Origin of the sequence: Paraburkholderia aromaticivorans (genome assembly GCF_012689525.1) — a bacterium.
GTDB lineage: Bacteria > Pseudomonadota > Gammaproteobacteria > Burkholderiales > Burkholderiaceae > Paraburkholderia > Paraburkholderia aromaticivorans_A.
In genome coordinates, this window is sequence record NZ_CP051515.1 from 743271 (window position 1) to 800941 (window position 57671).

Annotated in this window: 48 protein-coding genes and 1 pseudogene (2 of these 49 cut by a window edge); 34 read left to right on the plus strand and 15 right to left on the minus strand. The window is 63.3% G+C overall.

Annotation, left to right across the window (positions count from 1 at the left end; genetic code table 11):
* The 3 genes in view from HF916_RS15190 to HF916_RS15200 are tightly spaced (at most 5 nt apart) and all read left to right on the plus strand, a layout consistent with a single transcriptional unit that may run on beyond the window.
* A protein-coding gene (locus tag HF916_RS15190; RefSeq protein WP_168789731.1) for an efflux RND transporter permease subunit crosses the window boundary here: on the plus strand, positions 1–1239 show its end. The gene continues 1983 nt to the left of window position 1, outside the view; the window shows 1239 of its 3222 coding nt (coding positions 1984–3222); its start codon lies beyond the left edge, outside the window; its stop codon occupies positions 1237–1239.
* Between the two features lie 5 nt (positions 1240–1244).
* Positions 1245–1925 carry a heavy metal response regulator transcription factor IrlR gene (irlR, locus tag HF916_RS15195; protein ID WP_168789732.1) on the plus strand — a complete coding sequence of 227 codons (681 nt, stop codon included), beginning with the start codon at positions 1245–1247 and terminating at the stop codon, positions 1923–1925.
* On the plus strand, positions 1922–3367 hold the full coding sequence (locus HF916_RS15200) for a heavy metal sensor histidine kinase (protein ID WP_168789733.1): 1446 nt from the start codon (positions 1922–1924) through the stop codon (positions 3365–3367). The genes irlR and HF916_RS15200 overlap by 4 nt, the downstream gene beginning before the upstream one ends.
* A 69-nt stretch (positions 3368–3436) precedes the next feature.
* Here HF916_RS15200 and HF916_RS15205 read toward each other — a convergent pair whose 3' ends face one another.
* Positions 3437–3709 (minus strand): DUF4148 domain-containing protein, encoded by a 273-nt coding sequence (locus HF916_RS15205; RefSeq protein ID WP_168789734.1) that lies wholly within the window; start codon positions 3707–3709, stop codon positions 3437–3439.
* A gap of 645 nt (positions 3710–4354) precedes the next feature.
* Here HF916_RS15205 and HF916_RS15210 point away from each other — a divergent pair.
* The gene (locus tag HF916_RS15210) at positions 4355–4663 is read left to right on the plus strand and encodes a DUF4148 domain-containing protein (protein WP_168789735.1); all 309 of its coding nucleotides are present in this window, start codon (positions 4355–4357) and stop codon (positions 4661–4663) included.
* A gap of 48 nt (positions 4664–4711) precedes the next feature.
* Complete coding sequence (locus tag HF916_RS15215; protein WP_168792025.1) at positions 4712–5098, plus strand: response regulator; 387 nt, start codon at positions 4712–4714, stop codon at positions 5096–5098.
* 54 nt (positions 5099–5152) lie between these two features.
* Here the strand turns inward: HF916_RS15215 and HF916_RS15220 are convergent, their stop codons facing one another.
* Positions 5153–5482 carry an ArsR/SmtB family transcription factor gene (locus tag HF916_RS15220; RefSeq protein WP_168789736.1) on the minus strand — a complete coding sequence of 110 codons (330 nt, stop codon included), beginning with the start codon at positions 5480–5482 and terminating at the stop codon, positions 5153–5155.
* Between the two features lie 87 nt (positions 5483–5569).
* On the opposite strand from HF916_RS15220, the gene HF916_RS15225 reads away from it, so the two are divergent.
* Positions 5570–6667 carry an NADH:flavin oxidoreductase/NADH oxidase gene (locus tag HF916_RS15225; RefSeq protein WP_168789737.1) on the plus strand — a complete coding sequence of 366 codons (1098 nt, stop codon included), beginning with the start codon at positions 5570–5572 and terminating at the stop codon, positions 6665–6667.
* Between the two features lie 202 nt (positions 6668–6869).
* Here the strand turns inward: HF916_RS15225 and HF916_RS15230 are convergent, their stop codons facing one another.
* Positions 6870–7877, minus strand: a complete 1008-nt coding sequence (locus HF916_RS15230) for an NAD(P)/FAD-dependent oxidoreductase (RefSeq protein WP_346777731.1) — start codon at positions 7875–7877, stop codon at positions 6870–6872.
* 237 nt (positions 7878–8114) lie between these two features.
* On the opposite strand from HF916_RS15230, the gene HF916_RS15235 reads away from it, so the two are divergent.
* The 3 genes from HF916_RS15235 to HF916_RS15245 all read left to right on the plus strand — a co-directional run bounded on the left by HF916_RS15235 (position 8115) and on the right by HF916_RS15245 (position 10647).
* Complete coding sequence (locus HF916_RS15235; RefSeq protein ID WP_206001892.1) at positions 8115–9146, plus strand: MerR family transcriptional regulator; 1032 nt, start codon at positions 8115–8117, stop codon at positions 9144–9146.
* Positions 9147–9175: 29 nt separating this feature from the next.
* Positions 9176–9799, plus strand: a complete 624-nt coding sequence (locus tag HF916_RS15240) for an RNA polymerase sigma factor (RefSeq protein WP_168789739.1) — start codon at positions 9176–9178, stop codon at positions 9797–9799.
* Between the two features lie 170 nt (positions 9800–9969).
* Positions 9970–10647 carry a dihydrofolate reductase family protein gene (locus HF916_RS15245; protein ID WP_168789740.1) on the plus strand — a complete coding sequence of 226 codons (678 nt, stop codon included), beginning with the start codon at positions 9970–9972 and terminating at the stop codon, positions 10645–10647.
* 86 nt (positions 10648–10733) lie between these two features.
* On the opposite strand, the gene HF916_RS15250 is transcribed toward HF916_RS15245, so the two are convergent.
* Both HF916_RS15250 and HF916_RS15255 read right to left on the minus strand, forming a co-directional pair.
* On the minus strand, positions 10734–11501 hold the full coding sequence (locus HF916_RS15250; RefSeq protein ID WP_168789741.1) for a DUF4410 domain-containing protein: 768 nt from the start codon (positions 11499–11501) through the stop codon (positions 10734–10736).
* A 784-nt stretch (positions 11502–12285) separates the two neighbouring features.
* Positions 12286–12735, minus strand: a complete 450-nt coding sequence (locus HF916_RS15255; protein ID WP_168789742.1) for a hypothetical protein — start codon at positions 12733–12735, stop codon at positions 12286–12288.
* A 351-nt stretch (positions 12736–13086) separates the two neighbouring features.
* On the opposite strand from HF916_RS15255, the gene HF916_RS15260 reads away from it, so the two are divergent.
* The gene (locus tag HF916_RS15260) at positions 13087–13512 is read left to right on the plus strand and encodes a phasin family protein (protein WP_106277025.1); all 426 of its coding nucleotides are present in this window, start codon (positions 13087–13089) and stop codon (positions 13510–13512) included.
* Positions 13513–13716: 204 nt separating this feature from the next.
* Here HF916_RS15260 and HF916_RS15265 read toward each other — a convergent pair whose 3' ends face one another.
* A complete protein-coding gene (locus HF916_RS15265; protein ID WP_168789743.1) occupies positions 13717–13920 on the minus strand; it encodes a hypothetical protein in 204 nt (67 codons plus the stop codon).
* Between the two features lie 173 nt (positions 13921–14093).
* Between HF916_RS15265 and HF916_RS15270 the strand changes: the two genes are divergently transcribed.
* Together HF916_RS15270 and HF916_RS15275 are read left to right on the plus strand one after the other, a co-directional pair.
* Entirely contained in the window at positions 14094–14543 is a 450-nt protein-coding gene (locus tag HF916_RS15270) for a DUF2844 domain-containing protein (protein ID WP_206001929.1), read from the plus strand.
* Between the two features lie 11 nt (positions 14544–14554).
* Entirely contained in the window at positions 14555–15832 is a 1278-nt protein-coding gene (locus HF916_RS15275; protein WP_168789745.1) for a DUF3443 domain-containing protein, read from the plus strand.
* A 98-nt stretch (positions 15833–15930) separates the two neighbouring features.
* Here the strand turns inward: HF916_RS15275 and HF916_RS15280 are convergent, their stop codons facing one another.
* Together HF916_RS15280 and HF916_RS15285 are read right to left on the minus strand one after the other, a co-directional pair.
* Positions 15931–17772: an adhesin gene (locus HF916_RS15280; RefSeq protein WP_168789746.1), complete on the minus strand. Its 1842-nt coding sequence runs from the start codon at positions 17770–17772 to the stop codon at positions 15931–15933.
* Between the two features lie 680 nt (positions 17773–18452).
* Positions 18453–19517 (minus strand): annotated as a pseudogene (locus HF916_RS15285) (zinc-binding metallopeptidase family protein); the annotation flags it as partial.
* A 101-nt stretch (positions 19518–19618) separates the two neighbouring features.
* Here HF916_RS15285 and HF916_RS15290 point away from each other — a divergent pair.
* From HF916_RS15290 to HF916_RS15385, 20 genes are all read left to right on the plus strand, one after another.
* The gene (locus HF916_RS15290) at positions 19619–19807 is read left to right on the plus strand and encodes a hypothetical protein (protein WP_168789748.1); all 189 of its coding nucleotides are present in this window, start codon (positions 19619–19621) and stop codon (positions 19805–19807) included.
* 45 nt (positions 19808–19852) lie between these two features.
* Positions 19853–23326 carry a DUF2126 domain-containing protein gene (locus HF916_RS15295; RefSeq protein WP_168789749.1) on the plus strand — a complete coding sequence of 1158 codons (3474 nt, stop codon included), beginning with the start codon at positions 19853–19855 and terminating at the stop codon, positions 23324–23326.
* Positions 23327–23355: 29 nt separating this feature from the next.
* The gene (locus HF916_RS15300; protein ID WP_168789750.1) at positions 23356–26028 is read left to right on the plus strand and encodes a circularly permuted type 2 ATP-grasp protein; all 2673 of its coding nucleotides are present in this window, start codon (positions 23356–23358) and stop codon (positions 26026–26028) included.
* Complete coding sequence (locus HF916_RS15305; protein ID WP_168789751.1) at positions 26025–26915, plus strand: transglutaminase family protein; 891 nt, start codon at positions 26025–26027, stop codon at positions 26913–26915. The genes HF916_RS15300 and HF916_RS15305 overlap by 4 nt, the downstream gene beginning before the upstream one ends.
* A 339-nt stretch (positions 26916–27254) precedes the next feature.
* Positions 27255–29411 carry a fimbria/pilus outer membrane usher protein gene (locus tag HF916_RS15310; protein ID WP_168789752.1) on the plus strand — a complete coding sequence of 719 codons (2157 nt, stop codon included), beginning with the start codon at positions 27255–27257 and terminating at the stop codon, positions 29409–29411.
* Between the two features lie 447 nt (positions 29412–29858).
* Positions 29859–30812: a hypothetical protein gene (locus HF916_RS15315; RefSeq protein ID WP_168789753.1), complete on the plus strand. Its 954-nt coding sequence runs from the start codon at positions 29859–29861 to the stop codon at positions 30810–30812.
* A 61-nt stretch (positions 30813–30873) separates the two neighbouring features.
* Positions 30874–32079, plus strand: coding sequence for an HlyD family secretion protein (locus HF916_RS15320; RefSeq protein ID WP_168789754.1), 1206 nt, complete (start codon positions 30874–30876; stop codon positions 32077–32079).
* 12 nt (positions 32080–32091) lie between these two features.
* Complete coding sequence (locus HF916_RS15325) at positions 32092–34209, plus strand: peptidase domain-containing ABC transporter (RefSeq protein ID WP_168789755.1); 2118 nt, start codon at positions 32092–32094, stop codon at positions 34207–34209.
* Complete coding sequence (locus HF916_RS15330; RefSeq protein ID WP_168789756.1) at positions 34202–35506, plus strand: TolC family outer membrane protein; 1305 nt, start codon at positions 34202–34204, stop codon at positions 35504–35506. The genes HF916_RS15325 and HF916_RS15330 overlap by 8 nt, the downstream gene beginning before the upstream one ends.
* Before the next feature lie 171 nt (positions 35507–35677).
* Entirely contained in the window at positions 35678–36100 is a 423-nt protein-coding gene (locus HF916_RS15335; RefSeq protein ID WP_168789757.1) for a MarR family winged helix-turn-helix transcriptional regulator, read from the plus strand.
* An 81-nt stretch (positions 36101–36181) separates the two neighbouring features.
* Positions 36182–36604: a MarR family winged helix-turn-helix transcriptional regulator gene (locus HF916_RS15340; protein WP_168789758.1), complete on the plus strand. Its 423-nt coding sequence runs from the start codon at positions 36182–36184 to the stop codon at positions 36602–36604.
* An 84-nt stretch (positions 36605–36688) separates the two neighbouring features.
* Positions 36689–37789, plus strand: coding sequence for an HlyD family secretion protein (locus HF916_RS15345; protein ID WP_206001893.1), 1101 nt, complete (start codon positions 36689–36691; stop codon positions 37787–37789).
* 7 nt (positions 37790–37796) lie between these two features.
* Entirely contained in the window at positions 37797–39368 is a 1572-nt protein-coding gene (locus HF916_RS15350) for a DHA2 family efflux MFS transporter permease subunit (RefSeq protein ID WP_168789759.1), read from the plus strand.
* A 10-nt stretch (positions 39369–39378) separates the two neighbouring features.
* Positions 39379–40812 (plus strand): efflux transporter outer membrane subunit, encoded by a 1434-nt coding sequence (locus tag HF916_RS15355; protein WP_168789760.1) that lies wholly within the window; start codon positions 39379–39381, stop codon positions 40810–40812.
* A gap of 54 nt (positions 40813–40866) precedes the next feature.
* A complete protein-coding gene (locus HF916_RS15360; RefSeq protein WP_168789761.1) occupies positions 40867–42054 on the plus strand; it encodes a thiolase family protein in 1188 nt (395 codons plus the stop codon).
* Between the two features lie 193 nt (positions 42055–42247).
* Positions 42248–43525 (plus strand): NupC/NupG family nucleoside CNT transporter, encoded by a 1278-nt coding sequence (locus HF916_RS15365; protein WP_168789762.1) that lies wholly within the window; start codon positions 42248–42250, stop codon positions 43523–43525.
* 15 nt (positions 43526–43540) lie between these two features.
* Positions 43541–43930, plus strand: coding sequence for a cytidine deaminase (locus HF916_RS15370; RefSeq protein ID WP_168789763.1), 390 nt, complete (start codon positions 43541–43543; stop codon positions 43928–43930).
* Positions 43927–44892: a nucleoside hydrolase gene (locus HF916_RS15375; protein ID WP_168789764.1), complete on the plus strand. Its 966-nt coding sequence runs from the start codon at positions 43927–43929 to the stop codon at positions 44890–44892. The genes HF916_RS15370 and HF916_RS15375 overlap by 4 nt, the downstream gene beginning before the upstream one ends.
* Before the next feature lie 207 nt (positions 44893–45099).
* Complete coding sequence (panE, locus tag HF916_RS15380) at positions 45100–46035, plus strand: 2-dehydropantoate 2-reductase (protein WP_168789765.1); 936 nt, start codon at positions 45100–45102, stop codon at positions 46033–46035.
* 67 nt (positions 46036–46102) lie between these two features.
* Positions 46103–46402 (plus strand): hypothetical protein, encoded by a 300-nt coding sequence (locus HF916_RS15385; protein WP_168789766.1) that lies wholly within the window; start codon positions 46103–46105, stop codon positions 46400–46402.
* A 112-nt stretch (positions 46403–46514) separates the two neighbouring features.
* On the opposite strand, the gene HF916_RS15390 is transcribed toward HF916_RS15385, so the two are convergent.
* The 7 genes from HF916_RS15390 to HF916_RS15420 all read right to left on the minus strand — a co-directional run bounded on the left by HF916_RS15390 (position 46515) and on the right by HF916_RS15420 (position 54544).
* On the minus strand, positions 46515–48095 hold the full coding sequence (locus tag HF916_RS15390; protein ID WP_168789767.1) for an OprD family outer membrane porin: 1581 nt from the start codon (positions 48093–48095) through the stop codon (positions 46515–46517).
* A gap of 177 nt (positions 48096–48272) precedes the next feature.
* Positions 48273–49304, minus strand: a complete 1032-nt coding sequence (locus HF916_RS15395) for an ABC transporter ATP-binding protein (RefSeq protein WP_168789768.1) — start codon at positions 49302–49304, stop codon at positions 48273–48275.
* Positions 49301–50299 (minus strand): ABC transporter ATP-binding protein, encoded by a 999-nt coding sequence (locus HF916_RS15400; RefSeq protein WP_168789769.1) that lies wholly within the window; start codon positions 50297–50299, stop codon positions 49301–49303. Before HF916_RS15400 ends, HF916_RS15395 begins: the two co-directional genes overlap by 4 nt.
* Position 50300: 1 nt before the next feature.
* Entirely contained in the window at positions 50301–51215 is a 915-nt protein-coding gene (locus tag HF916_RS15405; protein WP_240975557.1) for an ABC transporter permease, read from the minus strand.
* 3 nt (positions 51216–51218) lie between these two features.
* Positions 51219–52157, minus strand: a complete 939-nt coding sequence (locus HF916_RS15410) for an ABC transporter permease subunit (RefSeq protein ID WP_168789770.1) — start codon at positions 52155–52157, stop codon at positions 51219–51221.
* 16 nt (positions 52158–52173) lie between these two features.
* Positions 52174–53790 carry a peptide ABC transporter substrate-binding protein gene (locus tag HF916_RS15415; protein WP_168789771.1) on the minus strand — a complete coding sequence of 539 codons (1617 nt, stop codon included), beginning with the start codon at positions 53788–53790 and terminating at the stop codon, positions 52174–52176.
* Between the two features lie 181 nt (positions 53791–53971).
* Entirely contained in the window at positions 53972–54544 is a 573-nt protein-coding gene (locus HF916_RS15420; protein WP_168789772.1) for a helix-turn-helix domain-containing protein, read from the minus strand.
* Between the two features lie 422 nt (positions 54545–54966).
* Between HF916_RS15420 and HF916_RS15425 the strand changes: the two genes are divergently transcribed.
* On the plus strand, positions 54967–56508 hold the full coding sequence (locus HF916_RS15425) for a peptide MFS transporter (RefSeq protein ID WP_168789773.1): 1542 nt from the start codon (positions 54967–54969) through the stop codon (positions 56506–56508).
* 210 nt (positions 56509–56718) lie between these two features.
* Positions 56719–57671 carry the 5' portion of a PLP-dependent aminotransferase family protein gene (locus HF916_RS15430; RefSeq protein ID WP_168789774.1) on the plus strand. 520 nt of this gene lie beyond the right edge of the window, so the window shows 953 of its 1473 coding nt (coding positions 1–953); it begins with the start codon at positions 56719–56721; the stop codon falls past the right edge of the window.

Here is a 57671-nt window from a genome sequence, read left to right on the forward strand (position 1 = left end):
AATAGTTACGAATTTTCCCAACCGATTCAACTCCGTTTCAACGAATTGATCTCTGGCGTGCGCAGCGATGTCGCAGTGAAACTCTTCGGCGACGACATGACGGTGCTCAGCGACACGGGCGAGAAGATCGCGGCGGCCTTACAGAAAGTGCCGGGCGCTGCGGAGGTCAAGGTGGAACAAACCAGCGGCTTGCCGGTTCTCACCATCAACGTGGACCGGGACAAGCTGGCGCGCTATGGCGTCACGGTAGGCGACATTCAGGACACGGTTGCGGCCGCGGTCGGCGGCCAGAAAACCGGCACGCTGTTTCAGGGCGACCGGCGTTTCGATATCGTCGTGCGCTTGCCGGACGAACTTCGCTCGGACATCGAAGCGATCAAGCACTTGCCGATTGCGTTGCCGTTTGCCGCGGCGGTGGGCGGCAGCGTGCCGCTCGCGCAGGCGCCTTACGTGCCGCTCGCCGAACTGGCCACGGTTGACGTCGCTCCTGGTCCCAACCAGATCAGCCGTGAAGATGGCAAGCGGCGCGTGGTGGTGAGCGCGAATGTCCGTGGGCGCGATGTCGGCTCGTTCGTGGCGGACGCGCGCGAGCAGATCCGCCAGGACGTGCAGGTGCCCTCCGGTTACTGGTTGTCGTGGGGCGGACAGTTCGAGCAGTTGCAAAGCGCGAGCGAGCGCCTGAAGCTGGTCGTGCCGCTTTCGCTTTTCATGGTGTTTGTCCTGCTGTTCATTATGTTTAATAATGCTAAGGATGGTTTGCTGGTTTTCACGGGCATTCCATTCGCTTTGAGCGGCGGCGTGCTGTCGCTCTGGTTGAGGGGTATTCCGCTTTCCATCACCGCGGCCGTGGGGTTCATCGCGCTGTCGGGCGTTGCAGTGCTCAACGGACTCGTCATGATTTCCTTCATCCGAAATCTGCGCGATGAAGGCACGGCGCTGGACGCGGCCGTCCGCGAGGGCGCCTTGACACGGCTGCGGCCCGTGCTAATGACGGCACTCGTCGCGTCGCTCGGCTTTTTGCCGATGGCGTTCGCAACCGGCACGGGCTCGGAAGTGCAGCGTCCGCTGGCAACGGTGGTCATCGGCGGAATTCTGTCGTCCACGGCGTTGACATTGCTGGTCTTGCCCGTGCTGTACCGGGCCGCTCATTCGTCGTCATGGCGCGCTGCTGCATCGAGCTGGCTGGGGAAAGCGTCGCCCGGCCAGTTGCTGCGCCGGTTGGGTATTTTTTCGAGGTAGTGGGAATGCGGATTCTGTTGGTGGAAGATGAGCCGAAGACCGGCGCTTATTTGCGAAAAGGCTTATCGGAGGCGGGATACGTCGTTGATTGGGCGGAAGACGGTGTGACGGGCCAGCATCAGGCGGAGACGGAAGACTACGACCTGCTGATTCTCGACGTGATGCTGCCGGGACAGGACGGTTGGACGCTGCTGCAAAACCTTCGCCGCACACGGCCCACGCCCGTGCTGTTTCTCACCGCGCGCGACGACGTGGGGGACCGCGTCAAGGGACTGGAACTCGGCGCCGACGACTACCTCGCGAAGCCGTTCGACTTCGTCGAGCTGATCGCGCGCGTGAGGTCGATCCTGAGACGCGGCAAGCCGCGCGAATCCGCGTCGCTGAAGGTCGCCGATCTCGAACTGGACCTGACGCGGCGCAAGGCGACCCGGCAGGGCGACGTGATCCTGCTCACCGCCAAGGAATTCACGCTGCTGTGGCTGCTGATGCGTAAGGAAGGGGAAATCCTGCCGCGCGCGACGATCGCGTCGCAAGTGTGGGACATGAACTTCAACAGCGATACGAACGTGGTCGATTCGGCAATCAGGCGGCTGCGCTCCAAGATCGACGACGCCTACGAATCCAAGCTCATTCACACCGTGAGAGGCATGGGGTATGTGCTGGAAAACCGGGGCGGCGGCAATTGATCGGGCGCGCGGTGCCACGTACGCTGCGTGCAAGGCTCACGGCTCTCATCATCCTGTCCACGTCGGCGATCCTCGCGCTCAGCGGGCTTGCGCTATATCAGGCGCTTCGCAGCCGCCTCGAGTCGACCTCGATCGAGCAGATGTCCAGCACGATGGCGGCGTTGCGCACGCATCTGGCGGGGATTCCGACTGTGGAGGGCATTGCCGGCGATGCGCAGACGTTGATCGACCACCTGCATGGGCATCCGCACATGGCGCTTGCCATCTACGGTACGGCGGGGCAGCGCCTGTTGAGCACCGCGGGGTTTAAGCCCTCTGCGCCGATTCTCGCAACCGGGGTGAGCGGTTCGCCTGTAGCTCTCACGCGCGCCCGCTCGAATCTTCGATACCTGGCGGAGAGCGCGCCGCTCAATGGCGGGATTGGACCGCGGGTGCGCGTCGTCGTTCAGTACGATCGAACCAGTGATCAGGCTCTGTTGCACGCATACGTGTATACCGCGCTGGTCATTGAAGTGTTGGGTGTGCTTCTGGCCGCCGCGTTCGCCTACGGCATCGCCATGCTCGGCCTGCTCCCGCTGCGCAGGCTGGTGGCCCGGGCAGAGGAGATGTCGACGAGCGGCCTGGCGCAGCCGCTACCGGAATTGGATGTGTCGTGCGAGTTGAGGGAACTGGAGCAGGCCTTTAACGGCATGCTGGCGCGGCTCGACGAATCGTTCACCCGGCTGAGCCAGTTCTCCGCCAATCTCGCGCACGATATGCGCACGCCGCTCACCAATCTGCTTGCCGCTGCTCAGGTGGCGTTGTCACAGCGTCGGAGCGCGGAGGACTACCGGGACGTGATCGAGTCGAGCGTGGACGAGTATCAGCGGCTGTCGCGCATGATCGAAGACATGCTTTTCCTCGCGCGCTCCGATCAGGCTGACGCGCTGCTGTCCTTCCGTTCATTCGACGCGGTCGCGGAAGCCGAACGCGTCGCCGGCTACTACGAGACCGTAGCCGAAGATGCGCAGGTCAAGATCGAGGTGATGGGCGAGGGCAAGGTGCGGGCCGATCTGCTGCTCTTTCAACGCGCGCTCAGCAACCTGCTGTCGAACGCGCTCGTGCAGGCGCCGCAAGGCAGCACCATAGCCATCGACTGCAAGGAAGAGCCGGACTCGACCACGCTGAGCGTGTCGGACTCAGGAGCGGGAATCGAAGCTCGCCATCTTGAACGCATATTCGAGCGGTTCTATCGTGTGGACCCTGCGCGGCACCGTTCGGCATCGGGCACGGGGCTGGGTCTTGCCATCGTGAAGTCGATCTTGAACAGCCATGGAGGACAGTGTGGCTGCGAAAGCCGGCCTCACGTCCGCACCCGTTTCTGGCTGCGCTTTCCCAACCACGGCGGTTCACGTAACGGCATGACGACGTCCCCGACACGCGACGCCGTGCGCAAAGCGTGAGGGCGCCCCGGTCATTGGCAACAGGTGCACGCATGCCGCCGGACATGTTGTTCCCGGCGGCACGTGCCGTTACTTCGCGGCGAGCTTGTCATGCTGGTCCATTGAAGCCGCCGTTTCGCCGCCATGCGACGAAATTGCGTGCGTCTGCTTGTTGCGGGCAATCGTGTTGGCGTCTGCCGGGTATCGTGTCTTGCTGGTTGGAATCACGCCATCGTGTTGCGCTTGAACCAATTCCTGTTTCACCTCCGCGCGAGACTTGCCTTGTGCCTGCGCAACTGGCGAGGCCGCGCCGAATATCGTCAGGACAGCGACGGACAGGGTGAAGAGTCTTGCAGTAGTCATGTTGAAACCTCCTGTGTGACGACCGCCGTTTGGCGATTCGTGAGCCCAGTATGAATCGCAGGTGGTGTGCCATCGTGACCGAAACATGAGAAAAATGTCAGGACATACGGTATCGACGAAACGGCAATCGGGCGGCCGCCTGCATGAGATTTTTGTCATATTGGCGTGATGCTGGCAGCGACCTTCGCGGAGCAGGATGGCTCATCTTTTTCCACGAATGATGAGGCGGCGATATGCGCGCGTTACTGCAAAAATCTGCCTTGACGGCGATCCTTGCCGCAAGCCTTGCGGGATGTGCAAGCAGCGGTGGCAAGCCGGCGGCTTCCGTTAATCCACCGACGTCCACGCATAAGGCGCCGACGGACCTTGCACCAGGCGAGCAGATCGACTACGCCGGCCATCGCTGCGGAAATCCGAATCTCCATGTGAAGACGCATCTGTGTCTTTTCCCGCGTCGATAGTGCTGCCTACGTGCCGACCTTCGCTTCGAGATAGGGCGGCCCGGCCGCGGTTTATCCACATTTGAGAACAATCCTCTCCACGCACGGCCCTTATTCTCAAGCACCGACCTTTCTAGACTGTCGTCACTGAATTACGAACAGGGCTGTTCGTAGCAGAACAAAGCGAAGTCTGGAGGTCGTCATCATGAAGTCCCTTATTCAAGCCGTTGTGGTTGCCGCTGCCCTTGCCGCGCCGGTTGCCGTGTTCGCTCAATCGAACTCGCCTGTCACTCGTGCGCAAGTGCGAGCCGAACTGATCGAACTCGAACAGGCCGGCTATAACCCGGGCCGCGGTGAAGACCCGAACTATCCGGCCGATATTCAGGCTGCCGAAGCACGGGTGGCGGCACGGCATGCCGCGACGGGTTTCGGTGGCACCGCGAGCGGTTCGTCGGACGCGGGACGCGCGCCGGTCTCCCGCTCGGATTGGAATGCGATGTACAACCATCCGTGATGGAAGGTGCGGCGCAAGGCGCCCTGTCAAAGGTGGAGCGCCCGTGAGATCCGGGTATTGCACGAATTGCCGCGCGTGCTGGTCGTCGACGACAACGTCGGCGCCGCCGAAGCGCTCGCCACGTATCTCTCCTATGAAGGCGTCGACGCCCGCGCCGCCGACGGCTGCGAGCAGGCGCTGCGCTGCGTGCGGGACTGGGTGCCCGACGTGGTGGTGCTCGACATCATGATGCCGGAGCGCGACGGCTATGAAACCGCGAGCGCGCTACGCAGCTATCTGCCGACGCAGAGTCTGGGCATTGTCGCGTTCACGTCGCTCGACGAGGATCACGTGAAAGAAACCGGCAAGGCACGTCACAATTTCGACGGCTATTGTCAAAAAGGCACGGCCCCGACGGCGTTGCTCGCGCTGATGCGAAAGCTTTGGCGGGAATAGAAGCGCGGGATCGCGTCGCGCGCGTCACGTTGGCGTCAACTTCAAGCCCCAACTTCAAGCCGGCTCGCTCTCCACCGGTTCCGCGACGATCTGCTTGAGAATCGCCTCCATCAAGCCCGGAAACCGGGCGTCCAGGTCCGCGCGCCGCAGCGAATTCTGATGCACGGTGCCGGCCACGCGCGTGCGCACGAGGCCCGCCTCGCGCAGGATCCGGAAGTGATGCGACACGCTCGACTTCGGACGGCCGCCGTCGAGTTCGCCACAGGTGGCCTCGTCGACCGACGCGAGGCGCCGCACGATCTCCAGGCGGACCGGGTCGCTCAGGGCATGAAAGAGCCGCCCGAGCGCGAAATCCTCGGCGGTGGGGTGGTTATAAGTGCGCATCCTGCAAATGATAAAGGTTTCTGCGATACTTCGTTATTCGATGTTTATCGAACTACCGTACAAGCAAGTCCAGAGGAGTTTAGCCTGATGTCCGCATTGTTCCAGCCCTACAAGCTCAAAGACGTTTCCCTGCGCAACCGGATCGCCATTCCGCCGATGTGCCAGTACACCGCCGAAGACGGCCTGGTCAACGACTGGCACCGCATCCATCTGGCCGGTCTGGCGCGCGGCGGCGCGGGGCTGGTGATCGTCGAGGCGACGGCCGTGTCGCCTGAAGGCCGCATCACGCCGGGCTGCGCCGGCATCTGGACGGACGAGCAGGCGCAGGCCTTCGCGCCGGTCGTGGCCTCAATCAAGGCTGCCGGCTCGGTGCCGGGCATCCAGATCGGCCACGCGGGCCGTAAAGCCAGCGCCAACCGTCCGTGGGAAGGCGACGATCACATCGCCGACGACGACAGCCGCGGCTGGCAAACCATCGCGCCGTCGGCGATCGCGTTCGGCGGCAATCTGCCGAAGGTGCCGAAAGCCATGACGCTCGACGACATCGCGCGCGTTCGCGAAGATTTCGTCGCCGCCGCGAAGCGTGCGCGTGACGCGGGCTTCGAATGGCTCGAACTGCATTTCGCGCATGGCTATCTCGGCCAGAGCTTCTTCTCGACGCACTCCAACCAGCGCGACGACGCCTACGGCGGCAACCTGAAGAACCGCAGCCGCTTCATGCTCGAAACGCTGGCGGCGGTGCGTAAGGTGTGGCCGGAGCATCTGCCGTTGACGGCGCGTTTCGGCGTGATCGAGTACGACGGCCGCGACGAGGAAACCCTGGTCGAATCGATCGAACTGGCGAAGAATTTCAAGCGCGAAGGCCTCGACATGCTGAGCGTCAGCGTCGGCTTCTCCACGCCGACGGCGGCGATTCCGTGGGCGCCGGCGTTTCTCGCGCCGATCGCCGAGCGCGTGCGCCGCGAGGCTGGGATTCCGGTTTCGTCGGCGTGGGGTATCGACACGCCGGAACTGGCGGACCGTTCGGTGAAGGACGGGCAACTGGATCTGGTGATGGTCGGCCGCGCGCATCTGGCCGATCCGCACTGGCCGTATCATGCGGCGAAAAAGCTCGGCATCGAGCGTCCGTCGTGGACGTTGCCGGCGCCGTACGCGCATTGGCTGGAACGCTATAAGGTCGCTTAAGCGCCTGAGTTTTCGCGTCGAGTTGGTGGTGCCAATCGTGTCGCCTGCTCCGCCGCTTTATGCGCCGGGGCGGGCGGTACATTTCATTTCGGCCTCCACGCGAGCGCCCGGCGCCTCGTGCACCAACACGCGCTCGATCGACTGCAGCGCCCGCAGCAGTTCGCGCCGAGTGCTCTGCCCTTCGGCGCCGCGTCTCCAATCGCTACACCGATTGCAGCGCTCGCAGCATCTCATGCCCGAGCGCTCTGCCACTCAGCCACGCGCCTTCCACTCGTCCACCGTTCAGCCAGTCGCCGCACAGACCCAGGCCATCGACGTCGCGCCATACATAACCCGGCGCGGGATCGCCGTCCGGTGCGACATCCGCGTGACGCCAGCGGTGCGCGGTCCACGCCGCCGGCCTCGGTCCGCCGCAACGCTGGAAGGCTTCCAGCATGGCGGCCGCCACCTGCTCGGCCGGCGTGTCAAGGTGTGCTTCGCTCCACTCCGCCGTCGCGTGCAGCAGCCAGGTTTCCGGACCGCCGCGGCCGGGCTTGCTGCTGTCGCGCGCCATCCAGCGAAGCGGCCCGTGATTGACGAAGGCGGCGTCGAACGCCAGCGGCACACGACCGTCGAAGCGCAGCATCAGCGCCCAGCACGCGCGCATCACCGTGCTGCGTGCCATCATCGCGAGCTCGGGCGCCGGCGCGTGCAGCAGCGGCGCGACTTGCGGCGCCGGCATGGCGAGCACGACCGCATCGAATTTGTCGTCGATGGCGCCGTGCTCAGCCGACCAGAGCTGCCAGCCTTGCGGCTCGCACTGCACTTTCTCGATCGTGCACCGAGTGGTGAGCGGCAGCGTCTCGGCGAGGAGCCGCGCCGGCGCGCTCATGCGCGGCGTGCCGACGAAGCGCTCGATACGCGTGGTGTGCGCCGTCGAACCGGGCGCGCCCAGCACGGCGAGGCGCGCGGGCCATGCCGCCGCCGCGCCGGCTTTCTGCCAGCGCGCGACTTCGGCCCGAAACGCGCGGTCGCGGGCGGTGAAATATTGCGCGCCGTGGTCGCACTGCCAGTCGCCGTCGCGCCGCGCGCTCATGCGGCCGGCCGGCCCGCGGCTGCGGTCGAACAGGCGCAGCCGGCAACCGGCCGCGCGCAGGGTCGTGGCGCATGACAGACCGGCAATGCCTGCGCCGACGACCGCGATGCGGGGGCGGGAGTCAGAAGTCTTCACGATGCATTGACCTAGGTGGCTGGAATGGCTGTCCGGCGTCGGACGGGGTGGCCGCTGGCCGCGCCGCACGGGCGTCCTGGGGAGTCTTCGGGCCGCGGAGTTGAACGGTGGGAGTGACGTTAAAAATCATAGTGCATCAAAAATACCGTTTCAATGATGGATTGTGAGTCGCTAAATCGTTTCGTATCGTCGGAAATGCAGTATGCTTGAATCGAAAACTGAATCACTTAGGGTTTCATGATGACTTCGTATGACGAGCAACAACCGGCTCAACAGGGCTACAGAAGCGGCGAGGCGGCGCGCCTGGCCAAGATGCCGGTCACGACCTTGCGAATCTGGGAGCGCCGTTACGGCGTGGTCGGGCCGGCCAAAACCGCGTCAGGCCAGCGTCTCTACACAGAAGACGACGTCAGGCGACTCAGTTTGATCAAACTGCTGGTGAGCCGCGGCCACGCGATCGGTGCCATCGCGCGGCTGGATCGCGAGCAATTGCAGTTTCTGGCCGCGCGCAGCGGACGCGAAAGCGGCGGCGCGGCTGACCTGCCGCTGGTCGAGTCCGTCGATCTCCGTCTCGCCCTGGTCGGCGGCAGCCTTGCGCAGCGTTTTCGGGCGTCGGGCGTCGATCTGCGGCCCTATGGCGTGAACGAACTGATCACGTTTGCCGATCTCTCCATCGCCGAGGCCGGCAGCGGCACGAGCGGAGAACGCGGCGCGCCGATCGACGCCTTGCTGGTCAGCGTCGACTCACTGCAAGAGGACATCGCGTCGCAGATCATCGCGCTCGGCGACGCAGTCCGCGCGAAAGCGATCGCGGTCGTCTACAGCTTCGGCACCGGCCCGGCGGCGGAGATTCTGCGCGTGGCCGGCGTGCGTCTTTATCGCGAGCCCGACAGCCGGACGGAATTCCGTCAGATGCTCGGCGACCTGTGCGAACGCGTCCGCATTCAGGAACGCATCGGCGACGACGCCGTGTGGTCGCGCGTGCGCCGTCGCTACGACGACCGCGAACTGGAAGTTATTGCCAGCCGCTCTTCGACGATCGCGTGCGAATGTCCGCGCCACCTGGCGGAGCTGGTCATGAAGCTCTCGGCGTTCGAACGCTACAGCGACGCGTGCACGTCGCGCTCGGCGCAGGACGCCGCGCTGCACCGCTATCTGGGCGACGTCAGCAACCGGGCTTGCGCGATGGTCGAGGCGGCGCTCGAGCGCGTCGCGCGGGAAGAGGGCTGGTTCGCCGGACCGCAGTCGCCGCAGGCCGGTCAGGAATAACACGCGCGCACCGTCTCGGAGGATGTGCAATGTCACATGATGCTTCGACCGACGCGACCATCAGCGCGTCCGCACTGGATCAGAAGAGCGCGTATCTCGCGGCGCTGCTCGAGCGCGTTTCAAGGCACGAGGCCGGCGCGTTCGAAGCGCTGTACCGGGCGTCGGCGCCGTCGCTGTTCGGCCTCGCGGTGCGCGTCACCCGCACCAGCGAATCGGCCGAAGAAGTGGTGCAGGACGGCTTCATCAAGATCTGGCGCTTCGCCGGTTCGTACGACCCGGGCAAGGCTTCGCCGTCCACGTGGATGTCGACCATCGTGAAGAACCAGGCGCTCGATTATTTGCGGCGCAATCCGTACTCGGGCGTGTATATCGACGACCTGGACGAGCGCATCGCCGCGAGCGACGCCGACGTGAACTTCTGGCAGGAGTTCGCGCTGGACGCCGAACGTCTGTCCTCCTATCTCGGCCGGTTGGCTCCGGTTCAGCGTCAGGCGATCGCGCTCGCCTATTTCCGGGGCCAGTCGCAATCGGAGATCGCGCATACGCTCGATGCACCGGTCGGCACGGTCAAGAGCTGGATCAGCCGTGGACTGGAGTCGCTACGCGCCATGGCCGACGCACGACCTGCGCCGCATCACGGCGGCCTTTACTGATCCGCCGGTCGCGCCGCGCTTTCGCTGCGGCTTGTCTCGCATAGTCACGGATAAATTGCGCGCTTGCCGCGCGACCGAGTTCACGCGCATTGCCAGGAAGGAATCATCGCGGTTGCGGAACGGCCCTTGCTGCAAGGTCTTTTCATTGACCTGACACGGAGGCTTGACGCATGAACCCTTATATCGTCGCTCACATGATGTCCTCGCTCGACGGCCGCAGCCTGACGGACGGCTGGCACCTCGACTACGCCTCGGACCTGTACGAAAGCACGGCAGCCACTTTCGAAGCCGACGGCTGGATCTGCGGGCGCGTCACCATGCAGGAGATTGCGCACGGCACGGATTATCCGAAAGGGCTCGCCAAGGGCGCCGTGCCTCGCACCGATCACTTTGTCGAGCGCAAAGCGGATCAGTACGCGATTTCAATCGATCCGCAGGGCCGTGTGGCGTGGAAGAGCAACGCCGCGCTCAAGTCGCACGTGATCGAAGCGCTGACCGAACAGGTTGCCGACGACTACCTCGCTTATCTGCAATCGATCGGCGTGTCATATGTATTCGGTGACAAGACCGAGATCGATCTCGACAAGGTGGTGCAAACACTGGCGCGTGAACTCGGTGTGAAGAAGCTGATCGTGGAGGGCGGTTCGCATGTGAGCGGCGCGTTCGTGAACGCGGGTCTCGTCGACGAAGTGAGCGTGCTGATTTTGCCGCTAGTGGATGGCCGCAGCGAACATGCTTCCTCGTTCGAAGTGGCGATGGAGAAGTGGCAAGCGCCCGCGTATCTGAAGCTCACGTCCGTTGAACAAAAGGAACAGGGTGCAGTGTGGCTGCGTTATACGAAGGCCTGAAAAGCAAACGGCAGAGTGGGATCGAATTCCAACTCTGCCGCGCGCTGTTCACGACCGCTGCGGTTCAACGAACCGGCGATGCGTTATCAGCCTTTGGTGTGCTCCGTCGAGAGCCAGCCGCCGCTTACGCCGATCTCGCCAACCTGCTTGGCCACCGCATCGGCGAGGCGCTTCGCGTCCGCTGACACACCGGCGCGTTTGGTTTCGGATACGGCGTGCAAGCCGCCACCCAGCGCCGCCGAGGTCGCGATACTGCCGGCCGCCGCGCCCACGCCCGCCGTCTCGGCCATTCCCGGCGCCTTGCCGCTGTCGGCGTTGGCGGTGAAGGTTTGCACCAGACGCGGCGTGCCGCCCGCAGGCTTATACAGAATCTGCACCGAGCTGCTTACCTGACTCTTGCCCGCACCGAGGCCGATCAACATGCGGCGACGGCGATTGCCCGAGTCGATCGTATCGAAGCTGCCTTGCACGAGTAGCACATTCTGATCGGCGGGTGCGGGGATGTCCGAGCGGATCGCACGCAGACCCATCGACTGCAATTGATGCACGATTTCGTTGGCGACCTGTTCGCGGACTTCGGCGGCATCGGCGGCCTGCTTTTGCGCGGCGGACGAACCTTCGAGTTGCGTCTTCACTTTCTGCATCATGCCGCCGTCCAGTTTGACCTGGTCCGGATTGGCGTCGAAGGTGTAGACATAGATGTTGTCCGGGCGCACCTGGACCGGCGTGCTCGCCGTGCTTGCATCCTTGATGCTGCTACCGGCGCAACCGGTCAGCAGCGCGCTGCAGCAGACCATCGTCACGCAGGCCAAACGGGCGGCATTTTTCCTGAGGAATTTCACTGAAGTCAACATGTTGATCCTGTCGTCGGCACGCGGTGCCGGAATGTTCGAACGGTTCTCTCGATGATCGGGCAACCGGAGGATCGTTGATCATCGGCGAAACGTCTCGCACGTAAAGCACCCTTGATCTCATGCGTTCTGTTTCGTACGCACCGGCAGCGAAACGAAGTATGGGCGCGTGACTTTCCGAACTCCATTCAACAATTATTTCGTCCTATGTCATGGCGCGAAGCGGCGTCGCGTGGGGCTTTCGCGTGTCGCGAAAGTCAGCGGACGTGGCGGGAAAAGGGCGGATGTGCGGAAGGGGATCGACCGCGTCGGCAAGCGGCGTAAGGTTGTGCAACAGCGCGTGTGACGCCGTGTATATCGGCCATCAGTTCAAGGCGAGCCTAATGATGCAGCCAAGGACAAAAACCAATAGGACGGCGGCAACGGCCATGTTCAGCGGGTAGCGCATTCTTCACCAGGGCACCAGTGTTGCAGTGCTCATATCCTAATCACCTGACGGAAGATGAGAAGTGGTCAGTGAAGCGGCAATGTGGGAAAGCTAACGCAGCATGCTGAATGGTTAGACAGGGTGCAAGCGGGAGCGCTTCCAATCGGAAACGCCTCCGTAGAAGTTGCCACGCGCTTGTTGTCCGGCGGAAAAAACGCCCGCGCGCGAAGCGCACCAGCGTGCGTGTCGAGGGGTCACTCGGCTGGCGAGCCACGCGACGGTGAAGCACGGCATAGACCGATCACGTCGTACATGTGCCGGCGTGCCGGCGAGACTTGCGCCGCGCCGCCATCGCGAGAATTACTGCGCCTGAGCCGGCGGCGGCATCCCGTCCGGGCCGCCGTGCGGTGCCTTGTTCGCGGCGGCGAGATCTTCCGACAGACTGGTGCGCAGCGTCGCGATCGCCTGATCGGGATTGGCGGGCTTCAACTGCTCGCGAGCCAGAGAGTCATACACGTAGTGACGCAGCATCGGATCCTGGGTCTTGTTCAGCACGTCGTGATACACGGCGATGATTTCGCCTTGATGTCCGCTCATGGCATACAGACGGCGCAACTGTTCCAGATCGTTGATCACCGCGAAGCCGGGGCCCATCGGCCCCATCCGGGCATGCGGCGACGGCCCGTCGCCGCGTGGCGGCTCGCCGTGCGACTGAGGGCCCGCGGGCGGCGGTGCTTCCTGGGCAAACGCGGCCGTCGCGGCCAGAGTCAGAACGGCGCTCAGCGCCGCGCTCAAGATTGATTTTTTCATGAACTCGCTCCCATCGAGACAGGGCCGGCGCTACAGCGCGCCGGCACATGAGCAACGATAGTCGACATGCCGGTTCGTAGGGTTACTGATGCCGCCTTGTAACTTACCGCGCCTTCCATGTTGCGCGGCCGGTGCCCGACAAGCGCCGTCGAGGGCGCCGCGTGAGCCAGGGTGTGCCCGCTGGCGCATTGTTTCCGGATGGCGCATGATTAAGCGATGTGCCGTCCGACCCCAGAACCAGCGCGTTCCTGCGGACGCACGGCGCACGCGACGCCGCCAGTGCATGCGTCACCGAAACACAACGCGGCGATGCACCGCCGGCGAGTATTCAACCGTTAAGGAGGATTTCGCATGGACCGACCTGACGCCGCCAATCCGTTTGGCGATTTCACCAAAATGCTGGAGCAGTTCAAGCTCCCCGGCTTCGACGTACCCGCCATCATGGAAGCGCGACGCAAGGACGTGGAAGCACTGGTTCAGGCGAATCAGACTGCTTTCCAGGGGATGCAGTCGCTTGCGCAGAAACAGGCCGACATGTTGCGCTCGACCTTGGGCGAATTGCAGTCACTGACGGGCCAGTTGTCGGCCGGCGGTGCCGCGCCTTCGGGCAAAGCTGCCGAGTTGATCCAGCAAAGTCTGCACAAGTCGCTTGCCGATATGCAGCAACTGGCGCAAGCGGCGTATCAGACGCAAGCTGAGTCGTATGCGGTGATCGCAAAACGCGTAGAGGAAAACGTGCAGGAGCTTAAATCGCTTTTGCAGCAGCAGAAAAAGTAACGGGCGTTGATGCGTTGAATCGCTAACGCGTTACGTTCAGAAGACCGATGCCGCGGATGACCTTCGAGTTATCCGCGGCATTTTTTTGTTCTGCGAATCACGATTACCGCATCGATTATCTCTTCATACGAAAAGTCTTTTAGGGTGTTGTATTGTCGGACAAAAACCCGCATTTTCCTTGATCTTTTCAGCGTCTGCTTACATTCACTGCGCAATGCTGCGCGCATGAATTTTTTTCTGCTTCGGCCTTGGGCGGTGCGCTTCACTGTTCGCTTTAAACGAGCCGCGAAGCAAAAACGCGCGCTCAAGCGCCGCCCCTTGGTGATCTGGTCCTGAAATATCAAACAGACCCAAACGACGCCGCGCGGCGTAAGGGTTTAAATCCCTCCGCAAACGATTGGCGCGCATCGTCGCGACGGCTAAAGTTTCGCGTCACCACTCCGTAGACGCATTCACGCAGCCCGACCAGTGTGAATGCAGCACGGCACCACCGGCGAAGCGTGCGCCCCTAGTTTCCCGTTCGTGATCGGCTCGATGCCAGGTCACGAGCGTTTCACCTCGAAGGAACTCACTTGAAACCGATGCTCTATTCCCGCATTGCTCGCGCAATGCTCGGGGCAAGCTGCGCGCTGACGTTTGCCGCGCACGCGACGCTCGGCCAGAACGTCAGCACCGTTGACGGCGATCAGTCCCGCTTGCGCGCGGTGGCCCACACGGCCACTACGCAAAGCGCGTATTCGGTACACCTGATGACGCTGCCGTCCGGCACGCTGGTGCGCGAGTACGTCGCGCCCAACGGCATCGTGTTCGGCGTCGCGTGGGAAGGGCCGACGCTGCCGGATCTGAAATCCGTGCTGGGGACTTCATTCGACGTGTATGTCGCCGCCACCGCGACGCGCCGCGGTACGCCGCTCGCGGTTTCCAGCAGCGACCTGGTCGTGTACTCCGGCGGGCATCTGCGTGCGTTCTCCGGTCATGCCTATCTGCCGCAAGCGGTGCCCGCGGGCGTCGATGTCAGCGTCATTCAATAACGGAGCGCACCATGCGCCTTACGTCTTCGTTCAAAAGTTTGCTGTGCGCGGCGCTGCTCGCGTTGCTTGTCAGTGCCTGCGGCGGCGGGGGCGGCGGCTCTAGCGGTTCGGGCAGCGCGGCCGGCACCAACGGTTCGACCAGTGCCTCGTCCGGTCCCTCCGTGGTCAACACCTCGCCGCTGTCGCAGGCGCTGGCCGCGAACGCGGTGCGCGTGACGGTCGATTCCGGCGTGAGCAATGTGCCGAACATGCCGTTCGTCAGCCTCACGATCTGCGTGCCGGGCACGACGCAATGTCAAACCGTCGACCATGTGCTGGTCGATACCGGATCGTGGGGCGTGCGCCTCTTCGCGTCCCAACTGCCTGCTTCGATGGCGCTGCCGCAACAGAAAGACGCATCGGGCCATCTGGTGGCCGAATGCATGCAGTTTTTCGACGGCTACACGTGGGGCCCGGTCAAGCTCGCCGACTTGCAGATTGCCGGCGAAAAAGCCGCGTCGCTGCCGATCCAGATGATCGACCCGAACTACGCAACGCTGCCCGCCGATTGCGCGAACTTCGGCGCGGCGCGCAACACGCCGGCCACGTTGCAGGCCAACGGCGTTCTCGGCATCGGCGTATTCAAGCACGATTGCGGCGCGAACTGCGTGCAGCAGGCGCTGGCCGGCACGTACTACGGCTGCAGCGGCGCGACATGCACGTCGATTCCACTCGCCGAAGAACTGCAGGTGGCCAATCCGATTCCCTACTTCACCACCGACAACAACGGTTCGATGCTGAGCCTGCCGACGGTATCAGGCGCCGCGCAGTCGGTCGCCGGGCAACTGATATTCGGCATCGGCACGCAGACCAACAATACGCTGGGCGGCGCGCAGGTGATCGGCGTGAGTCCGTCGAATGGCACCTTCACGACCGTGCAGAACGGCACCACGTATTCGCGCAGTATTCTGGACAGCGGCTCGACCGGCCTGTTCTTCCAGACCAGCGCATTGCCGGTCTGCGCGAGTCCGAACAGTTCGTACTACTGCCCGGTATCGACTGAGCAACTGAGCGCGATGATCGAGGGCGTGAACGGCACCACGAGCGCGGTGAATTTCAGCGTCGGCAATGCCACGACGATTGCCCAGACGTATAGCGGCGATTCGGCGTTGCCGCTGCTGGCGGGACCGGCTTTTGTCCAGTCCGCGATCTTCGACTGGGGTTTGCCGTTTTTCTACGGCCGCAATGTGTACGCCGCCGTCGAGCAGCAGCCGACGCCCGGCGGCATGGGACCTTACGTCGCGTATTGAGCGGGACAACCGACGCTGGCGGGATTCGCCGGATGTGACAACGGGCCGCGACGGAACATCTTCCGTCGCGGCCCGTCCGTTTGATGCGGTCGAATGGCTTACTTTTTGCCGAGACCGTTCAGCAACGTCAACACGCCTTCGCCGAATGCTTCGGGGCGTCCCTCGAAGATACGTTCGACCGCTTTCCCGTCGATGAGGCGCCGGCGCAGCGCTTCGCGCTCGTCGTGCTGTTCGGCGAGCCGGGCGGCGGCGCGCACGTAGTCGTCGGTCGAGTGAGCCGTCAGCCATGACGGCAGACCAGCGCGTTCGAAGAGGCCGCTGTCAATATGCTCGAACACTTCACGCCCGCACAGGTTGACGCCGGGCAGGCCCATCGTGAACGAATCGACGATACCGTTGGTGTTGCCGAACGGGAACGGGCTCACGAACATGTCCATCGTGTTGAGGATCTTCAGATAATCGGGGTAGCTGAGCGAGCCGTAGACATCCACGTTCGATTCCGGCAGCGTCACGTAGATCGACTTTCTGACGTACGCGAGATCGATGCTTTCGCTCCAGCATGTCATGAAATGGAATTTGACCGGCACGCGCGCGGTGTGAACGATCGCCTTGCACGTCTCGAGAAAGTGCGGATTGATCTTCATCGCGCTGGCCGTCACGCCGATGTTGATGACGTCGCCGCGCTCGGGAACGGACGGCACCACGTTGGTAAGCAGTTTCGACGGCACGTACGGTTGGCCGTCCTTCGGCAGACGCAGCATTTTTTCGCTGAAGCATGCCGGGTCGCCGACGAAATCGTCCTCGACGCTCACGTAGTCCATATGCGCCGCGTGCATCGTGGCAGGATGGCCGAGGCCCGCGATCTGCAGCGGCGCGACCCGCAGGTTCGACAGAAAGATCGTGTGCGAGAACATGCCGACGCTCGGCATATAGAGCACGTCCGGCTTTTCGCGCGTGGCGAATTCCTGGATCTGACGGATGCAGTCGCCGACATATTCCGGATGCTCGAATTCGACTAAGCGGTCGAAAATCGCGCGTCCCGCTTCGTCCACGTGCTGCGCCTCGCCGAACGCGACGACTTCGAAATGCTGGCGCGCGGCGAGCAGGGTGCGTGAATGGGTTCGATAGATCGAGTGACCGCCCGAGAACCATTCGAGCACCACGAGCATCACCGGTTTGCGTCCTTTGATTCGCTTGCGGGCGACCCCAGCCTCGTGGCCCAGCAGGCCGAGCGTGTCCAGCTTCTTGCGCACCAGCCTGTTGATGCTGCGCTTGATCGCATGCCGGTTGGGCGATGTCGAATAACTGCAATGCATGTAGGCGCCGCATACGGCGGCGGTCGGCAAGTCGTCGAGGTCTTCGATGGTGTCGAGCGCGCCCGGCAACCATTCCAGCAGACGTTCGCGCTTTTCGTGCGCGGCGGGCGAGATGTGCACGGCCGCGCTGACCATGGAAACGCCGAGGCTCGTCGCAAGCACCGGGTCGCGCCGATGCAGGTCGGCGAAATCGATATCGTATTGCGAGCCCGAGGTGTAGAGCACGAGTTGCTTGCGGGTCAATATAGCGCGCGCGTCATCGCTGTCCTGCACGGTTTCGAGGAGCTTGCGCACGATGTGATCCGTCGATCCATACGATGTCACGGCGAAGATCATGTCGATCCACGGGCGCCCCCAGAACATGATGTTCATCTTTTCCGCTTCGAGCGGATACTCGGGGGCGGAAAGGAGCGTTGTGAAACCGTCGGCGATGCGCTGCAAGGTGTCCAGCGATTTTTCGTCGCTGGGTGAGTTCGGCGTGCTGCGGGCGAAATATTCAGCGCCGAGCCTGCCGCGCTTGCCGGAAAGCGTCTTGAGTAGTGTGCAGAATTCCTCGTGCGCGGCATCGTAGTCACGGGACTGGATCTGGGATTCGAAACGATCGAGGGAAAATTCGGTGCTCATGGCTTGGGTCGATGGTGAACGGCTTGCGGTGTTCCGCATGCGCGTTATGTTCAATGACAGGGAGGCGGGCGGCGGGGCGTTTGCAACCCGTGGCGGGTTGTGACGCGTGATTCGAAGCACGGCGCGCCGACTGAGGGCGATGTGCGCGTGCTGCGTGTGTCGCCAACGGAATCCGATTGTCAAAGAATTCGACCGGGCTGCATCTAGGAAGAGTCTTATTTTGAGAAAGGGTTTTGCGAGAAATCGCGAGGGGGATCGTTCGGAGACCGGTAATCACGCGCGCTGAACATGTCAGGGATGCGGTTTTACGAGCCGATCCCAACCATGCCGGTTTGCTTCCGAAATACCGGTTAGCGTCGCCTCGTGGCCCGTTTGGCCGGGGCTGCCTGAGTAGCAACAGGCGCGGGCTGCAACGGCGGCTCGGACGCCACGGGTTGCAGCGGCGGGGGCGGAGCCTCGATCGGCGCCGCCGGCTGCCCGCCGGCCTGCGTTGCCGGCGCTGTGGCCGACACCGCGACCTCAGCGGCCGGCGGCTCAGCCTGCGCGGCCGACGCGTCAATCGCATCCACCGGTGCCGCGCCCGCCGCCTGCACTGTTTGCGCCACGCCAGCTTGCGCCGCTGGCTCTTGCAGCGGCACCACCGCCGCCTGACCCGGCGGCGTCGCCGCTTCTCTCGGCTGCGACTTATCGCCGGCCCCTTCGATCACCCGATGTACGAAGCGCAGCTTCTCCACCACCGGCCCGGCCAGCGTGAACGGATACCCGTCCGGCATGCCGAGACTACGATTCAGGCTGTTCAGCGCATAGGTGAGCGGAAACCAGCGCTTCATCAAATTCTCGAAGCTCGCGTCTTCCACCGGCGTGCGATCGGTCAGCGTCGGCTCACTCGGGTCGTCGGGCAAGAGCGCCACGCCATACGACGTCGACGTATCCAGCACGTCGACGATCAGCATGTAATGCGCCCACGTCTCGGCCCAATCTTCCCAGGGATGCATCGTCGCATACGCGCTGATAAACGATGCCTGCCACTCGGCCGGGGCGCCGTCGCGATAATAGGCGCTCAGCGCCTCGCCGTAGTCGACGCTTTCGTCGCCGAACAGTTTGCGGAACGGCTCGAGCCAGCGCGGATTGTTCTCCACCAACTGGCTGAAGTAGTAGTGCCCGGTCTCGTGCCGGAAATGGCCGAGCAGCGTCCGGTAGGGCTCGCCCATCGCGGTACGGACTTTCTCGCGGTAGGCGTCGTCGGCTTCTGCGATGTTCAGCGTGATGAGCCCGTTATCATGACCGGTCATGACGCGCGAACCGTCGCCGCCGTCCTCGAGGAATTCGAACGCGAGGCCGTGCTCGGGATCGGCCTGGCGGGACTTCACGTCGAGACCGAGTTCGGCCAGCGTGTATAGGAGACGGCGCTTGGCCATTTCCAGCCGATACCAGTAGAGCCGGTTGTCCGGCGCGCTCAGATTCGGAATTGTGAGGGTCAACTGGCAGGCGCGGCACAGCACGTCCGGCGAGTCGGCGGGGATCATCCAGTTGCAGACGTTTTCGACGGCATAGTTGTGGCATTGACGGAACAACGCGCCTTCGGCGCTTGGATGCAGGCTGCGCCAGCGTGCTTCGCCGGCATCTTCGAACGCGCTGATTTCCGCCAGTTCAGGCACATAGCCGAGCAATGACTCGCAACGTTCACAACGAACGTTTTCGTAGAACACGATGTGCGAGCAGTGATTGCAGTGGAAGGTTTTCATCGGTCGAGTTTGGGAGGTGGGAGGGCAGCCATAAGCGAACACCTGCCGCAATCTTCATGCCGCATTTGCCAGACGTCACTGGTTTAACGCACATTACGTGCATGATCGTGCATCAGCGCTGCGCCGCTTTGGTGCGCGGCCTTGAAAACAGTAGTGAAAGGGCGCTTGGTTCGATCGACCGGACGGTCGGCGAAGCGCGGCAAGTCTCACAGCAGGCGATGATCCGGGCAGTGCAGGCAGTTCACGCGGTTTTTCGCACTTGTTCAACAAGCGTTCAACAAACGGCATGAAGCTTGCTTTTTGGCGGGCTGCCATCCTTCGTCCAGGAGTCCGGTGTGTCCATACGCGTCGCGTTGCATCATGTCACACATTACCGTTACGACAGGCTGGTTTCACTGTCGCCCCAGGTCGTGCGTCTCAGACCTGCGCCGCATTGCCGAACCCCGATCCTGTCGTATTCGATGCGGGTCGAACCAGCGGAACACTTCATCAACTGGCAGCAGGACGCGTTCGCCAACTACCAGGCCCGGCTCGTCTTCCCCGAGAAGACGCGCGAATTCAAGGTGACCGTCGATCTGGTCGCCGAAATGGCCGTCTACAACCCGTTCGACTTCTTTCTCGAACCCTCGGCCGAGCAGTTTCCCTTCGAATATTCGCCCGGCCTCGCGCTGGAACTCGCGCCGTACCGCGTCAAGCGGCCGATGACGCCGCGCTTCGCCGAGTTCGTCGCGAGCATCGACCGCACGCCGGCCGCCACCGCCGACTTTCTCGTCGGCCTGAACCAGCGGCTGCAACGCGAGATCCGCTACCTGATCCGCATGGAGCCGGGCGTGCAGACGCCCGAGGAAACGCTCGTGAGCGCTGCGGGCTCGTGCCGCGATTCCGGCTGGCTACTGGTCGAGACCTTGCGGCAGCTGGGGCTAGCGGCGCGCTTCGTCTCCGGCTATCTGCTGCAACTGGCGCCCGACGTCAAATCGATCGACGGCCCCAGCGGCACCGAAGTCGACTTCACCGACCTGCACGCGTGGTGCGAGGTCTATCTGCCGGGCGCGGGCTGGATCGGCTTCGATCCGACCTCCGGGCTGCTGGCGGGTGAGGGGCATATCCCCGTCGCCTGCACGCCCGAACCGGGCAGCGCGGCGCCGATCTCCGGCGCCGTCGACGAATCCGAGGTCGAGTTCGAACACACGATGTCGATCGAGCGGGTGCTGGAGACGCCGCGCGTCACTAAGCCGTTCAGCGAAGCGGTCTGGGCCGACGTGCTGAAAATGGGCGCGCAGGTCGACGGGCAACTCGCCGACATGGACGTGCGTCTGACGATGGGCGGCGAGCCGACCTTCGTCTCGGTGCGCGACCGCGACGCCGACGAATGGAACACCGACGCGCTCGGCCCGACCAAACGCGGCTACGCGGTCGCGCTGATGGACAAACTGCGCTCGCGCTACGGCGCGAACGGTTTCCTGCATATCGGCCAGGGCAAGTGGTATCCGGGCGAGCAATTGCCGCGCTGGGCGATGTCGCTGTACTGGCGCGCCGACGGCGAGCCCTGCTGGCACGATCCGTCGCTGTTCGCGGACGAACGCGAGCCCGGCACCTACACCGCCGCCGACGCGCAACGCTTCCTCGCGCATCTGGCGGGCAAGCTCTCGCTCGACACGGACGGCATCCAGCCCGGTTTCGAGGACGTCTGGTACTACCTGTGGCGCGAGCGCCGTCTGCCGGTCAACGTCGATCCCCTCGACGCGCGGCTGGACGACGAACTGGAGCGCGTGCGCCTGCGCCGCGTGTTCGACGCGGGGCTGGGCGGCGCGACCGGTTACGTACTGCCGCTCGCGCGCGAACGCGAAGTGCCCGACGAGGCGCCGCAATGGGTCAGCGGCCGCTGGTTTTTCCGCGACGAGCGCATGTTCCTGATTCCAGGCGATTCGCCGATGGGTTACCGCTTGCCGCTCGATTCGCTGCCGTGGGTGTCGAAGACCGACTATCCGTACCAGCACGCGCACGATCCGTTCGCGCCGCCGGTGCCGTTGCGTCCGGCCGCGCAGTTGCGCATGCAATACGACGGCGAGCAGCGCAGCATGAGCCCCGCCGATGCGCGGCGCGCGGCGGCGTTGTCGTCCTCGGCGGCGGAGTTGCTGAGCGGCATGCCCGGCAGCGGCGTGCTCGCCTATGCGGGCCAGCCCGGCGACGCAGAGGCACCTAAGCGTGGCCAGTCGTCGAAGGAAACGATTCGCACGGCGATTTGCGTCGAAGCGCGCGACCCGAAACGCGCGGCCGGCCCGAAGGCCGAAACCGAGGCGTTCGGCAGCGGCCGTACGCTGCTGCACGTGTTCATGCCGCCGCTCACCGAACTCGACGACTATCTCGATCTGCTCGCCGCCGTCGAGGCGACCGCAGCCGAGTTGCGCATGCAGGTGGTGCTCGAAGGCTATCCGCCGCCGCGCGACGCGCGCCTGAAAGTACTGCAGGTCACGCCGGACCCCGGCGTGATCGAAGTGAACATTCATCCCGCGGCGAACTGGGATCAACTGGTCGATCACACGGAGTATCTGTATCAGTCGGCGGCTGAAAGCTATCTCAGCAGCGAGAAGTTCATGACCGACGGCCGGCACACGGGGACCGGCGGTGGCAATCACTTCGTGCTCGGCGGCGCGACGCCCGCCGACAGTCCGTTCCTGCGCCGTCCCGATCTGCTGGCGAGCCTGATCGCTTACTGGCACAACCATCCGTCGCTGTCGTATCTGTTTTCCGGGCTGTTCATCGGGCCGACCAGCCAGGCGCCGCGTATCGACGAAGCGCGCAACGATCAGGTCTACGAGCTCGAAGTGGCGTTCCGCGAATTGCAGCGGCAGATCGACATGCTCGGCGGCCGCAACAGCGCGAGCCTGCCGGCGTGGATGATCGACCGGTCGCTGCGCAACATCCTGATCGACGTGACAGGCAACACGCATCGCGCCGAGTTCTGCATCGACAAACTGTATTCGCCCGATGGCCCGACCGGCCGTCTGGGCCTGCTCGAACTGCGCGGCTTTGAAATGCCGCCGCACGCGCGCATGAGCCTGGTGCAGCAACTGCTGCTGCGCGCGCTGGTGGCGCGTTTCTGGCACACGCCGTACACGCAGCAGCTCACGCGCTGGGGCACGGAGTTGCACGACCGCTTCCTGCTCGGCACCTTCGTGAAGATGGATTTCGACGACGTGCTCGGCGAGCTGAACCGCGCCGGCTTCGCCTTCGACAGCAGCTGGTTCGCGCCGCACTTCGAATTCCGCTTCCCGCTGGTCGGCGAAACGACGGTGAACGGCGTCTCGCTGACCATCCGCAACGCGCTCGAACCGTGGCACGTGATGGGCGAAGAGGGCTCGCCGGGCGGCACGGTGCGTTACGTGGATTCGTCGGTGGAGCGGCTCGAAGTGCGCGCGTTGGGGCTGAACGACAACCGCCATGTGCTGACCGTCAACGGCGTGCCGGTGCCCTTGCAACCGACCGGCCGCGTCAGCGAATACGTGGCCGGCGTGCGCTTTCGCGCGTGGTCGCAGCCGTCGGCGCTGCATCCGACCATCGGCGTGGATGCGCCGCTCACTTTCGATCTGGTCGACACATGGGCTGGCCGCTCGGTGGGTGGATGCCAGTATCATGTCGCTCATCCGGGCGGGCGCAATTACCAGACCTTCCCGGTCAACGCCTATGAGGCGGAAAGCCGGCGGCGCGCGCGCTTCTTCGCGTCGGGACATACGCCGGGGCCGCTCAAGGTCGATGCACCGCACCGCAGTCTGGAGTTTCCATTCACACTGGACCTGCGCTACTGGTGAAACCAGCACACTCTTAAAACGACACGACCTTGGCCTTTCAATCGACTTTTCCCTTCGAAGCGTCCGCGGCGCGCGCGGACGCTTCGTCCCTGTTGCGCCTGCTGCCGGCCCACGAGGGACATTGGGACGAGTTGCGCGACACCTCCGGCGCGCTGCGTGAACCGTGGCGGCAATTCTTCGAACGGCTCGGCGAAGACGGCATCGCGCGGCTCGACGATCACCTCGCCTCGGTCGCGCAGCAGATCCGCGACAACGACATCAGCTACAACGTCTACGCGGATAACGGCGAGCCGAGGCCGTGGGCGCTCGACCTGCTGCCGTTCCTGATCAGCGAGGACGAGTGGGCGCATATCGAGCACGGCGTGACGCAGCGCGCGCATCTGCTCAACGCGATCGTCGCCGATATCTATGGGCCGCAAACCTTGCTGGAGCGCGGACAATTGCCGCCTGCGCTGGTCTTCGGCCATCCAGGTTATCTGCGCTCGGTGAAGGGCTACGCGCCGCCGGGCGGCCAGTTTCTGCACGTGGTCGCGGTCGATCTGGCGCGCACGCCCAACGGCGACTGGACCGTGATGGCGCATCGCACCGAGGTGCCGTCCGGTCTCGGCTACGCGCTGGAAAACCGCCTGATCGTCTCGACGCTGTTCGCCGATCCGTTCCGCGCCCTGCGCGTGAGCCGGCTCGCGCCGACCTACTCGCAGCTGATCTCGACACTCGTGCAGGCGGCGCAGGCCACGATGCTGCACGACAGCGAAAACGCCGAACATTCGCCGCATATCGCGTTGCTCACGCCGGGGCCGTTCAGCGAAACCTATTTCGAGCACGTGTTTCTGGCGCGCTACCTCGGCGTGACGCTGGTCGAGGGCAAAGACCTGACCGTGCGCGACGACAAGCTCTATCTGAAGACGCTCGCCGGTCTCGAACGCGTGCACGTGGTGCTGCGGCGTCTGGACGATGCGTTCTGCGACCCGGTCGAACTGCGCGCCGATTCGAGCATCGGCGTGCCCGGCTTGTTGCAGGTGATGCGCGCGGGCAATGTGATCGTCTCGAACGTGCCGGGGTCGGGCTTTGTCGAATCGCCGGCTTTGCACGGTTTTCTGCCCGGCATCGCCGAAGTGCTGCTCGACGAAGACCTCGTGTTGCCGAGCGTGGCGACGTGGTGGTGCGGCGAGGAGGCGGCGCGCGACCATGCGTTCGGGCGTCTGGACGAAGCATTCATCGTGCCGACATGGCCGGTCACCGGGCGCGACGCGCCGCCCGGCGTGGAGCAGGGCCGACAGCGCCTGTCGACGTGGCGCGAGCGGATCGAAGCCATGCCCGACACCTACACGATCCAGCAGGCGCAGCGCTTTTCCTGCACGCCGCGTTACGAAGACGGCACCGTCGGCCGCCGTCCGTCGGTGCTGCGGGTCTATGCGATTGCGGACGTCAACGGCGGCTGGCATGTGATGCCGGGCGGCTTCACCCGCATGGCTGCCGAACGCCAGGCCACCGTGTCCATGCAGTACGGTGGCAGCAGTGTCGATACGTGGGTGCTGTCGAGCCAGCCGACTTCGACCTTCACGCTGCTGCCTTCGCCGATGCAGCCCGCCGACCTCGCACGCAAGCATCGCACCGTGTCGAGTCGCGCGGCGGAAAACCTGTTTTGGGCCGGACGTTACGGCGAACGCGCTGAAAACAACGTGCGGCTGTTGCGCCTGATCCTCGGCTCGCTGGAAGGCAACGATGCCGACGCGATGTTTCCGACCCTGGTCGAACTCGCCTTGCATTGCGGGCTCGTGCAATCCGGCGACATGTTCGCGCCGCATTCGCCGCAAGCTTTCGAGCGAGCGCTGGTCGCCAATCTGATCGAGAGCACTGGCGCCTCGAGCATCGGCCAGAACCTGACTTCGCAGGCGCGATCCAATGGCGAGGTACGCGGGCGTCTGTCGAACGATCACTGGCGCACGATTCTCGCGGCGCGCAACGACTTTCGTGATGCGTTACAGATGTTGATGCCGACGCCGGGTTATGGCGGTGGTTCATCTTCATCTTCATCGCAAACCAACGGCGACGGGAATGGCAACGGGAGTGGCGGCGCGAACGGCCGCGGCGAACGCTACGACCGTTACGACCGCGTCACGCTGATGAACGCGCTCGAACACCTGTCCGTGCAGTTGTCGGCAATCAGCGGCGCACAGGGCGACCGCATGACACGCGACGAAGCGTGGCGTCTGTTATTCGTAGGCCGTCACATCGAACGCGTATCGGCGATGAGCTCGTTCCTGCGCGTGGTTGCCGACAAAGGTCAGCTCTCGACACCCGCCGGTTTCGATTTGCTGCTGCAGTTGTTCGACAGCACGCTGACCTATCGCTCGCTCTATCCGGGCCGCTTCGAAGTGCCGGCCTTGCTCGACCTGCTGGTCATCGAGCCGACCAATCCGCGCGGCATTTACGGCGTGTATGAGCGTCTGCGTAAAAAGCTCGACGAGATCGCGGTGGCGGCGGGCAGCACGCGGCATCGTCCCTTTGCCGAACTGATGGCGCCTGCCGCTTCGTTGCCGACGCTCGAATCGCTGTGCGCCGTCGACGAGGACGGCGCCTACGGCAATCTGATTGCGGTGTGCGATCAGATCGGCGGATTCGTCGGCGCGGCCGCGCATGAAATCAGCGCGCGCTATTTCAGTCACGCCAGCACGGTCGCCTCGCAGGTGTGGTCATGAAGCACACGCCGACCGTGTTGTCCGTCTCGCATCGCACGACCTATCGCTACTCCACCTATGTGGAGACCGCGCAGCATCTTGCGACAATCCGGCCGATCGCCTGTTCGTGGCAACGCGTGGTCTCGCACAGCGAAAAGATTGAACCCGAACCGTCGTATCTGAACAGCCGTATCGACGCATTCGGCAACGACGTTCTGTATTTCGCGCTCGACGCGCCGCACGAGCGCTTGCAACTCGTCAGCGAAACCACGGTGGCGCTCATGCCGCGCTGGACCGATCTCGATCCCGAGGCGACGCCCGAATGGGACGACGTGGCCGATGCGCTGCGCTTTCGCGTCGGCGGCCAGTTCCGGCCCGAGGCGGAGTTCTGTTTCGCATCGCCGAATATCGTGCCGCGGCCGTCGTTGCGCGACTATGCATTGCCGAGTTTTCCGCCCGGCATGCCCGTCGCCGCGGGCGCGATCGATCTGATGCACCGCATTCACGAAGACTTCGCCTACAAGCCATCCGCGACAATGTTCGATACGCCCGCTGAACGCGCCTTCGAATTGAAGAGCGGCGTGTGTCAGGACTTCGCGCAGGTGATGATCGGCTGCTTGCGCTCGCTGGGCTTGCCGGCGCGTTATGTGAGCGGCTATCTGCGCAACGATCCGCCGCCGGGGCAGCCGCGGTTGATCGGAGCCGACGCGTCCCACGCGTGGGTGTCGGTGTATTGCCCGGGCAGCGGCTGGATCGATCTCGATCCGACCAATGACGTACTCGCCGATATGGATCACGTGACGCTCGCCATCGGCCGCGATTACAGCGACGTGTCCTTGCTGCGCGGCATGATTCTCGGCGGCGGTGCGCATCGGGTGGAAGTGGGTGTGACGGTTCTTGCGCTTTAGGCGCCGCGCCGCGCATTCCCGATCTATTTAACATCGCTTTTCAGGACCCAGGTAGGGTTCAGACCGCGACCCATGTGTTGTGGCCGTCAAGGTCACGGCTATCCTCCCTTTGCCGCATTCGCGGCTCTCTCCTTCAGGCGTCTGCACTCGGCAATGCAGCAATCCTGCCCAATGCCTATGCCGCGAGTAAAACTTGTGGCCCTGTTGGGAAAATTCCGGCCTTCTCTCAGTGAAATCGTCTAGCGGGCGCGAGCGCCAGCGCCGATACTTTTGATCGAAACGCGGCCATACAGAGTCACGTGCACATTGCCACACGCATAACGAACAATAACGGTTGAAATGGCGGGAAAAAGACAGTCCGAATTCGCACGGGGATTGAATGGGCGTGCGCTTTGGCACACCCAGGCGCTGATGTTCGGTGCGCTCGGCGCTTGCGTGTCGGCGTCCGGGCACGCGCAGGCGCTTGCCGGCGGCAGTAGCCTGTTCAGCGGCCAGCGCAACAATGACGGCGTCGATGCTTCGGCAATGGTGCGGGATATGTCGGCGTCCACAAGCGAACCTGTTGTGAATCCGTACGCGGAAAGTCCGTCGGCGACGCTCGGCTACGCTTTCAATACGTTCCATACGTCGGGGCAAGGAGCAGCGGACACACAGCGTTATCTTGGCTTGACTGCCGGCGTCAATATCGGCAACTGGCAAGTGCGCGAACGGGGTGCGTTGCAGTCCAGTACGGGCCGGGGCACGTCATACCAGAATATCGCGGCTTACCTGCAGCATGACATTCCCTCCTTGACGAGCCGGCTCGTGCTCGGGGACCAGTTCACGGACGGCGCTGTGTTCGACAGCATCGGCGTGCGCGGCGTAAAGATGGAGAGTGTCGATAGCGCGGAGTCTGAGTCGGTGCCCGGTTACGCACCTTTGGTGCGCGGCGTGGCGATGTCGAATGCGCTGGTCACTGTTACGCAGAACGGCAACCGTGTATACGAAGCGACAGTCGCGCCAGGGCCGTTTGAGATTAATGACGTTGCAGCAACAGGTTATGGCGGCAATCTGCTCGTCACCGTGACGGAAGCGGACGGCAGTCGGCACAGCTTCACTGTGCCGTATGCATCCGTCGTGCCACTGGTGCGTCCGGCCTCGACGCGCTTCAGCATCGTCGGTGGCGTGAGCCGTGACCCGCAGATCAGGCATCACAGCGCTTTGCTGCAAGGCGCGGTTCAGCATGGTTTCAACAGCGTGGTGACGGGCTATGGCGGGGCGATTGTCGCGGACGGTTACCTGTCCGGCCTGATCGGTGCGGCGCTCCGTACGCCGATCGGCGCACTGTCGGCCGACGTCTCGGAGGCTCAGGCCGATGTGTCGCATGCGCGGAGTACGCGCGGCACAAGCCTGCGCATCGGCTACAGCAAGTTCGTCGAGCAGACGGATACGAACGTGTCGATCGCGGCAATTGGCTACTCATCCGGTGGCTTCCTCACGCTGCGCGACGCGATGCTCGGGCGCGACGCGATGCTCGGGCGGGACGCAGTGCAAATGGGTTGTGGCGCAGATCGCATCGGACGCCGGCGCAACCAGATGCAGATCACGCTGAACCAGCGCGCGGGCGCCGATGGCGGCGCGCTTTACGTGGTCGGCTCGACATCGAACTATTGGAATCGTTCGGGCTCCGACACGCAGTTCCAGATTGGCTATGCCGGCGCGTTGCGTGTGGCGGAAGCGAATCTGAACTACACCGTATCGGTTTCCCGTCAGCGCAACGGGTTGGCAGGGCCAATGAGCAATCAGGTGTTCGCAAGCGTCTCGATGCCGCTCGGCAAGGTGGAGCACGCTTCGACGCTTTCGGCGGGCCTGATGGATGACAGTCGCGCCGGCTGGTCCGAACAGGCCATGCTCGCGGGCTCCGCAGGCGCTGCGGATGAACTGCGTTACGGCATGTACGGGACGCACTCAGAGCGGTCGACGACAGGTGGTGGCAATGCGCAGTATCACAGTCCTTACGCGACCTTCGGTGGGAGCGCGAGCGGCGGTTCCGGCTACTCGCAGGAGTCGGCGAACATTCGGGGCTCGGTGTTTGTTCGCAGGGGAGGCATCACGCTGGGCAACGCGCCTGAAGTCACAGCGGATATCGTCCCGCCGAAAAGTGGCGTAGCCGTCAGCTCATCAGACTCTGTTGGCCCGAACGCCGGCAGTCCCGGCTATGTACCCGTGCCGCATCTGGTGCCGGGCAGTGCGGATCCGATTGAAATCGACGTCCGGCATGACCTGCAAGACGGCAACGCCGGGCCGACGAGTCTGGGGACTGCGTCGCGGTGGAATGCGTGGGTCGTCAAGCATGAGTCGGTTGGCGATAACGTTGCTGAGAATGTCGCCACTGCGGACCAGACGGAAGGCGCCGAGCGTTTGATGCTGTTCATGAACACCGTGCCGATGAAAGTGTATGCCCGTAATTCAGTCGTCTTGTGGTCGGATGTCGAGCGCGGGAACGGGCATCACTGAAATTGCCTGGGGCGCTCACGCGGAAAGTCGTGACTCGGGGCTGTCATTAAATTGGCGTCGCCTGGTAGCTAAAGATTCGAGAATTGGCCGAGCTTCACTAGAAGCAAAGCCATGTTTTGTAGGTCGTAGTCTGTAGCTGTAGCTGTACTAACTTTATTTCACCCAAAAAAGGCAAGAAAAATGCAAAAGATCGATCGTAACGCACTGGCTCAATCGAAAATCGCTGGTGGCTGCTGCAAGTCCAGCTGTGCACCGGCACCGAAGTGCGCTCCGGCACCGGCACCGAAGTCGAAGGCTTAAGCAGTTTCGCAATAACGGTGTAAGGGCGGGCTGATTATCCGCCCGCAGTCTCGCGAAGCCCAGTCGATCACGACTGGGCTTCGCGTTCAGATGACGAATGATGGCGTTCCTGCGGAACGGCTGTGTCACCGTGACGAAGGAACCCGCATGGAGTTGTTAAAAGCGTTGCGCGCGCTGCCCGTTGCCTTCAGGCGCGGTGCGAGGCGGAGCCGCGCCTGGGTGCAAGGCGCCTGTCTCGCGCGCATTCCGCTCCGTGCGATCGAGCCGCTTGCAATTTCCGCATGGTATGTGGGGAGTCGTTTCAACGCCCGGCTCCGCTGGAGCGGTATTGAGCGGCGGGATGTCGGGCGCGACGTGTTGAAGCTCGAACGTATTGATGACCATCGCGTGCTGTCGGGCAGGGTGCTCGAGAAACTGATCGATCAGCGGCTTCATTTCGGCCGCCAGCGCAATCGCGCCGAAGCCTGGCCGGATTTGCAACGCGCCGCGAGCGTCCTGGCGCAGATCATCAGGAAAGTGAAAACAGCGACGCCGGAGCGGGCGGTCATCGTTTCGCCGTTTCATTACCTTTCGCAATACGCAAATATTTATTTGATTGACGAACTGCGCAAGCAACTCGGTCTCGCGTCCATCGGTGTCGTATCGGGCGTGCCGCAAGACATCTACGGAAGCGATGACGCGATGATTCCGCACATCGACATCCTTCACACCTATAGCGAAACGAACCGCAGCGGATTGGGTTTGCGCGCGGCGCGCTCGCTTAGACGCAACGGTGTCGTCGTGCTGTTTTCCGATGCGCCGCCGTTCACGTTGAGCGGCTATCCCATGGAGACGGTCGGCGTGTCCATTTTCGGCCGTTCAGCGCGTATTCATAACGGCGTATTCCGCATGGGCGCGCCGCTTGACGCGCTGCTGCTGCCGTTCTATCTGCGCTTCGAGTGTGGGCGTTTCAGTGCCGTCGTGCTCGAGCCGATCGAACTCGCGCAAAGCGACGCGCCTCAACGTGTCGCCGACTGCATCGAGAAAGCGCTGAGAGACAACTATGCGCGCTCGCTGGCCGCCGGACATCCTTCAATGTACGCGTTTGCGCCCGCCAGATAACCCACGCAACCGGCGTTAGAAAGACCCATCTCGTCTCCAGAAGAGAGGCGGCAGGACAGTAATGGAACCAACCAGTATTCCGCAGTTCAAGGACATTTCCTGGCGATGGATCGCCTATGTCGCATCGGCAATCGTGATGGTTGCAATTGGCTTCGGCTTCCTGCATGAAGTCGAGCTCAAGCAGGATGTGCAGTGCGAAATCGTGTCGCCGTCTGAAGTGAAGGTACGGGGTTTGAGCGGACTCGTGACGTCGGTGTACGTGCACCCGTCGGAACGCGTGGCGTCGGGTGCGCCCTTGTTCACACTGCAGCGCGATCTATCGTTGTCGAGCGACGGCCGCCAGCGCAATGTGTTCGACTCGCAAATGCGAGACGAGCAGATTCGTGTCGCAGACGAGCAGTACGCGCAGCGCAAGGCGCAGCTCACCGCGCAGCGAGATGCTTCATCGCTGACCGGCTCGAGCCGTCGAGCGGAACTCAGCGCGCTGGATGAACAGATCACCCAGAACCGCCAGCTTTCGGAGGAATCACAGCAGAAGCTCGTGCGCCTCAAGTCGGTGTCGGACTACGTTACAGCCGATCGTATCGAGCAGGCCAGCGCCGACGAGCATCAGGTCAAGGTCTCCATTGCCCAGGGCCGGGCACGCCGCGAACAGTTGCTCGGTGAGATCTCGACGTTAAGCGGCACGCTGATCGACCTCAATGCGCAACTGAAAGAGAACGACGCCCGGCACGAACAAAGCATTCAGGAAATCCAGATGCGCTTCGAGCAGTCGCGCCTCGACGCAACGATCTCGGCACCGCAGGCGGGAGTCGTCACGTTTTCGAAACTCGTGCCGGGCCACATGCTGGAGGCATCCGACGTCGCGCTCGTCATCGCGACGGACGACAAGGGCGCATTGCGGGCGGCGCTACGCATTCCGTCGCGACGTCGTGGGTTCGTCGAAAAAGGTCAGACCGTACGGCTTAAATTCGATGCGTTTCCGTACGCGAAATTCGGCAGCTACGAAGCCCGCATCGACGTTATTTCCGACACGACGATGCAGGCATCCGCATTGCCTCCTGGCGTTCCTGCCTCGCTGGCCGCTCAAGGCGGCGGAGACGGCGACTACCTGGCGTGGGCAACGCTGCGGGGCAAGACGTTCGACTACGGCAGGCAGCACTTTGACATATTGCCGGGCATGCGAGCGACGGCGAGCATCGTCGTCGAGCGTAGGACGATCGCCGAATGGGTGCTGGCGCCGCTTTTCCGCATGATCAGAGGCTAATCAGGAGGCCCAGTGCGAACGATCTATCAGAACGAAGTCGCGGAATGCGGCTATGCCTGCCTGGCCATGGTGCTTTCCCATCTCGGCCGCGCGACTGAAGTGCGCGAATTGTCCGCGTTCAGGCCAATATCGGCAAATGGTCTGACTTTGATGGACCTCTACGACATGGCGACTGACTTCGGCCTGGCGGTACAGGCCTACCGGTTCGACATGGCGGATCTGCCGTCGGCCAAACGCGGCTCGATTCTTCACTTCGGTGGCGCGCATTTCGTGGTGTTCGAGAAATGCGGTCGTGGCTACGTGCAGGTCCTCGATCCCGCCAGTGGGCGGCGGCGGGTCTCCATGGATACGTTCATGGCGAGCGTGTCCGGCTATCTGCTTGAATGCTCGGCTACGCCTTCAATGCCGCGTATTCGCGCGAAATCGCCGGTGCCCGGCGCGCTTGCACGCGTGCGAGCATTGAATCCCGCGCTACGCAGACAACTGGCGAAAGTCATGTTCGTCGCACTGGGAAGCCAATTCGCGATCCTCGCCATGCCTTATCTCGGTAACCTCGTGCTCGACTACGTGGTCTCCGCGGACAACCTGAATTTGCTGAGCGTGCTCGTACTGACATTTGCGGGCATATTCGCGGTCGGGGCGCTGAGCCAGTATGTGGAGGCCCGCCTCGTCGAACTGCTGCATCAGCTTACGCAGATCAACATGACCGAGGGATTGCTCGGTCATCTCCTGCGTAATCCGATGTCGTGGTTCGAGAAGCGCCATGTCGGCGACGTTTTCGCACGCGTCAAGGCGCAGGACGAGATTAGCGTCTATGCGACCCGAACCGTGACGTCGATGTGCATCGACATCGCGGTGGGATCTCTCGCCCTTGGTCTAATGGTGGTGCAAAGCCCGATGCTGACGGCTGTCGCGGTAGGCATGTTCGTTCTTTACCTCGCCGTCGCGCTGGGCATGTTCGCGCGCATGCGGGACAACCACGCGCTTGTGCTGGAGACGTCGGCGCGCTGCGACGACGCATTGATCGAAACGATCCGGGCTGCAAGCCTGATCAAGCTCGCCCAGGGCGAGACGCGCCGTACGGCGCTCTTCATGATCAAGTACAAAGAATATGTGGGCGCGCTGCTTACGAGTAACCGGTTGAACAGCGCGCGCGACGCGATCCTCAAACTGGTCCAGTACGCGGACACGATTGCGATCACGTGGTTTGCCGCGCGGCTGATGTTGGCCGGCAGCGTTTCCGTGGGCGTGTTCTATTCGTTTCTGATCTACAAGTCGTTGATGTCCGAGCGCTTTGCCCATGCCGTCAATGGTGCGTTCGCCTACTTCATGCTGAGCGTGCCGACCGCACGCGTGGCGGACATCGTCGAGTGCGAAGAAGAGCGGTATACGCCGCTTGCCGACCGCAACCGCGTGACGGAGATACGTATGTTCGAGCGTATCGAGGTGCGCAACGTCACGTTTCGTTACGGCGTTTCCGACCAGCCGGTTCTGCGAGACGTGAGCATCGATATCCGGCATGGCGACAAGATCGCCATTACGGGGCCGTCGGGTGCGGGGAAATCGACATTATTCAAACTGCTGTCGGCTGCCGAGCCGCTGCAGGAAGGCCAGATCATGCTCAACGGCATCGCATGGCCCAATCTGACTATCGACGAGATCCGGCGGCATGCGGCCCATATGCGTCAGGGCGACCTGATTCTGCACGGCTCGATTGCCGAAAACATCACGTTATTTGCAGCCAGTATCGACGAAGACCGCGTGCATGCGCTGCTCGAAGACGTGGGATTGATGCAGGACGTCATGCGTCTGCCGATGCGCACGCGAACCGTGATTAGCGACACGATTGCGAACATCTCCGCTGGCCAGCGGCAACGCCTGCTGTTGGCGCGCGCGCTCTATCAGGGCCGAAGTCTGCTGCTGCTCGACGAGCCTACGTCCAATCTGGATCCGGCTTCGGTGCAACACGTGGCCGCCTTGCTGCGCCGGCTCGACTGCACGGTTGTCGTGATCACCCACGACCGGTCACTGGCAGCCTCGTTCGACGTTCGATACCGCCTGATAGACGGCGCGCTGGTGCCCGAGACGCTTGAGCACTTACATCCTCTATCGGAGCCGTTTCATGTTTAAGTTCCGGATGGCGCGCGTTGCAGTGAGCCTCTTTTGCGCCATTGCGAGTCCCGCGTTTGCGACCGACCTTCTCACGGTTACACAGCAGACGCTCGGCCGCGACTCCGGCCTCGCGCAGGCACGCGCCGGCTACGCGGCCGCGCAGCAGGCCGTTCCGCAGGCGCGTGCAGGATTACTGCCGCAAATTTCCGCTGGCTGGGGGCGCACCTACAATCGCCTGGCGACAGATGGTTTTCCGACGACGTCGTACTGGCAATCGGGCTGGACCGTCAATATCGCGCAGCCCTTGTTCGACTGGACGAAATGGAGCAACTACAAGCAGGCGGATTCTGTCGAAGCGCGCGGCGCTGTCGAATTGAATGCTGCGCAACAGGCGGTGATTCTGCGGGCCGTGCGCGTATATTTCGAAGCGCTCGTCGCCGAGGATGAGTTGAGGCGCGTCAGCGATTACGCGGCCGCGGTCGATCAGCACCTGCAATTGATCAATCGAGGCAAAACGGCGGGTGAAGCAACGCTGATCGATCTGCGCGACGCACAGACCGCGCGTGAGAAGGTCGCGATCGAGCGGATGGATGCGGAAAACACGTTGCTTGCGAAGCGCCGCGCGTTCGAGCAAGCTACAGGCGTGCCGTTCGAGACGCTCGCGCGATTACCTGAGTCGTTGCCCATGCCGCGACTACAACCTGAGGACATCGATGCGTGGGCCGCGCAGGCGAAGAATCACGCGTTCGACGTACAACTGAAACAACTGGACTGGGAGATCGCCCGGACGGAAGTGAGCAAGGCGCAGTCGGCGCATTTTCCCTCGGTTTACCTGACCGGAAGCTATACCCCGGCCGGCGCGGCCTCCGGCTACTCGCGGCCCACAACCACGACAACGGGCATGCTGGCCGTCTCGATACCGATTTTTTCAGGCGGTGAGACACAGGCAAAGGTGAAGGCGTCATCGGCTCTGGAAGACAAGGCGCAAGAGGGCTTCACGGGCGCAACGCGAGACGCCGAAGCCGCCGCCCGCGACGATTACAGTCGCTATCAGTACGGGCGCACGCGGATCGACTTGCTTACCCATCTTGTGGCGTCATCGCAAGAAGTGCTGGCGGCAACTCGGGTCGGTTTTCGCGTGGGCAGCCGGACGGCTAGCGACGTGCTCAGAGCGATCGACGCGCTCTATGCTTCGCAACGCGATCTGCTGGCGGCTCGTTATGGCGCAATTGTTGCGCTGATGCAACTCAAGGGCGACACAGCTGCCTTGAGCATGACCGACGTGGTCCAGATCAACAATGTGCTGGTGCACTGAAGCAACAGTGATTTGGCCGCGCTGATATGGCATGAATGCTTAAAATGCACTCCGCGTAGACAACCACATATCGGGAAGCAGCATCGATGAGCCAGTTGAGCAGATTCCGCAACACTCTGTTCAACCTAGCCAAACTTGACGCTGTGCGTATGCACATATAGACTCCACACCATGAACCGCCCCATCTCTTACGACGAATGCAACTGCTTCGCGCTGCGCCAGGCGGCCCGGCACGTCACGCAAATCTACGAACGCCACCTCGGCGAGGTAGGACTGACGGCTGCGCAGTTCACGATTCTCGCCAAGCTCGCGCGCATGCCGAATCTGCCCATGGTGGATCTGGCGGACGCGATGGTGATGGAGCGCACCACGCTGGTCCGCGCGATGAAACCCTTGCAGCGCGACGGGCTGGTGGTGGCCGAATCGGCGGAGCATGACGGCCGCACGTTTCTGTTCAGCCTGACCGAGAAGGGCGAAGCCACGTTCGATCAGGCCGCCGTTGCGTGGCGCGCCGCGCAGGACGAGTTCGAAAAGAAGTTCGGCCATGCGCGCGCCAAAACGCTGCGCGCCGAACTCTTCAGCATCACTGGCTAGTTGAGGCGCACCCGCTCGTTCCGGCGAGCATCGGTCCGCCTCTCTATGTGCATACGCACTCACTAACGAGGAAGTGCAGCAATGGAAGGGCTCTTCGACGACGACTGCTTTGCCATCCGCCAGGCCGCGCGTTATGTCTCGCAGATATACGACCGGCACCTGGTGAATGTCGGGCTGACCATCACGCAATTTTCGCTGCTCGGGCGGCTCAAACGCACCGGCCCCATGACGATGAAGCAAATGGCTGAAGCCATGCGCGTGGAACGCACCACATTGGTCCGCACGATCCAGCCGCTGCGCCGCAACGGTTTGGTGTCGAGCGAGGCGCTCGCTGCCGACGCGCGCGCCCTGACGATCACGCTCACGGCGGCAGGCGAAGAGCGTCTCAAGGCAGGGGGTGAACATTGGCATGCCGCGCAAGCCGAATTCGAGCATCGTTTCGGCGAACGGCGCGCGGCGGCATTGCGAGGCGAATTGTTCGCCATCACACGGGATTCAATCTGAAGTCGCGGCTACGGCGACGCACGGCCGGCGCAATCCACGCGCTTTTTTTTCAACGTAACGAGTGCATACGCACATATCGACATCATGTCCACTACTCCATCGACTATCGCCCCGCCGAGCGCGGCGCAGACCGCCAAACCGGCGCGTCGCATTCCGTGGATGCTGCTCGCGGTCATCACGGTGCTCGCCGTGCTGGCGCTTGCGGCGTCGTACTGGTTCTTCGTCGGCCGCTTCGTCGAAACGACTGACGATGCCTACGTGGGCGGTGATGTCACCGTGATGGCGCCGAAGGTGAACGGCTTCGTCACGGACGTGCTCGTGCACGACAACCAGTTTGTCCACGCGAACGAGGTGCTGATCCGCCTCGACGCGCGTGATTACGACGCGCGGCTCGCGCAGGCCACGGCGGAAGTGCAGAGCGCGCAAGCCTCCGTGACTGAACTGCAGGCGAAAAAGTCCTTGCAACTCGCCACCATCAACGAGCAGGCCGCCGAGGTCCGCGCGTCCGGCGCCGAATTGACGCGCAGCGCCGCGGACCAGACGCGCTACCGCGAACTGGTGAAGGACGACGCGGTATCGAATCAGGTCGTCGAACGCGCGGATGCCGATCTGACCAAAGCGCACGCGGCGGTCGATCGCAGCAGCGCGGCGCTGATCGCGGCGCAACGCCAGATCGCCGTGCTCGACGCGCAGATTGGCGATGCCGAGGCGCGCATCGCGACGGCGCAAGCCGCCCAGCGTGTCGCGGCCCTGAATGTGGAGTACACGACGATTCGCTCGCCGATCGACGGCTATGTCGGCAATCGCACGGCGCGTGTCGGCCTGCTGGCGAACACTGGCGTGTCGCTGCTGACCGTGGTGCCGTCGAGCGGATTGTGGATCGACGCCAACTTCAAGGAAGACCAGTTGAAGAAGATGCGCGTCGGCGACACCGTCGATGTCGACCTCGACGCCTCGAGCACGCCTATTCACGGCGTGGTGGAGAGTCTCGCGCCGGCCACTGGCGCTACGTTCAGCGTGTTGCCCGCCGAAAACGCCACGGGCAACTTCACGAAGATCGTGCAGCGTGTGCCGGTGCGTGTGCGGCTGGATGTGCCGAAGGCCATGCAAGGCGTGCTGCGTCCCGGCCTGTCAGCCACGGTGAAGGTGCATGTCGACGCTGGCGACACGCCGGCGCGCGGATGAGCCGATCATGACTCAAGTTCTCGCCAACCCCGCCGACCTGCCGACGCGAATCAAAGTCCTGGCGTTCACGTTGATGTGCGTCGGGTTTTTCATGGCGACGCTCGATATTCAGATCGTGGCGTCGTCGCTCAAGGACATCGGCGGCGGCTTGTCCGCGAGCCAGGACGAACTCTCGTGGGTGCAGACCTCGTATCTGATCGCTGAAATTCTGGTGATCCCGATGTCCGGCTGGCTCACCCGAGTGTTCTCCACGCGCTGGGTGTTCGCGTTTTCCGCGCTCGGTTTTACGGTCACCAGCATGTTGTGCGGTCTCGCGTGGGACATCAACTCGATGATCCTGTTCCGCGGTTTGCAGGGCGCGCTCGGCGCCGCGATGATCCCGACGGTGTTCACCACGGCGTTCGTGCTGTTCCCCGGGAAGCAGCGCCTGATCGCCTCCACCACCATCAGCGCGCTCGCCACGCTCGCGCCGACCATTGGTCCGGTGATCGGCGGCTGGATCACGTCGCAATGGTCGTGGCACTGGCTGTTCTATCTGAACCTGGTGCCGGGCCTCGCCGTCACGCTGATGGTGCCGAAGTACGTGCACTTCGACGAGGTCGATCTGTCGCTGCTGAAGAAAGGCGATTACCTCGGCATCCTGCTGATGTCCGGCTTTCTCGGTTGCCTCGAATACGTGCTGGAGGAAGGGCCGCGTAAGAACTGGTTCGGCGACGACGTGATCCTGACGTGCGCGTGGATCACGGCGATTTGCGGATTCCTGTTCCTCGTGCATGCGTTCACCGCGAAAGAGCCGATCGTCGATTTGCGCGCGTTGGCGATTCGTAACTTCGGTATTGGCAGTCTGCTGTCGTTCATCACCGGGATCGGGATTTTCTGCGCGGTGTTTCTGACGCCGGTGTTCCTGTCTCGTGTGCGTGGCTTTGATTCGCTGCAGATCGGCGTGGCGTTGCTGTCGGTCGGCTGTTTTCAGCTGGTCGCGATGGTGGTGTATTCGGTGGTCGCGCGCTTTATTGACATGCGGATCCTGCTGGTGTTCGGCCTGGTGCTGTTCGGCGTCGGCTGTTATCTGTATGTGCCGCTGACCAGTCAATGGGGCTGGCACGAGTTGCTGATCCCGCAGGCGTTGCGCGGCATCGGCCAGCAGTTCTGCATTCCACCCATCGTCACGATGGCGCTGGGTTCATTGCCGATGTCGAGGCTTCGTTCCGCCAGCGGCCTGTTCAACCTGATGCGTAACCTCGGCGGCGCGATCGGCATTGCGGTGAGCAGCACGATGCTCAACGACCGCCTGAACCTGCACTACGAGCGGCTCGATGAACATCTGAACGTGGGCCGTCCGGTGGTCGAATCGATCTTGCAGCAGCAAAGCGCGCATTTCGCGGCAGTGGGCGGCAACGTGCTGAACGCGGCCAACGCCGGCCTCGGTGAACTGCATGCGCTGCTGATGCGCGAAGCACTCGTGCTGACGTTCTCCGACACGTTTTACGCCCTGTCGCTGTGTTTCGTGGTCGGCCTGTTGAGCGTGCTGTTCTCACGCCCGTTCGGCAATACCGCGCCGCCGCCCGATGCCCATTGAGGAATTCAACATGAAACCGATCCTTGTCAAAGTACTGGCGAGCGCCGCCTTGCTGACGCTCGCGGCGTGTGCGGTGCAACCGGAAACGCACGCCGATTTGCCGCAAACCGTGAAGACCGTCGCGCCTGCCGCGTGGAATGTCGACGCACCGCAAGACAGCGTCAGCGCCAATGCATGGTGGGCGCAATTCGGCGACCCCGTCATGCATCAACTGGTCGAATCCGTGTTGACCGGCAACCTTGATGTGCAGGCGGCAGTGGAGCGCGTCAAGCAGGCGCAGGATCTGGCGAAGCAGAATCGCGCGGCCCTGCTGCCTGAGTTGAACGCGAGCGCGACCGCGTCCGACTCGCGTCAGAACACGCCGCCGCCGCTCGGCTATGTGCGTCAGGCCGGCGTCGGCTTGACGGCGAGCTGGACGCCCGATGTATTCGGTGGCGAACGTCTCGCCGTGCTGGCGGCGCAGGCGCAGGTGTCGGGACGCCAGTCGGCATTGAACGAGGTGCGCCTCGCGCTCGCCGCGAATACCGCGGCAGCGTATATCGATCTGCGCTGGGCGCAATCGCAGTTGCAGATTCTGAGCGACAACGAGCAGATCCGCGCACGCGCGTTGAAGCTCACGCAGCAGCGTCTGCACTACGGACTGTCGACGCAACTCGACGTCGCGCGCGCACAGAACCAGCTCCAGGATCTGCAGGCGCAGATTCCGCGTGTGCAATCGGTGGTGCAGCATCAATTGAGTCTGATCGCGGTGTATTCGGGGCGCACGCCGGAGAGCGTCGACGGCTTGCTGCTCGCCAACGCACGCGATATGCCGGTGCCCGCGCAAAGCGTGCCGCAGATGCTGCCCTCGGAAGCGCTTCTGCAGCGTCCCGACGTGCGCACCGCGTACGCGACGGTCGAGCAGCGCGCGGCGGAAGTGGGCGTGTCGAAAGCGCAGCGCTATCCGCAGTTCCGGCTCAATCTTGCCGACGGCTTGCTGGCCTCGTCCTACCTCGGCTTGCCGACGCTGACCGACAACCTCTTTAGCGCCGCCTTGAACGCGACGAGCCCGATCTTCAACGCCGGCCGCATCACCGCGAATATCGACGCGAGCGAAAGCCGCATGCGCGAATCGCAACTCGGTTTGCAGCAGACCATGCTGCAAGCGCTGAAGGAAATCGAGGACAACCGCAGCGATCTGGTGAGCGGCGCAGTGCAGGTGCAACGTCTTGGCGGCGCGCTCGATGCGTCGAACCAGGCGCTGCGTCTGTCGAGCGAATTGTACAAGGGCGGCGCGACGGATTTTCTCGATGTGCTCGCCGCGCAGGAGGCGTATCTGCGTGACTCGGAGTCGTTGAACCAGGCCAAACGCGAGCATGCGCTTTCGGCGGTCGCGTTGTACCGGTCGCTCGGCGGCGGCTGGGATGTGCCTGACGCGGTCACGGCGGTATCGGCGAACAACTGATCGACTGATGCACGGGCGTGGCCAATGAGGTGTTGAACCAACTGGAGTGAAATGATGGCGAATCAGCGAGAAGTGGTGATCTGCAATCCGGTGAGAACGCCGATCGGCGCATTCGGCGGAGCGTTGAAGGACGTGCCCGCAACCGAACTCGGCGCGGTCGCCGTGCGTGAGACGTTGCGCCGCAGCGGGCTCGACGCGGCTGAGTTGGCGTCGGTCGTCATGGGCAATGTGATTCAAGCCGGCAACAAGATGAATCCGGCGCGCCAGGCGTCGATCGGCGGCGGCGTGCCGGTGGCCGTGCCGGCGTTGACGGTCAATCGCGTGTGCGGCTCGGGCGCGCAAGCGATCGCATCGGCGGCCCAGGAAATTCTGCTGGGTCTCGGCGATGCCGCCGTGGCCGGCGGCATGGAGAACATGGACCGCGCGCCGTATCTGCTCGACGGCGGCCGCTGGGGCTACCGCATGGGCAACGCGCAAATCCACGACAGCCTGCTACGCGACGGCCTGAACGATGCGTTCTCCGGCGAGCATTCCGGCTGGCACACAGAAGACCTCGTCGCGCAATTCGACATCACGCGCGAAGCTCAGGACCGCTGGGCCGCGCGTTCGCAGCAGCGATTCAGCGAAGCCCAGGCGCGCGGCGATTTCGACGCCGAACTGGTTGCAGTGGAAATAGCAGGGCGCAAAGGCCCGCAGCATTTCACGCGCGATGAACAACCGCGTCCCGACAGCACAGTGGACACGCTGGCGAGACTGCGTCCGGCATTCCGCCCCGACGGCACGATCACCGCGGGCAACGCGCCCGGATTGAACAGCGGCGCGGCCGCGATGCTGGTGGCCGAGCGGGGTTTCGCGGAAGCACGCGGCATCGCGCCGCTCGCGCGTCTCGTGTCTTATGGCGTCGCCGCGGTCGAGCCCGGGATGTTCGGGCTCGGTCCCGTGCCGGCCGTGGAGATGGCGTTGGCGCGAGCCGGTTGGCAATTGCACGATGTCGAGCGCTTCGAGATCAACGAGGCATTCGCTGCTGTGCCAATCGCGGTCGCGCGCAGACTCGGCATTGCGGACGAATTGATCAACGTGCAAGGCGGCGCGATCGCGCATGGCCATCCGATCGGCGCGACGGGCGCCGTGCTGACCACCCGCCTGCTTCATTCGATGCAACGCGATGGCCTCAAACGCGGCATCGTGACGCTGTGTATTGGCGGCGGTCAGGGCATTGCGTTGGCATTGGAAATGCTGTGAGTTTGAATCGATAGCAGCAGTGCGTCGGCATGCGAAATACATGTCGATGCACGTTGTCGAAATCTCGCAAATGCGCGGCGCATCAACTGTGATGCATTCTTCGGCACTAGAGTGCCGTCCCATATTTAAAGTTTTTCCTCCAGCATTACTTTCGTTTAGCATCATTGCCACTTTCACAAGAACATCACGAGACATGGCACTGATCGCTCGAAACATCCTCGGTATTGCAGTACTGCTACTCATCGCGTTCATCTTTTCCACCAACCGTCGTGCCATCCGCTTACGGACTGTAATCAGCGCGCTGCTCGCGCAGGTTGGAATCGGCGCATTCATTCTGTTCGTGCCGGTCGGCAAGTCGATCCTTTCGGGCGCGGCGTCCGCTGTCAATCATGTGCTCGGCTACGGTAACGCGGGCATCGAGTTCCTGTTCGGCGGCCTCGTGCAAGCAAAGATGTTCCAGGTTTTCGGCGACGGCGGTTTCGTGTTCGCCGTGCGCGTGCTGCCGGCCATCATCTTCGTCACGGCGTTGATCTCCGTGCTGTACTACCTCGGCGTAATGCGCTGGATCGTGATCGTGCTCGGCACGGTGTTTCAGAAACTGCTCGGCGTGTCGAAGATCGAATCGTTTTCCGCGGTCACCACGATCTTCCTGGGGCAAAGCGAAATGCCCGCCGTGGTCAAACCGTTCACGCCCGACATGACCGGCGCCGAATTGTTCGCGGTGATGTCGAGCGGCATGGCGGCCGTCGCCGGGTCGGTGCTGGCGGGTTATGCAGGGCTTGGCGTGCGCATCGAGTATCTGCTGGCGGCGTCGTTCATGGCGGTGCCGGGCGGCTTGCTGTTCGCGAAGATCATTCACCCGTCCACCGAACCGAGCCGGGTGCATCTGGATAACCTCAACTTCGACGAGAAGCGTCCCACCAATATCATCGAAGCCGCGAGTTCCGGCGCGACCGTGGGCCTGAAAATCGCGGTGATGGTCGGCGCGATGCTGATCGCGTTCGTTGGGCTGATTGCGTTGCTCAACGGAATCGTGGGCGGCGTGGGCGGCTGGTTCGGCCATCCGCAACTGTCGATGCAATCGGTACTCGGCGTGGTATTCGCGCCGCTTGCCTATCTGATCGGCGTGCCCTGGAACGAGGCCTCGATTGCCGGCAATTTCCTCGGGCAGAAGGTCATTCTCAACGAGTTCGTCGCGTATGCGTCGCTGTCGCCGTATCTGAAAGACGCCGCGAGCGTGACCGCGGCCGGTCTGCAGGCGCTCGATCCGCGTACCATTGCTATCCTGTCGTTTGCGTTGTGCGGCTTCGCGAACTTTTCGTCGATCGCGGTGCTGACGGGCGGCTTTAGCGCCGTCGCGCCGGGACGCCGTGCCGAAGTCGCGCGTTACGGCCTGCGTGTCGTGCTCGCCGCGACGCTCTCGAACCTGATGAGCGCCACGATTGCGGGCATGTTCATTACGCTGAATTGAATCGAGGATTGCTGGATGAATATGGAACAGTTGTTGGAACGCGCGGGCATCGCGCGAGAAAAGGCCTATGCGCCTTATTCGAAATTCAAGGTCGGCGCGGCGCTGCTGACCAAAAACGGGCAGGTCTTCGACGGCTGCAATGTCGAGAACGCTTCGTATGGTTTGTGCAATTGCGCGGAACGTACCGCGTTTTTCAGCGCCATTGCGGCGGGTTATCAGCGTGACCAGTTTGCCGCGCTCGCCGTGATCGGCGATACGGACGGCCCGATCGCGCCGTGCGGCGCGTGCCGCCAGGTGATCATCGAACTGGGCGGCCCTGAACTGCCGATTCGCCTCGGCAATCTGCGTGGCGCGACGCGCGATACCACCGCACGCGAACAATTGCCGGACGCGTTCTATCTATGAGCAAGCACAAGGTTATCTACGACACCGACCCAGGTGTGGACGATGCAATGGCGCTCGTGTTTCAGGCGCTGCATCCGGATATCGAACTGCTTGGTCTGACAAGCGTATTCGGCAACGCGACGATCGCAACGACCACGCGCAACGCGCGCTTCCTCGCTGGACGGTTCGCCGCCGGCGTGCCGGTCGCGCAGGGCGCGGCAGCGCCGCTCAAGCGCATCGCGCCCAAGCCGCTCGCATGGATTCACGGCGACAACGGTCTTGGCAATATCGCGTTGGATACAACGGACGAGGCCGCACTCGACACGCGTCCCGCGCACCGCTTCATCATCGACACGGTGCGCGCCCATCCCGGCGAAGTGACGCTGCTCGCGGTGGGCCCACTCACGAACCTTGCGCTAGCGCTCGCCGACGATCCGCAGATCGCCTCGCTCGTCAAACAGGTGGTCATCATGGGCGGCGCGTTCGGCACGGACGGCGTGCTCGGCAACGTCACGCCCGCGGCGGAAGCCAATATCCTGGGCGACCCGGATGCCGCCGACATCGTGCTCGGCGCGGCGTGGCCGGTCACGATCGTCGGGCTGGACGTCACGCAGCGCACTATCATGAGCCACGAGTATCTGGCCTCGCTGCGCGAGCGCGGCGGCGTGGCCGGTCAGTTCGTATGGGAAGTGTCGCGGCACTACGAGGCGTTTCACGAGCAAAGCGCGCAACTGGCGGGCATCTATGTGCACGATTCGTCGGCGGTGGCCTATGTCGTGGCGCCGCATCTCTATACGACGCGCAGCGGTCCCGTGCGTGTGCTGACTGACGGCATCGCGGTGGGTCAGACCATCCAGAAGCCGTCGACCATGCCCGTGCCCGCCCCGGCGTGGGATAGCCGGCCCGATTGCCAAGTGTGTATCGAGGTGGATGTGCCGGGTATGCTGGCGCTTTACGAGCGCACCCTTTGCGGCACGCTGTGAAAGAGACGCTTACCTGACGCACTGACGGCGTTGCCTGATTTGATCTGAAGTAAGCCGCTGTGCAATGCAACACGCCGGTTCACGGCAATCCTGGCCGGTGCCGATCTTCAATCTTTGCTACATTTCTGCACACGCACTGCATTCGCGCCCCCTGAAGCCTTGGCTCGTGGACGCAAGCGCGTGATCGACACTATCAAGAGGCCAAAGATGCGAATTCTAGTAGTGGGGGCGGGCGCCGTCGGCGGCTATTTCGGCGGGCGTCTCGCAGCGGCGGGCCAGGACGTGACCTTCCTCGTGCGTCCCGGCCGGGCGGAAAAGCTCAAGCGTGACGGGCTCGTCATCAGCAGCGTGCGCGGTGATCTCAAGTTGCCCGATCCCCAAACGATTCTCGCCGGCGTCGGCGCCGAGCCGTTCGATCTGGTGCTGCTGAGCTGCAAAGCCTACAGTCTCGACGACGCCATCGATTCCTTCGCGCCGCTCGTCGGCGAGTCGACGCTGATTCTGCCGATGCTCAACGGCATGCGCCATATCGACGTGCTCAACGAAAAGTTCGGCGCGGCGCGCGTGCTGGGCGGCCAATGCGTGATCGCCGCTACGCTCAACGCCGAGCAGCATATCGTGCATCTGAACGATAGCCACGCGATCACCTTCGGCGAACAGGCCGGCGGCGCGTCGGAACGTGTTCAGGCAATCGCCGAAGCCATGGGCGGCGCGAATTTCGACGCGCTGGTCAGCGAAAACATTTTGCTGCGCATGTGGGAGAAGTGGGTGTTCCTGGCCACATTGGCGGCCGGCACGTGCTTGATGCGCGGTTCGGTCGGCGATATTCTGGCTGCGCCGGACGGCAAGCGCGTGATCGAGAATCTGCTGGGCGAGTGCCGCGCGGTGGCCGAGCACAACGGTTTTACCATGGGCCCGGACTTCGACGCACGCGCCACGCAAACGCTCTTCACGCCTTCGCCGCTCACCGCGTCCATGTTGCGCGATGTGGAAAACCACTCGCATACCGAGGCGGATCATATTCTCGGCGATCTGATTTCGCGCGGCGGCGACGCGCAAAAGGGCGAGCACGGCTTGTCGTTGCTGCGTATCGCCTATAGTCATCTGAAGACGTATGAAGCGAGGCAGGCCCGCACGTCCTGAACGATGCCACGGTGCGAGCTGGCACTCGGCGGGCAGGCCATGACAGCCTAACGATCAGAGGTGAAGCATGCCGAGTCCAATCGGATCAGTGCCCGCACTCAGCGCCGCTTCGGCGACGATCTTCTCGATCGGTATCGTCTTTCTCGGCTACTGGGGTTTGTATGAGCCGACACACTGGCGGGTCGCCGACGTCTTCGTGTTCGTGTCCGCGCTGATCGGCTTCGGTTGCCTCGGGCTCGTGCCGTGGGTTGCCACGAGTCCCGTCGAACCCGAATCCAGCGACGCCCGAATTCGCATTGCGCGGCATCTGTTTCTCGTCGGTGTGGCGGGGATCTGGCTGGCGGTGGCGATGTCGGTGATTTTCTGACCAGCGTGCATCGGTTAGAACGCGTGCAAACGGTGCGTCATGGCCAATCAGCAGCCGTGACGCCCTCTGAGGCAGCGCGCAAACCGCGCCGCCTCGAACTGTTCGCAACGGCTTAGAACACCTTCACCGGCACATTCACCACCAGCCGGTATTCCATGTTGTTGCCGTCGGAGTAGTGGTACTGGCTGTTGTGCCACATCGCGATGAACGTGATCTTCGTGTCCTTGAAGCGTCCGCTTTGCAGCGTGTAGCTCGGAATGAAACCGAACTCGTGATGATGGCCATGCACCGGCTCGCCGTTCTTCCAGTACAGATCATGCAGCGGTGCCGATGGCGAGGCATTCTCCGTCGCGCCCGCCGACGCATCCGCGCCCCAGCCGTATTGCCCCCAGAACATCGCCTTGAGCCCCGGCACGCCGGCGTATTTGCCGTCGAACGTATAGCGCAATTGCAGCGACTGTTCGTGTGGCGCGTTGTAGTCCACGTCCATCGAGTTGGTCAGGTAAATACCGTTGGTCTCGTTGACGTAGTCGAAGAACTGGTCGCCGAGCACCTGCTGGTAGCCGAGCAGCAGCGCATGCGGGCCGTGCTGCGCGGAGACCGACACGCTGTACGCATTGCTGTTGATGTGCCCCTGACGCGACGCGCCGGTGTCGTGCGTCGAGTAGATGTTCGCGAGACCGCTCCACTTGATGGTGGTCGGATCGCCGAACGACTGCGCGACCGAGCCGTAGTACTGACGCCAGACGTCGTCGGCCTGATCGACATACAGGGCCATCTCGCCGTTCTGCGCGTAGTGCCACGTGCCGCCCACATAAGTCAGGCGATCGATCCGCGTGCCGCCGTACGAGGTGGTGAGATTGGTCAGGTTGGTGTGGCCGCGCGCGTCGACCTTGGTGAAGCTGCCGGCCTGGAGTTCGGTGTGCGCGAGATCGTTGCTGACCATCGAGACGCCGAGGAAGGTCGGCGGCAGCGCGCGGTTGTCGTGCGGTTCGAGGAACGGGTTCGTCACGTCCTGCAAGCCGTACTTCACGACCGTTTCCGAAATGCGCCCCTTGATGTCGTACATGCCGGGGTACGCCCACGCGAGCTGCTGCGAACCGCCGCCGTCCTTGCCCACGTGCACCATGTTGCCCGCGCCATTGCCGCCGTCGAGCTTGAGCGCGCCGAATAGCGACGCATCGACGCCGAAGCCGACCAGCCCTTGCGTGTAGCCGGATTCATAGTTGGCCTGCACGCCCTGGACCCACGCGTGACGGTAGATCGTGTTGGGCGCCTGGAAGTAGTCGGAGTAATTGCGAAACTGCAGATTCAGATGGCTGTCGGCGATAAAGCCCTTGCTCGCCGCCTGGCTCGACAGCGGCGCGGGCGGCGTGACTGTCTGACTGGCCTCGGCGTTGACGACGGCGTTGGTGGTGTCGGGTTGGTCGTTGCGCACCTGGCCACCTTGCTCCGCCCGGCGCTTGCCGGACGTATCGTTTTGCTGCGTCGGCGCGGTTTGCGCGAGTTGCGCGGGGGACGACAACGTTTGCGCGACCGTTTGAGCTTTAGGCGCTTCGGAGGTGGGCTCCGTGACGCCGTCGTCGGCATACGCGTTAGCGGCTAGTGTCAGTGCGGGAAGCGTGAATGCGCAGTAAAAGAACGTTGCTGCTCCGGTTTTTTTTGACCGGGTTTTTGATCGGGTATCTTTCATTGAGTACATCTCTGATTATTGTGGTGAATCTTTGGCTGGCGGTTAGCCAGTCCACGCTTATCGTTCCTCCTACGGTTGGCAGGACGAACGAATCCAACGGCGCGACGGCCCGCCGCGCCGGGAATACGGTTTTAATTTCTCAGGTTCTTCGGTGTTCTGGCGGTGCGCCAGCGGCACTTACCTCACGGTGTCTTCCACGCGAATACAGGCGACCCGTGTCGCCTTGGCGCCGTGCGTGACGGGTTGCGGAATCTCCCTGGCGCAGGCTTCGATCGCATCCGGGCAGCGCGTGCGAAACGCGCAGCCGGAAGGCGGACTGAGCGGCGACGCGATCTCGCCGCGCAACAGCAGATGACGGCGCGCGCGCTCCACGACCGGATCGGGCACCGGCACGGCCGAGAGCAACGCGCGCGTGTACGGATGGCGGGGCGTGCCGTATACCTCGCGTTTGTCGCCGAATTCCATCACCCGTCCCAGATACATCACCAGCACGCGGTGGCTGATTGCTTTGACCACGGCCAGATCGTGCGCGACGAATAGCAGGGAGAGCGACAGTTCTCGCTGCAGATCACGCAGCAGGTTGACGATCTGCGCCTGGATCGACACGTCGAGCGCGGACACCGGTTCGTCGCAGATCACCAGTTGTGGTTCGCCGATCAGCGCGCGCGCAATGCCGACGCGCTGACACTGGCCGCCGGAAAACTCGTGCGGATAACGGCGCAGATGCTGGGCGTTGAGACCGACGCGTTCGAGCATGGTCAGCACGCGCCGCTGCACGTCGGTACGCGCGATGTCCTGGCCGTGCGTCATCAAAGGCTCGGCGACGATCTGTTCGATCGTCATGCGCGGATCGAGCGACGCGAGCGGGTCCTGGAAAATCATCTGCACGTCGCGGCGCAAACGCGAGGTGTCGCGGCGCGCGCCCGGCAGCACGGTTTCGTCGCCGAGCCAGCGCACGCTGCCGCTCGCCACCGGCGCAAGTCCGATGATCGCGCGCGCGAGCGTGGACTTGCCGCAACCCGATTCGCCGACGAGTCCCACGGTTTCGCCGCGCCGCACGTTGAACGACACGCCGTCCACCGCGCGCAGCGTCGCTTTGCCGGACCACGGAAAGCCGCCGCGCGGCACGCCGAATTGCACCTTGAGATTGTCGACGCGTAACAGCGTGGACGCGTCCTGGCTTTGTCCCGCGAGAGAAGTGGTGTTCATACGTGTTGTGCCTCGAGAATTTCCCCGACCGGGCGATGGCACGCGCGCAGCGCGTCGGCGAGATCAGCGACGGCGGCAAGGGGCGGGCGCGATTCGCGGCAGCGCTCGGTGCAATACCCGCAGCGCGGCGCGAATGCGCAGCCCGCGCCGACTTCGCCGGGCAGCGGCGGATTACCTGGAATGGTTTGCAACGGACGGTCGTCGTCATCGTCAGTGAGACGCGGCAGCGCGTTCAGCAGGCCGAGCGTGTACGGATGCGTCGGCGCGGCGAACAGCGCGGCGGCGCTCGCCTGCTCGACGGTCTGGCCGGCGTACATCACCATCACGTCGTCGCACAGGCCGGCCACCACGCCCATGTCGTGCGTGATCAGAATGATCGCCGTGCCGCGCTCGCGATTCAGCTCGCGCAGCAGCTCGATGATCTGCGCCTGGACGGTCACGTCGAGCGCGGTGGTGGGTTCGTCGGCGATCAGGATTTCGGGCTCGGAGAGCAGCGCCATCGCGATCATCACGCGCTGCCGCATGCCGCCGGAAAACTCGTGCGGATACATGCCGATGCGGCGCGCGGCATCGGGAATGCGCACCAACTCCAGCGTTTCAATGGCGCGGCGGCGCGCTTCGCGGCGCGACATCTTGCGATGCAACTGCAGCGTCTCGGTCATCTGCCGTTCGATTGTCAGGAACGGATTGAGCGAGGTCATCGGATCCTGGAAGATCATGCCGATGCGATCGCCGCGAATCCGGTTCAGCGCCGCTTCGTTCATGGTCAGCAGGTTCTCGCCGCGATAGGTCGCGGCGCCCGATACCTTGCCGTTGCCGGCCAGCAAGCCCAACAACGCCATCACGGTTTGACTCTTGCCGGAGCCCGATTCGCCGACGATACCCAACGTGCGGCCCGCCTCGAGCGAAAACGACACGCCTTGCACCGCGTCGACGGGTGCGCCTTCGCGACGCGTAAAGCGCACGCTGAGGTCTTTGACTTCGAGTAGCGGCATGTCAGCGGTCCTTCGGATCGAATGCGTCGCGCAAACCATCGCCGACGAAATTCACGCAATACAGCGTCACGCACAGCATCACGGCCGGGCACAGCAGCAGCCAGGGCATCGATTCGAGCTTTTGCGCGCCGTCCTGAATCAGCACGCCCCAGCTCGTCATCGGCTCCTGCACGCCGAGGCCGAGAAACGACAGCACCGATTCGGTCAGCACGATGTTCGGCACGGTCACGCTGGCGTACACCACGACCACGCCGAACAGATTCGGCACGATGTGACGCGCGATGATCGAACGCGAACTCACGCCGATCGCTCTCGCTGCGTCGATGAATTCGCGCGAGCGCAGCGACAGCGTCTGGCCGCGCACCACGCGCGCCATGTCGAGCCACGAAAACGCGCTGATGGTGAGCACGACCAGATAGAAAGCGCGGCCGAACATGGTCATCATCAGGATGGCGATCAGCATGTAGGGAATCGCGTACATCATGTCGACGATACGCATCATGACGGCGTCGACGCGTCCGCCCAGATAGCCCGCGGTCGCGCCATACGCGACGCCGATCAGCCCAGACACCAGCGTGCCGAGCAGGCCGACTTCGAGCGACACGCGGCCGCCTTGCAGCGTACGCGCGAGCAGATCGCGGCCGAGTTCGTCGGTGCCGAACCAGTGCATGTTTTGCAAGGTCGGCGGCAGGCTGATCGCGCTCCAGTCGCTATCGATCGGATTGTTCGGCAGGAACCACGGACCGGCCACGCAGGCGACCACGATCAGCATCAGCACGACGAAGCCGGTGAAAGCGGCGCGGTTGCGCACGAAGCGCCACGCGGCGGTGGCGAGCGGGCCACGCGAACGCGGCGCCTTCGCGATGGCCGCGAGCGGATCGAGCGCCGCGGCAGTCGATTGAAGAGAGCGGGGCATGGATCAGTACCGGATGCGCGGATCGAGCCACGCATACGCGAGGTCGACCAGCAGATTGAACAGCACGGCGACAGCGGTCGTCAGCACGACGAGGCCGAGCACGAGGGTGTAGTCGCGATTGATCGCGCCGTTGACGACCAGCTGGCCGAGGCCCGGCAGCGCGAACACCGATTCGGTCACCACCGCCGCCGTGATCGACGAGATGCAGATCGAGCCGAGCAGCGAGACGACCGGCATCAGCGCCGGTTTCATCGCGTGGCGCAAGACGATCGTGCGGCCCGGCAAACCCTTGGCGCGCGCCGTGCGGATGAAGTTGCCCGACAGCACTTCGATCATGCTGCCGCGCATCACGCGGGCAATCGCCGCGACGTTGATGATGGTGAGCAGGACGATCGGCAGCACGCGATAGCGCCATTCGCCGTCGCCCCAGCCGCCGGCCGGCAGCCAGCCGTGTCCTTCGGAAGTTTTCAGCAGGATCGCGAAGATCCACACCAGCACCGGACCCAGCACGAAGGGCGGCACCACGTTGCCGAGATTGCCGAGCACCATCACGAAGTGATCGACGAAGCGGTCGCGCCGCACCGCGGCCACCGTGCCGAGCGCGACGCCGATCACGAGCGCGATCGGCACCGACACGCCGCCCACGCCGAGGCTTACCGGCAGCGCCTTCCACACCAGATCGTTGACCGACCAGTCGGCGTAGCGGAACGACGGCCCGAGGTCGCCGTGCAGCAGTGAGCCGAGGTAGTGGAGGTACTGCAGCCACAACGGCTCGTCGAGGTGATACTTGGCGTTGAGGTTCGCGAGCACGGCCGCCGAGAGTTGTTTCTCGGTGTCGAACGGGCCGCCCGGGGTGAGATGCAGCAGCAGATAGCACGCGGTGATCACGGCGAGAATCGTCGGGATCGCCCAGAGCGTGCGACGCAGCGTATAGGCCAGCATGACGGTGCTCCCGCGTTTAGTGCTTGGTCAGATACATGTCTTGCGTGGCGCGCATGTCGAGGTAGTTGGTCGGCTTATAGCCGCCTACATACGACTTGACCAGCCGGTCGGCCGAATACTGGAAGAGCGATACCACGGGGTAATCGTTCATGGCCAGATCGTGCGCCTGCGTGAACAGCGCGGTGCGCTTCGCGTCGTCGATCTGCTGGTTGCCTTCATCGATCAGCTTGTCGACTTGCGGGTTGCAGTAGTGCTGGTCGTTCTGCACGCTGTTGCAGCGGATCAGATCGAAAAACGAGTTGGCGTCGTTGTAGTCGACGAACCAGCCGTCGCGCGAGGCCTGCACCTTGCCGTCGTGGCGTTGCTTGAGCAGCACCTTGTATTCGACGTTTTCCAGCTTGGCGGTCACGCCGAGCTTGGTGCGCCATTCCGAGGTGGCGAACAGCGCGACCTTCTTGTGCAGGTCGTTGGTGTTGTAGGTGAGCGTGAACGTCAGCGGTTTCGCGTCCGAATAGCCCGCGGTCTTCAGCAGGTTGCGCGCGTAGTCGATGCGCTTGGGCATCGGCCAGTTTGCCCACTCCGGCGTGAAGACACTTGAGCCTTCGGTGCCCTTGGCGATCAGGCCGTACATCGGCACTTCGCCGTCGGCCGTCAAACGTTTGGTCAGCAGGTCGCGGTCCAGCACCATCGTCAGTGCCTGGCGTACGCGCTTGTCCTTGAAGGCCGGGTCGTCGTTATTCAGGCTGTAGTAGTACGTCGCGATCTGCAGGCCGGTTTTTAGCTCGGGACCAAACTGCTTGCTGACCTGCGCATAGATGCCCGAAGGCACCGAGTAGGTGTAGTCGAACTGGCCGGCCTGATACATGCGCATCGCCGTTTCGTCGTTTTCGATCGGCAGGTAGGTCACTTTCGAGATCACGACCTTGCCGTTATTCCAGTAGGTCGGGCTTTTGGTGGCCACCAGGCGGTTACTCGGCTGCCAGTCGGTCAGCGCATACGGGCCATTGCCGACGAAGTTGCCCGGACGGGTCCAGTCGCCGCCGAACTTCGTCACGACCGCGCGATTCACCGGGGTCATCGTCGCCATGGCCGTCAGCTGCGGGAAAAACGTGGCGGGCACTTCGGTCGTGACTTCGAGCGTGTACGGATCGACCGCGCGCACGCCGAGGCTCGCGAGCGGCGCCTTGCCGGCGAGAATCGCCTTGGCGTTCTTCACGAATTCAACCAGCACCGTGTATTTCGAACCCGTCTTCGGATCGAGCACGCGTTGCCACGAGTAGACGAAGTCGGCCGCCGTGACCGGCTGCCCGTTGCTCCAGCGCGCATCGTGGCGCAGCTTGAAGACCCAGGTAGTCGGCCCGCTGCGCGACCACGACTCGGCGACGCCCGGCACGATCGCGCCGCTCGCGTCCATGCGCGTCAGGCCTTCGAACAGGTCGAGCCCGATCGTGTTGCCGGTCCATGATTCGATATGCGCGGGGTCGAGCGATTCCGTTTCGCCCGGCACCTGGCGGGTCATCTCCTGGCTGGCGGCGAGCGTGACGCCGGCCGGCACCGAGACGGCGAAAGCGGAAGGGGCAAACGTGAGGACGAGCGCGGTCAGCGCCGTCGCGTAGACGAACGGGGTTTTCATCGGTTGAGATCGCAGGAAAGGTCGAGAGAGAAACGCGCTGGCGCCGGGGCGCCCGTTTAGCTGCGTTGCTCGGGCCAGGGCGGCCCTTGTTGCTCGTGGTGGTAGCGCGACATGCAGGATTCCTTACATTTCGTAATGCAGGCAATCCCGGGCCGGCTCAACCGGCTAAGGTGCCTGCTCTTTAGAACAGTCTTGGTGTGCCCACCCAGACGACCACCGACTCGATGCGCGCGGTGTTCACCCAGCTGTGCGGCACCGTCGATTCGTAATGCGCGCTGTCTCCCGCGTGCAACGCGAACGTCTTGCCTTCCAGCGTCAACGACACTTCGCCGTCGATCACATAAACAAACTCTTCCCCGGCATGCGTGGTGACTTCGGAGCGCTTCTGCCCGGGTGGCATCCTCACCAGGATCGCTTCGAGCTGACGGCCGCCCGTCACGTTGGTCAGCCGCGCAAACAGATTGGCCGAGTCCGCAAAACCGAAAAACTTCAACTGGTCGCCCCGACTCACGCAGCGCTCCTCGCTGGGCGTGTCGACGAAATACTGCACCGTGACCCCGAGTGCGTGGGCGATACCGGCCAACGAAGTGATGGACGGTGACGCCAGCCCGCGCTCGACTTGCGACAGGAACGGCTTGGAAATTCCCGCCGCAGTTGCCGTGTCATCCAGCGTGCGCTTGAGCCGTTGCCGCAGCGCGCGGATCTTGCTGCCGATTTCTAGTGCCGGATTGCTTTTTTGAATTGTCGTGACCATAGCAGGAGGAAATTAGCCCGTCAAAATTTGTTTGATATAAGTAAATATGGTTTGATACCGTCCAAGCCGGGCTTCAGGTCTTTTCAGCCCCGGCGGTTGCGAGAGACCACATTTTGAGACAGCACTCTATGTTGCCAGAACTGAAACGAAGCTCGGCTAAATCGACTGTTTATTTCCAAAAACGGCGGACAAGCGCTGTAACGGCCGCAGTATGCAGGCGGATAAGCGCAGTTATGCAATATGAATATCAGAAGGATCAAACGTATGACACCCAGGACGCTTTAGCGCCGATGAGCGTTTGTGCCCGCGCCAACGCATCCGCGTGACGGCGCACGCTTCGCCGACTGTCTTTCCAGATTCCGTTTCACGCGCCGCGCGGCCAGTTCGCGCGACGCCGCAACCGTTTGAACAAGAGGTACACGATGAATTCATCCAATCCGGCGGGCGCGCGCGTCTCGCAGACCCGTTCGTTTTCGACGGTCTTTCTGATCGAGATGTGGGAACGCTTCGGCTATTACGGCATGGCCGCGCTGCTCGTGCTGTTCATGATCGACAAGCTGCAGTTCACCGACAGCCACGCCACGCTCACGTGGGGCGCATTCACGGCGCTGGTGTACGCGTCGCCCTCGATCGGCGGCTGGATCGGTGACAAGGTTCTCGGCGCGCGGCGCACGATGATCTTCGGCGCCGGCGTGCTGTCGATCGGCTATTTCATGCTGGCGCTGCCCAATGACCAGCTCGCCTATATGTACGCGTCGCTCGGCGTGATCGTGGTCGGCAACGGTCTGTTCAAGGCCAACGCCGCGAATCTCGTGCGCCGTATCTATGAAGGCGACGACGCGCGTATCGACAGCGCGTTCACCATCTACTACATGGCGGTCAACATCGGCTCGACGGTGTCGATGCTCGCCACGCCGTGGATCAAGGACCATTGGGGCTGGCATACGGCCTTCGCGGTCTGCTGCGCGGGGATGCTGTTGTCGGTGCTGAACTACTTCATCATGTTCCGCACGCTCGCGCATATCGGCTCCGCGCCGGACGCCGAACCGGTGCGCTGGAAGCGCGTCGGCGCGGTGGCGCTGGGCGGCCTCGCGCTCGGCGCGGCGACCATGTTCGTGCTGCAGCACAAGGCCATCGCGGTGGCCTGCGTGTACACGGCGGGCGTCGCGATTCTCGCGATCTTCGGCTACATGCTGATGAAGTGCGAACGCTCGGAGCGCTCCGGGCTGGTCGCCGCGCTGATCCTGACCGCGCAGGTGATCCTGTTCTTCGTGTTCTACGTGCAGATGTCGACGTCGCTCACGCTGTTCGCGCTGCGCAACGTCGATCCGCGTTTCATTCTGTTCGGCCAGACGTGGTTCACCTGGAGCGCCGCGCAATTCCAGGCGCTCAACCCGATCTGGATCATGTTGCTGAGCCCGCTGCTCGCGCTGCTTTATACAAAGCTCGCGAAGAGCGGCAAGGACGTGCCGGTGGCGGTGAAGTATGCGTTCGGCTTCGCGGTGGTCGCGGCCGGTTTCTTCGTCTACGCGGCGAGCGGTAACTACGCGGTGAACGGGCGCGTGTCGTCGTGGTTCATGGTGGGCGGCTACGGTCTGTATTCGCTCGGCGAACTGCTGGTGAGCGGCCTCGGGCTCGCGATGATCGCGCGTTACGTACCGGCGCGCATGAGCGGATTCATGATGGGCGCTTACTTCGTGGCGACCGGCGTGTCGCAATATCTGGGCAGCGTGGTGGCGAATTTCGCGCAGATGCCGGCGGGCGATATGGATCCGCTGGAATCGTTGCCGCTCTATGCCAAGCTGTTTACCGGGCTCGGCTGGCTCGCGGCGGTGGGCGCGCTGGTGGCGGTTCTGTTGTTGCCGTTGATGCGCAAGCTCTCGCGCGAACATCAGCGTTGCAGCGACGAGGCGCGTGAGAGCGCGCGGCAAACGGCGGCATTGAATGGGGCGGTGGTGGAGTAATCACGCTTTAGTTGACCAACGCGGCGCACGCCATGACTTGCGCCGATAAACAAGAATGGCGCGCCGCGTAACGCAAGGCGCGCCATTTTTGTATCTGGAAGCGCCGCGCGCGCTCAAGTGTCCATCGGATAGTACTGGCAGAGGTAAGCTAACGGTTGCCATTGGTCTTTTCAAAGAACCGTTTCCCAGACGCTCAAGGTAGCCACCCGGATGGAAATCCATATCGCGGTCGAAGGTCATCACGATCTGTCTGGCCAGATCTATCGCCAGTTGCGCGCGGGCATTCTCGAAGGACGCCTCGCCGGCGGCACGCGTCTGCCGTCCACGCGCGATCTCGCCACGCAACTGGGCGTGTCGCGCAAGACCACGCTCGACGTGTTCGAGCGGCTGCTCTCCGAAGGCTATCTGAGCGCCCGCGGCGGCTCGGGCACCTTCGTCGCTGACGGCTTGGAGCGTCTGCCGGTGGAGCGCTCCGCGCATGCGCGGGCTGCGGAGTCGTCGCGCGAGCGGGCCAAGGCGAAGGCCGCCGCGCGCGCCCAGCCGCTGTGGGACGAGATGCCCGAGAGCTTGCCCATGCCCAAGCCTTCGGTGGCGTCGCCGCAGGACTTCGTCGGCGGCGCGACCGACAAGACGCTGTTTCCCTTCGACGTCTGGCGTCGCTGCGTGAACCACGCGTTGCGTGCGCAGGCACGCGGCCCCGGCATCTATCGCGACACGGCCGGCGAGCAGGAGTTGCGTCTCGCGATCTCGCGCTACCTCGCATTCAACCGCGCCGTCGCCAGCAACTGGGAAGACGTGATCGTCACGCAAGGCGCGCAGCACGCGCTCGATCTGCTGGCGCGCATCACCTTGCGCGCCGGCGAAGTCGCGGCGATCGAGGACCCCGGTTATACGCCGGCGCATGCGTGCCTGAAGGCCACCGGCGCGCGCGTGGTGCCCGTGCCGGTGGATGCGGAAGGCCTGATCGTCAGCAAGCTGCCGGACACGGCGCGGCTCGTCTACGTGACGCCTTCGCACCAGTTTCCGCTCGGCATGCCGATGAGCCTCGAGCGCCGCGTCGAGTTGCTCGAATGGGCGCAGAAACGCGGCGCGGTGATCATCGAGGACGACTACGACTGCGAGTACCGTTTCGAAGGACGGCCGATGGAGCCGCTGAAGAGTCT

Excerpts from the sequence above, each read along its gene's own strand:
- HF916_RS15315 (WP_168789753.1), top strand. The coding sequence starts at position 29,859 with ATGGAGTTGTTAAAAGCGTTGCGCGCGCTGCCCGTTGCCTTCAGGCGC.
- HF916_RS15305 (WP_168789751.1), top strand. The coding sequence starts at position 26,025 with ATGAAGCACACGCCGACCGTGTTGTCCGTCTCGCATCGCACGACCTAT.
- HF916_RS15280 (WP_168789746.1), bottom strand. The coding sequence starts at position 17,772 with ATGAGCACCGAATTTTCCCTCGATCGTTTCGAATCCCAGATCCAGTCC.
- HF916_RS15245 (WP_168789740.1), top strand. The coding sequence starts at position 9,970 with ATGAACCCTTATATCGTCGCTCACATGATGTCCTCGCTCGACGGCCGC.
- HF916_RS15345 (WP_206001893.1), top strand. The coding sequence starts at position 36,689 with ATGTCCACTACTCCATCGACTATCGCCCCGCCGAGCGCGGCGCAGACC.
- HF916_RS15400 (WP_168789769.1), bottom strand. The coding sequence starts at position 50,299 with ATGCCGCTACTCGAAGTCAAAGACCTCAGCGTGCGCTTTACGCGTCGC.
- HF916_RS15320 (WP_168789754.1), top strand. The coding sequence starts at position 30,874 with ATGGAACCAACCAGTATTCCGCAGTTCAAGGACATTTCCTGGCGATGG.
- HF916_RS15310 (WP_168789752.1), top strand. The coding sequence starts at position 27,255 with ATGGCGGGAAAAAGACAGTCCGAATTCGCACGGGGATTGAATGGGCGT.
- HF916_RS15370 (WP_168789763.1), top strand. The coding sequence starts at position 43,541 with ATGAATATGGAACAGTTGTTGGAACGCGCGGGCATCGCGCGAGAAAAG.
- HF916_RS15395 (WP_168789768.1), bottom strand. The coding sequence starts at position 49,304 with ATGAACACCACTTCTCTCGCGGGACAAAGCCAGGACGCGTCCACGCTG.
- HF916_RS15375 (WP_168789764.1), top strand. The coding sequence starts at position 43,927 with ATGAGCAAGCACAAGGTTATCTACGACACCGACCCAGGTGTGGACGAT.
- HF916_RS15290 (WP_168789748.1), top strand. The coding sequence starts at position 19,619 with ATGATCGTGCATCAGCGCTGCGCCGCTTTGGTGCGCGGCCTTGAAAAC.
- HF916_RS15365 (WP_168789762.1), top strand. The coding sequence starts at position 42,248 with ATGGCACTGATCGCTCGAAACATCCTCGGTATTGCAGTACTGCTACTC.
- HF916_RS15355 (WP_168789760.1), top strand. The coding sequence starts at position 39,379 with ATGAAACCGATCCTTGTCAAAGTACTGGCGAGCGCCGCCTTGCTGACG.
- HF916_RS15350 (WP_168789759.1), top strand. The coding sequence starts at position 37,797 with ATGACTCAAGTTCTCGCCAACCCCGCCGACCTGCCGACGCGAATCAAA.
- HF916_RS15335 (WP_168789757.1), top strand. The coding sequence starts at position 35,678 with ATGAACCGCCCCATCTCTTACGACGAATGCAACTGCTTCGCGCTGCGC.
- HF916_RS15255 (WP_168789742.1), bottom strand. The coding sequence starts at position 12,735 with ATGAAAAAATCAATCTTGAGCGCGGCGCTGAGCGCCGTTCTGACTCTG.
- irlR (WP_168789732.1), top strand. The coding sequence starts at position 1,245 with ATGCGGATTCTGTTGGTGGAAGATGAGCCGAAGACCGGCGCTTATTTG.
- HF916_RS15270 (WP_206001929.1), top strand. The coding sequence starts at position 14,094 with ATGCTCTATTCCCGCATTGCTCGCGCAATGCTCGGGGCAAGCTGCGCG.
- panE (WP_168789765.1), top strand. The coding sequence starts at position 45,100 with ATGCGAATTCTAGTAGTGGGGGCGGGCGCCGTCGGCGGCTATTTCGGC.
- HF916_RS15420 (WP_168789772.1), bottom strand. The coding sequence starts at position 54,544 with ATGGTCACGACAATTCAAAAAAGCAATCCGGCACTAGAAATCGGCAGC.
- HF916_RS15250 (WP_168789741.1), bottom strand. The coding sequence starts at position 11,501 with ATGTTGACTTCAGTGAAATTCCTCAGGAAAAATGCCGCCCGTTTGGCC.
- HF916_RS15260 (WP_106277025.1), top strand. The coding sequence starts at position 13,087 with ATGGACCGACCTGACGCCGCCAATCCGTTTGGCGATTTCACCAAAATG.
- HF916_RS15240 (WP_168789739.1), top strand. The coding sequence starts at position 9,176 with ATGTCACATGATGCTTCGACCGACGCGACCATCAGCGCGTCCGCACTG.
- HF916_RS15275 (WP_168789745.1), top strand. The coding sequence starts at position 14,555 with ATGCGCCTTACGTCTTCGTTCAAAAGTTTGCTGTGCGCGGCGCTGCTC.
- HF916_RS15205 (WP_168789734.1), bottom strand. The coding sequence starts at position 3,709 with ATGACTACTGCAAGACTCTTCACCCTGTCCGTCGCTGTCCTGACGATA.
- HF916_RS15225 (WP_168789737.1), top strand. The coding sequence starts at position 5,570 with ATGTCCGCATTGTTCCAGCCCTACAAGCTCAAAGACGTTTCCCTGCGC.
- HF916_RS15235 (WP_206001892.1), top strand. The coding sequence starts at position 8,115 with ATGATGACTTCGTATGACGAGCAACAACCGGCTCAACAGGGCTACAGA.
- HF916_RS15410 (WP_168789770.1), bottom strand. The coding sequence starts at position 52,157 with ATGCTGGCCTATACGCTGCGTCGCACGCTCTGGGCGATCCCGACGATT.
- HF916_RS15210 (WP_168789735.1), top strand. The coding sequence starts at position 4,355 with ATGAAGTCCCTTATTCAAGCCGTTGTGGTTGCCGCTGCCCTTGCCGCG.
- HF916_RS15340 (WP_168789758.1), top strand. The coding sequence starts at position 36,182 with ATGGAAGGGCTCTTCGACGACGACTGCTTTGCCATCCGCCAGGCCGCG.
- HF916_RS15425 (WP_168789773.1), top strand. The coding sequence starts at position 54,967 with ATGAATTCATCCAATCCGGCGGGCGCGCGCGTCTCGCAGACCCGTTCG.
- HF916_RS15330 (WP_168789756.1), top strand. The coding sequence starts at position 34,202 with ATGTTTAAGTTCCGGATGGCGCGCGTTGCAGTGAGCCTCTTTTGCGCC.
- HF916_RS15405 (WP_240975557.1), bottom strand. The coding sequence starts at position 51,215 with ATGCCCCGCTCTCTTCAATCGACTGCCGCGGCGCTCGATCCGCTCGCG.
- HF916_RS15415 (WP_168789771.1), bottom strand. The coding sequence starts at position 53,790 with ATGAAAACCCCGTTCGTCTACGCGACGGCGCTGACCGCGCTCGTCCTC.
- HF916_RS15220 (WP_168789736.1), bottom strand. The coding sequence starts at position 5,482 with ATGCGCACTTATAACCACCCCACCGCCGAGGATTTCGCGCTCGGGCGG.
- HF916_RS15360 (WP_168789761.1), top strand. The coding sequence starts at position 40,867 with ATGGCGAATCAGCGAGAAGTGGTGATCTGCAATCCGGTGAGAACGCCG.
- HF916_RS15385 (WP_168789766.1), top strand. The coding sequence starts at position 46,103 with ATGCCGAGTCCAATCGGATCAGTGCCCGCACTCAGCGCCGCTTCGGCG.
- HF916_RS15390 (WP_168789767.1), bottom strand. The coding sequence starts at position 48,095 with ATGAAAGATACCCGATCAAAAACCCGGTCAAAAAAAACCGGAGCAGCA.
- HF916_RS15265 (WP_168789743.1), bottom strand. The coding sequence starts at position 13,920 with ATGCGCGCCAATCGTTTGCGGAGGGATTTAAACCCTTACGCCGCGCGG.